Annotated in this window: 44 protein-coding genes, 3 tRNA genes and 7 pseudogenes (2 of these 54 running past the window's edge); 22 read left to right on the plus strand and 32 right to left on the minus strand. The window is 35.8% G+C overall.

All coding sequences use genetic code 11. The features are described from left to right. The 5 genes from R0F62_RS03050 to R0F62_RS03070 all read right to left on the minus strand — a co-directional run. Nucleotides 1-6: the 5' portion of a dihydroneopterin aldolase gene (locus tag R0F62_RS03050; protein WP_022626368.1), read on the minus strand. 213 nt of this gene lie to the left of the window's left edge; the window shows 6 of its 219 coding nt (coding positions 1-6); the start codon lies at nt 4-6; its stop codon lies beyond the left edge, outside the window. 206 nt (nt 7-212) lie between these two features. Beyond that, entirely contained in the window at nt 213-869 is a 657-nt protein-coding gene (locus R0F62_RS03055) for a CADD family putative folate metabolism protein (protein WP_022626367.1), read from the minus strand. Between the two features lie 70 nt (nt 870-939). Then, a tRNA-Ile gene (locus R0F62_RS03060) sits at nt 940-1,016 on the minus strand. A 42-nt stretch (nt 1,017-1,058) separates the two neighbouring features. Further along, nucleotides 1,059-1,382 (minus strand): thioredoxin, encoded by a 324-nt coding sequence (trxA, locus tag R0F62_RS03065; RefSeq protein WP_010962901.1) that lies wholly within the window; start codon nt 1,380-1,382, stop codon nt 1,059-1,061. Nucleotides 1,383-1,509: 127 nt separating this feature from the next. Beyond that, nucleotides 1,510-2,130 (minus strand): ribonuclease D, encoded by a 621-nt coding sequence (locus tag R0F62_RS03070; RefSeq protein WP_010962900.1) that lies wholly within the window; start codon nt 2,128-2,130, stop codon nt 1,510-1,512. Between the two features lie 180 nt (nt 2,131-2,310). On the opposite strand from R0F62_RS03070, the gene R0F62_RS03075 reads away from it, so the two are divergent. Further along, nucleotides 2,311-2,383: transfer RNA gene (locus tag R0F62_RS03075), tRNA-Gly, on the plus strand. Between the two features lie 585 nt (nt 2,384-2,968). On the opposite strand, the gene R0F62_RS03080 is transcribed toward R0F62_RS03075, so the two are convergent. Then, on the minus strand, nt 2,969-3,082 hold the full coding sequence (locus R0F62_RS03080; RefSeq protein ID WP_251371765.1) for a WPE palindromic element domain-containing protein: 114 nt from the start codon (nt 3,080-3,082) through the stop codon (nt 2,969-2,971). A 231-nt stretch (nt 3,083-3,313) separates the two neighbouring features. Then, nucleotides 3,314-3,613: a hypothetical protein gene (locus R0F62_RS03085; RefSeq protein WP_156768666.1), complete on the minus strand. Its 300-nt coding sequence runs from the start codon at nt 3,611-3,613 to the stop codon at nt 3,314-3,316. Between R0F62_RS03085 and R0F62_RS03090 the strand changes: the two are divergent. The 3 pseudogenes from R0F62_RS03090 to R0F62_RS06775 all read left to right on the plus strand — a co-directional run. Next, a pseudogene (locus tag R0F62_RS03090) lies at nt 3,509-3,791 on the plus strand (transposase); the annotation flags it as partial. The gene R0F62_RS03085 and the pseudogene R0F62_RS03090 overlap by 105 nt on opposite strands. Nucleotides 3,792-3,833: 42 nt before the next feature. Continuing rightward, nucleotides 3,834-4,478: pseudogene (locus R0F62_RS03095) on the plus strand (IS630 family transposase); the annotation flags it as partial. Nucleotides 4,479-4,550: 72 nt separating this feature from the next. Beyond that, a pseudogene (locus R0F62_RS06775) lies at nt 4,551-5,645 on the plus strand (IS3 family transposase). Nucleotides 5,646-5,842: 197 nt separating this feature from the next. On the opposite strand, the gene R0F62_RS03110 reads toward R0F62_RS06775, so the two are convergent. The 3 genes from R0F62_RS03110 to rpmE all read right to left on the minus strand — a co-directional run bounded on the left by R0F62_RS03110 (nt 5,843) and on the right by rpmE (nt 8,315). Continuing rightward, nucleotides 5,843-7,195 (minus strand): hypothetical protein, encoded by a 1,353-nt coding sequence (locus R0F62_RS03110; RefSeq protein ID WP_317051406.1) that lies wholly within the window; start codon nt 7,193-7,195, stop codon nt 5,843-5,845. An 83-nt stretch (nt 7,196-7,278) separates the two neighbouring features. Next, entirely contained in the window at nt 7,279-8,073 is a 795-nt protein-coding gene (locus R0F62_RS03115) for an NAD kinase (protein WP_070356930.1), read from the minus strand. A gap of 38 nt (nt 8,074-8,111) precedes the next feature. Beyond that, nucleotides 8,112-8,315 (minus strand): 50S ribosomal protein L31, encoded by a 204-nt coding sequence (gene rpmE / locus R0F62_RS03120; protein ID WP_007548602.1) that lies wholly within the window; start codon nt 8,313-8,315, stop codon nt 8,112-8,114. Between the two features lie 128 nt (nt 8,316-8,443). Between rpmE and fabD the strand changes: the two genes are divergently transcribed. After that, nucleotides 8,444-9,424 (plus strand): ACP S-malonyltransferase, encoded by a 981-nt coding sequence (gene fabD, locus R0F62_RS03125; RefSeq protein WP_038199165.1) that lies wholly within the window; start codon nt 8,444-8,446, stop codon nt 9,422-9,424. Between the two features lie 39 nt (nt 9,425-9,463). Here fabD and gpmI read toward each other — a convergent pair whose 3' ends face one another. The 7 genes from gpmI to R0F62_RS03160 form a co-directional block, all read right to left on the minus strand. Then, nucleotides 9,464-10,984: a 2,3-bisphosphoglycerate-independent phosphoglycerate mutase gene (gene gpmI, locus R0F62_RS03130; RefSeq protein ID WP_274979304.1), complete on the minus strand. Its 1,521-nt coding sequence runs from the start codon at nt 10,982-10,984 to the stop codon at nt 9,464-9,466. A 33-nt stretch (nt 10,985-11,017) separates the two neighbouring features. Beyond that, nucleotides 11,018-11,089, minus strand: a tRNA-Asn gene (locus R0F62_RS03135). Nucleotides 11,090-11,896: 807 nt separating this feature from the next. Continuing rightward, complete coding sequence (purH, locus tag R0F62_RS03140) at nt 11,897-13,408, minus strand: bifunctional phosphoribosylaminoimidazolecarboxamide formyltransferase/IMP cyclohydrolase (protein WP_010082407.1); 1,512 nt, start codon at nt 13,406-13,408, stop codon at nt 11,897-11,899. 80 nt (nt 13,409-13,488) lie between these two features. Further along, nucleotides 13,489-14,388: a methionyl-tRNA formyltransferase gene (gene fmt, locus R0F62_RS03145; protein WP_010962892.1), complete on the minus strand. Its 900-nt coding sequence runs from the start codon at nt 14,386-14,388 to the stop codon at nt 13,489-13,491. A gap of 12 nt (nt 14,389-14,400) precedes the next feature. Beyond that, the gene (rplT, locus tag R0F62_RS03150) at nt 14,401-14,766 is read right to left on the minus strand and encodes a 50S ribosomal protein L20 (RefSeq protein ID WP_006279340.1); all 366 of its coding nucleotides are present in this window, start codon (nt 14,764-14,766) and stop codon (nt 14,401-14,403) included. Between the two features lie 20 nt (nt 14,767-14,786). Beyond that, complete coding sequence (gene rpmI / locus R0F62_RS03155; protein ID WP_007548610.1) at nt 14,787-14,993, minus strand: 50S ribosomal protein L35; 207 nt, start codon at nt 14,991-14,993, stop codon at nt 14,787-14,789. A 98-nt stretch (nt 14,994-15,091) separates the two neighbouring features. Continuing rightward, entirely contained in the window at nt 15,092-15,535 is a 444-nt protein-coding gene (locus R0F62_RS03160; protein ID WP_010962890.1) for a PAS domain-containing protein, read from the minus strand. Between the two features lie 165 nt (nt 15,536-15,700). Between R0F62_RS03160 and alaS the strand changes: the two genes are divergently transcribed. Then, entirely contained in the window at nt 15,701-18,334 is a 2,634-nt protein-coding gene (gene alaS / locus R0F62_RS03165) for an alanine--tRNA ligase (protein ID WP_274978913.1), read from the plus strand. A 73-nt stretch (nt 18,335-18,407) separates the two neighbouring features. Then, nucleotides 18,408-18,551 (plus strand): hypothetical protein, encoded by a 144-nt coding sequence (locus R0F62_RS03170; protein WP_153801319.1) that lies wholly within the window; start codon nt 18,408-18,410, stop codon nt 18,549-18,551. A gap of 731 nt (nt 18,552-19,282) precedes the next feature. On the opposite strand, the gene R0F62_RS03180 is transcribed toward R0F62_RS03170, so the two are convergent. Continuing rightward, complete coding sequence (locus tag R0F62_RS03180) at nt 19,283-20,818, minus strand: lysine--tRNA ligase (protein WP_274979278.1); 1,536 nt, start codon at nt 20,816-20,818, stop codon at nt 19,283-19,285. A gap of 108 nt (nt 20,819-20,926) precedes the next feature. Between R0F62_RS03180 and R0F62_RS03185 the strand changes: the two genes are divergently transcribed. The 8 genes from R0F62_RS03185 to rsmD all read left to right on the plus strand — a co-directional run bounded on the left by R0F62_RS03185 (nt 20,927) and on the right by rsmD (nt 36,678). Then, nucleotides 20,927-21,223 (plus strand): type IV secretion system protein VirB3, encoded by a 297-nt coding sequence (locus tag R0F62_RS03185; protein WP_007548615.1) that lies wholly within the window; start codon nt 20,927-20,929, stop codon nt 21,221-21,223. Nucleotides 21,224-21,232: 9 nt separating this feature from the next. Then, nucleotides 21,233-23,638 carry a VirB4 family type IV secretion/conjugal transfer ATPase gene (locus R0F62_RS03190; RefSeq protein ID WP_274979279.1) on the plus strand — a complete coding sequence of 802 codons (2,406 nt, stop codon included), beginning with the start codon at nt 21,233-21,235 and terminating at the stop codon, nt 23,636-23,638. Further along, the gene (locus R0F62_RS03195) at nt 23,631-26,195 is read left to right on the plus strand and encodes a TrbL/VirB6 family protein (RefSeq protein ID WP_010082423.1); all 2,565 of its coding nucleotides are present in this window, start codon (nt 23,631-23,633) and stop codon (nt 26,193-26,195) included. Before R0F62_RS03190 ends, R0F62_RS03195 begins: the two co-directional genes overlap by 8 nt. Before the next feature lie 9 nt (nt 26,196-26,204). Beyond that, nucleotides 26,205-28,592: a TrbL/VirB6 family protein gene (locus R0F62_RS03200; protein ID WP_274979280.1), complete on the plus strand. Its 2,388-nt coding sequence runs from the start codon at nt 26,205-26,207 to the stop codon at nt 28,590-28,592. Beyond that, nucleotides 28,589-31,567: a TrbL/VirB6 family protein gene (locus R0F62_RS03205; RefSeq protein ID WP_274979281.1), complete on the plus strand. Its 2,979-nt coding sequence runs from the start codon at nt 28,589-28,591 to the stop codon at nt 31,565-31,567. The genes R0F62_RS03200 and R0F62_RS03205 overlap by 4 nt, the downstream gene beginning before the upstream one ends. Nucleotides 31,568-31,656: 89 nt before the next feature. Further along, a complete protein-coding gene (locus R0F62_RS03210) occupies nt 31,657-35,385 on the plus strand; it encodes a TrbL/VirB6 family protein (protein ID WP_274979282.1) in 3,729 nt (1,242 codons plus the stop codon). Beyond that, nucleotides 35,375-36,007: a WD_0853 family protein gene (locus tag R0F62_RS03215; protein ID WP_010082417.1), complete on the plus strand. Its 633-nt coding sequence runs from the start codon at nt 35,375-35,377 to the stop codon at nt 36,005-36,007. The genes R0F62_RS03210 and R0F62_RS03215 overlap by 11 nt, the downstream gene beginning before the upstream one ends. 122 nt (nt 36,008-36,129) lie before the next feature. Beyond that, entirely contained in the window at nt 36,130-36,678 is a 549-nt protein-coding gene (gene rsmD / locus R0F62_RS03220; RefSeq protein WP_274979283.1) for a 16S rRNA (guanine(966)-N(2))-methyltransferase RsmD, read from the plus strand. Here rsmD and R0F62_RS03225 read toward each other — a convergent pair. The 4 genes and pseudogenes from R0F62_RS03225 to R0F62_RS03240 all read right to left on the minus strand — a co-directional run. After that, nucleotides 36,675-36,950, minus strand: a pseudogene (locus tag R0F62_RS03225) (hypothetical protein); the annotation flags it as partial. The gene rsmD and the pseudogene R0F62_RS03225 sit on opposite strands and share 4 nt — an antisense overlap. Before the next feature lie 22 nt (nt 36,951-36,972). Continuing rightward, nucleotides 36,973-37,563 carry a COQ9 family protein gene (locus tag R0F62_RS03230; RefSeq protein WP_010082414.1) on the minus strand — a complete coding sequence of 197 codons (591 nt, stop codon included), beginning with the start codon at nt 37,561-37,563 and terminating at the stop codon, nt 36,973-36,975. Between the two features lie 6 nt (nt 37,564-37,569). Continuing rightward, the gene (locus R0F62_RS03235) at nt 37,570-39,123 is read right to left on the minus strand and encodes a Mur ligase family protein (protein ID WP_007549232.1); all 1,554 of its coding nucleotides are present in this window, start codon (nt 39,121-39,123) and stop codon (nt 37,570-37,572) included. 615 nt (nt 39,124-39,738) lie between these two features. Then, nucleotides 39,739-39,876 carry a hypothetical protein gene (locus tag R0F62_RS03240; protein ID WP_010962879.1) on the minus strand — a complete coding sequence of 46 codons (138 nt, stop codon included), beginning with the start codon at nt 39,874-39,876 and terminating at the stop codon, nt 39,739-39,741. A gap of 136 nt (nt 39,877-40,012) precedes the next feature. On the opposite strand from R0F62_RS03240, the gene R0F62_RS03245 reads away from it, so the two are divergent. Genes R0F62_RS03245 through R0F62_RS03255 form a run of 3 tightly spaced genes read left to right on the plus strand, consistent with a single transcriptional unit; the run spans nt 40,013 to nt 41,776 of the window. Then, nucleotides 40,013-40,372 (plus strand): ferredoxin family 2Fe-2S iron-sulfur cluster binding protein, encoded by a 360-nt coding sequence (locus R0F62_RS03245; RefSeq protein ID WP_010082412.1) that lies wholly within the window; start codon nt 40,013-40,015, stop codon nt 40,370-40,372. 2 nt (nt 40,373-40,374) lie between these two features. Beyond that, complete coding sequence (locus R0F62_RS03250; RefSeq protein ID WP_010962877.1) at nt 40,375-41,415, plus strand: hypothetical protein; 1,041 nt, start codon at nt 40,375-40,377, stop codon at nt 41,413-41,415. Beyond that, nucleotides 41,399-41,776, plus strand: a complete 378-nt coding sequence (locus R0F62_RS03255) for a cytochrome c-type biogenesis protein (RefSeq protein ID WP_010962876.1) — start codon at nt 41,399-41,401, stop codon at nt 41,774-41,776. The genes R0F62_RS03250 and R0F62_RS03255 overlap by 17 nt, the downstream gene beginning before the upstream one ends. 344 nt (nt 41,777-42,120) lie before the next feature. Here R0F62_RS03255 and R0F62_RS03260 read toward each other — a convergent pair whose 3' ends face one another. Both R0F62_RS03260 and R0F62_RS03265 read right to left on the minus strand, forming a co-directional pair. Then, complete coding sequence (locus R0F62_RS03260; RefSeq protein WP_049749685.1) at nt 42,121-42,369, minus strand: IS110 family transposase; 249 nt, start codon at nt 42,367-42,369, stop codon at nt 42,121-42,123. Next, nucleotides 42,362-43,193, minus strand: a pseudogene (locus R0F62_RS03265) (IS982 family transposase). The gene R0F62_RS03260 and the pseudogene R0F62_RS03265 overlap by 8 nt, the downstream one beginning before the upstream one ends. A 133-nt stretch (nt 43,194-43,326) precedes the next feature. On the opposite strand from R0F62_RS03265, the pseudogene R0F62_RS03270 reads away from it, so the two are divergent. Next, nucleotides 43,327-43,599: pseudogene (locus tag R0F62_RS03270) on the plus strand (transposase); the annotation flags it as partial. Nucleotides 43,600-43,993: 394 nt separating this feature from the next. After that, the gene (uvrB, locus tag R0F62_RS03275) at nt 43,994-45,901 is read left to right on the plus strand and encodes an excinuclease ABC subunit UvrB (protein WP_274979285.1); all 1,908 of its coding nucleotides are present in this window, start codon (nt 43,994-43,996) and stop codon (nt 45,899-45,901) included. A 201-nt stretch (nt 45,902-46,102) separates the two neighbouring features. Here the strand turns inward: uvrB and R0F62_RS03280 are convergent, their stop codons facing one another. The 8 genes and pseudogenes from R0F62_RS03280 to R0F62_RS03315 all read right to left on the minus strand — a co-directional run bounded on the left by R0F62_RS03280 (nt 46,103) and on the right by R0F62_RS03315 (nt 55,380). Beyond that, nucleotides 46,103-48,562: a hypothetical protein gene (locus R0F62_RS03280; protein WP_317051317.1), complete on the minus strand. Its 2,460-nt coding sequence runs from the start codon at nt 48,560-48,562 to the stop codon at nt 46,103-46,105. 33 nt (nt 48,563-48,595) lie between these two features. Continuing rightward, the gene (locus R0F62_RS03285; RefSeq protein ID WP_274979287.1) at nt 48,596-48,790 is read right to left on the minus strand and encodes a hypothetical protein; all 195 of its coding nucleotides are present in this window, start codon (nt 48,788-48,790) and stop codon (nt 48,596-48,598) included. A gap of 233 nt (nt 48,791-49,023) precedes the next feature. Beyond that, nucleotides 49,024-50,451, minus strand: a complete 1,428-nt coding sequence (locus R0F62_RS03290; RefSeq protein WP_317051318.1) for a hypothetical protein — start codon at nt 50,449-50,451, stop codon at nt 49,024-49,026. 378 nt (nt 50,452-50,829) lie between these two features. Beyond that, nucleotides 50,830-51,559 (minus strand): annotated as a pseudogene (locus R0F62_RS03295) (hypothetical protein); the annotation flags it as partial. Nucleotides 51,560-51,675: 116 nt separating this feature from the next. Further along, on the minus strand, nt 51,676-53,169 hold the full coding sequence (locus R0F62_RS03300; protein ID WP_010962868.1) for a DegQ family serine endoprotease: 1,494 nt from the start codon (nt 53,167-53,169) through the stop codon (nt 51,676-51,678). A 3-nt stretch (nt 53,170-53,172) separates the two neighbouring features. Further along, the gene (gene hflC / locus R0F62_RS03305) at nt 53,173-54,045 is read right to left on the minus strand and encodes a protease modulator HflC (RefSeq protein WP_274979289.1); all 873 of its coding nucleotides are present in this window, start codon (nt 54,043-54,045) and stop codon (nt 53,173-53,175) included. Between the two features lie 2 nt (nt 54,046-54,047). Next, a complete protein-coding gene (gene hflK / locus R0F62_RS03310; protein ID WP_010962866.1) occupies nt 54,048-55,082 on the minus strand; it encodes an FtsH protease activity modulator HflK in 1,035 nt (344 codons plus the stop codon). A gap of 82 nt (nt 55,083-55,164) precedes the next feature. Beyond that, nucleotides 55,165-55,380 carry a hypothetical protein gene (locus R0F62_RS03315; RefSeq protein ID WP_006279848.1) on the minus strand — a complete coding sequence of 72 codons (216 nt, stop codon included), beginning with the start codon at nt 55,378-55,380 and terminating at the stop codon, nt 55,165-55,167. Nucleotides 55,381-55,535: 155 nt separating this feature from the next. Between R0F62_RS03315 and walE1 the strand changes: the two genes are divergently transcribed. Both walE1 and cutA read left to right on the plus strand, forming a co-directional pair. Then, the gene (gene walE1 / locus R0F62_RS03320) at nt 55,536-57,059 is read left to right on the plus strand and encodes an actin bundler (protein WP_274979290.1); all 1,524 of its coding nucleotides are present in this window, start codon (nt 55,536-55,538) and stop codon (nt 57,057-57,059) included. Nucleotides 57,060-57,500: 441 nt separating this feature from the next. Further along, nucleotides 57,501-57,671, plus strand: the 5' portion of a protein-coding gene (cutA, locus tag R0F62_RS03325) for a divalent-cation tolerance protein CutA (protein WP_006279213.1). The gene runs 165 nt beyond the window's last position; only the first 171 of its 336 coding nucleotides appear in the window; its start codon is at nt 57,501-57,503; the stop codon falls past the right edge of the window.

The raw sequence follows: 57,671 nt of genomic DNA on the forward strand, positions 1-57,671 counted from the left end.
CTCCAAGTAGCATATAGTATCCTCAAGCCGGTCAGTTGTAAGTCCTAAAGGGGGGATTTAAAGGTAAAATCAATATTAACACTAACTAATTGAGAATGATACTTCTCTTCTGCACTATAGCCTAAATGAACCCAAAGCCGTAAGTCAGATATAAGAAGATTACATGCAGACATTGCATTCCAACATCACTGAGTTTAAGCTACTTACAACTACTAACACACGCTAGCATTCATCATTCCATCAAGAAAACCCCACAAGAGCCTTGCTCCCTTTTGAGCACCCTGCATAACTTTATCTTGCTCTTTTTCATCTAGATCTTCAATAAGATTTGCACATTCCTCAGAATGCCATTCATCAGCATGCATATGGACCGTAAAAAATTGAAGAGAACGCTCATCACTTATTGAATAGTGTTTTTTTAAACCTTCAATTTTAGACTTGGAAACCTCTGGAGTTTGACGTTCGTAAGCGTACAAGGCTCCAAGACCTGCTGCAAAACCTGATCTTACAATGTCAAAGTAACCATCAATTAATTCTTGTGTCTCCTTAATCTGTGCACTTTCACGAAGATCAGATCGCGCAACGCCAAGCCCTTCAGCAAAACGTTTCCATAACTCTGGATGATTTTCATCACCTTGTTCCTCTTCTATTAAATTACCAAGTAAAACCTGTCGCATTTTTAGATCTGGGCACAGAAAATGTATACCACTGATGTAACGAGGAAACGCAGCAACATGGTGATAATATTCTTTAGCATAGGTTTGTAAAGCTTGCAAGCTTAAGCTTCCTGTATTCCATGATTGGTAGAATGGATGATTTAGTAAGTGCAATTCATCTAACTTGTTATTTAGAGACTTAGTAAATTCCATCATTTCCCCCATTACATTAATATATAGTTCATATACTATAGTTTTCTCATTGTTACGATCATGCTAACAATGGTGGGATTGGTAGGACTCGAACCTACGGCCAATTCGTTATGAGCGAACTGCTCTAACCGACTGAGCTACAATCCCTTTTATCAATATTTATAATACACACAAAAGCAAATTTGTCTATTAGCTTATTTCACTATCAACCCAACTTAGCAGATCATTTGTTGCACCAATTTTGCGTGCAATTTCCTTACCATCTTGAAATATAATCAAAGTAGGTATAGATTGAACCCCATACTTACTTGGCACTTCAGTCCCTTCATCTATGTCGAACTTGCAGATCTTAATCTTGCCTTTTCTGTCTTTAGCCAACTGTTCAATACGCGGCATTAGACTTTTACATGGCCCACACCATTCTGCCCAAAAATCTACCAGAACAAACCCTTTATAGTCAGTGACTTCAGATTTGAAATTTTGATCATTTACCGGTGTAATATCATCACTCATAAAATACCTAAACTTAAAACGATTGCTTGTAAAATATAGCGTATCTATTAGCAGTTAATCAACTAAATTCTTACCGCAGAGCTTGAAAAATTGCCCTAAAGTGTTTTGCACAAACAAAAAACTTCTATTACATCTGGTGGTTAAAGATATCCACGTTTTCCCAACCCATTAAGTCTAATTCAATACGAGTAGGAAGAAATTCAAAGCACTTTTGGGCCAATTCTTTTCTATTTTCACGCTCCAGCATTAAGTCTAGCTTTTCCTTTATCCTGTGGAGATACAAAACATCAGATGCAGCATAACTTTTTTGTTTGTCTGTTAAATTTTCATTTCCCCAATCAGAAGATTGCTGCTGCTTATTTAGTTTGGTATCAAGCAGCTCTAAGCACAACTCTTTTAAGCTATGATTATCTGTGTAAGTGCGAACTAAACGTGAAGCTATCTTTGTGCAATAGCACGGAAGTGCCCAAGTTTCCAAGTAATAACGTATTATGCTCACATCAAATCGCGCGAAGTGAAATATTTTAGTTATATTTTTATCCTCTAATATTTTTCTTAAATTTGGCGCTGTATAATCGTTCTTGAGTTGAACTAAGTGAGCGTTGCCATCATTAAAAGAGAGCTGCACAAGGCATAATCTATCTCTGCTATGAAGTAGCCCCATTGCCTCGGTATCAACAGCTATAGACCTTATATCATCTGGTATTGAACTAGCTGGCAAGTCGTCTTTATATAAAAATATTCCCATAAAATTAATACATTTTTTGGCACAACTGAAAACCTATGATAATCAAAAATGAGTCTTAAGTATACGAAAAGATCATAGAAGGAACCACGCAAATTTATGGGCTCTCACATTTTTCGTGTACACGGGGTTTACAAATCGCTGTATATGCCTATAATTAAGTAAATTTAGGTTAATTTAATTGCGGGAGTAGCTCAGTTGGTAGAGCGCAACCTTGCCAAGGTTGAGGTCGAGGGTTCGAACCCCTTCTCCCGCTCTTTGCTTTCAAAATCATTTCGTCAAAAATCCCTTGACAAACTCCGCCAGCTCCCTTATCATGATAGTGAAGCTATTGTATTTGCTTTCGCCAATCTGCAGATTAAAAGGTAAGGATTACTTAATGTATCGGCGTCTTATGTTCAATTTTTTGCAGTATATAGATACTGTATGTCTTTACAAAACTTCATCTACATCTAGATTTTTATCTAAATAAGCTGAACGCGCTTATAAAGCGTTACAAGACATCAAAAAATGCCAATACTCGACAGAGATAGTAAAAGACTAGCTAACTCGGGGATTCTTTGTCTTTTTTTCTGCTTAGTAAATTTCTTAAACATTTGCAGCATAAGTTAGTTGCAATTAAAAGCAGCTGAACTTCGCTTGTCAAGCGTTTAAAACATAAAAAACGCCAATATTTTAAAGCGGATAATAACCACGGGGCTTCTTTTGCCTTTTTTTTCATTTGGTAAATTTCTTAATGTTTGTGGCTGAACGACAACCGTCATCCCGCTACTTGTTAGCGGGATCTCTTGTTAGCGGCTGAGATACCGCGAATGAATCGCGGTATGACGTAGGACTGCTGTCATTCCAGCGCGTGACGCTGGAATCCAGTTCTTATTACCTGGTGTAAAGTTAAGTTTCCTGGATCCCAGTGTCTGGGCACTGGGATGACAAGAAAGGAGCACTGAGATGACAAGAAAGAGGCTACTTGGATAACAGAAGAAGGAGGCTACTTGGACAACACCCTGACAACCATCATCCCGCTACGTGTTAGCGGGATCTGGAAATACCGCGGCGGTATGACGTAGGACTGCTGTCATTCCAGTCTGGAATCCAAAAAAGGATGATGTCATCCCAGTGCTTGACACTGGGATCCAGCTTCTGTGCAACCTCATCAAAAACATTCATTTAGTATAAACTTTCCATGCTAGTTTGCTTGCTTACAAGCAAACTTTCCTGGATCCCAGTGGGCTTTGTTGCATCGCTCAAGTGAAAAGAACTGGCAGTTACTGACAAAATTCATTATAAATAGCCATTTAACTGTTGAAGAAAAAATATGCCACAAAAAATGAGAGTCAGTAACTGCCATGAATATAACAAATTTCTCCAAGAAAGAGGAAGCATTTTTTGTTATATCAATGACGCCATAGAAAATTGGTACGAGAATTGTCCAAAAATGCAGGGCGGCAACTATATTTATAGTGATAAAGTTGTGATTTTGGTGCATATAATCGTCAGTTTCTTTAGAATTGGTTTAAGACAAACAGTCGGGTTTATAAAAGGGTATTTGCAACAAATAGGAAGAGATTTGCAGCTATTCACAAGCATCAAGAAGGTTTAAGAAACTTAATATTAAGATAAATGATTGCAGAATTGATAAAAATATAGCTCTTTCCATAAAAGTCCGGATGTGATAGGATAAGGGTAGATGATGATAAGGAGGTTGAATGCCAGCAGCATATAGTTATGATTTAAGAAAAAAAGCAATGGAAGCGCTAGACGAAGGAGAAAGCAGAGAAACAGTGGCAGCAAGATTTAAGATTGGACGAACTACTTTATGGGAGTGGCAGCAAAGAAGAAAAGAAACAGGAGACTTTCAATCAAAAAAACTTGGAAATGGGGGTTACAATCACAAAATTACCGACTGGGATACCTTTGCCAAATTTGCCAGAGAACACAGAGGAAAGACTCTATCGGAAATGGCTAAACTTTGGAACAACGTTAGTATCCAAACGATCTATCGAGCCCTTAAAAAAATTGGATTTACGCGCAAAAAAAGACATATGGATACAAGGAAAGAAACGAAGAAAAACGTGCTGAATTTTTGAAAATTATAGCGACAAAAGAACCTAAAAACTTAGTGTATATAGATGAGTCTGGCATTGATAACACCGAACTACGGATATTGCCAGAAAGGACAGCGGTTTTATGCCTTAAAATCTGGAAAGAAAACTCAACGAATCAGTATGGTTGCAGCCTTAAGTGGAAGAAAGATAGTTGTTCCGTTAACCTTTGAAGGCCACTGTAATATGGATGTTTTTAATGGATGGTTTGAGCAATTTTTGACACCGATCTTGGAACCTGGACAGACTGACCTTACCCAGAAAAAGTGGAGAGAAAGAAAGGAGTTTTTTCGGGTAAAATAAAATTTTGGAGGATTAGAAATGGCAAGAGAATATACGGCAGAATTCAAATTGGAAGCTGTTAAACTGGCAAATGAACAAAGAAAGGCAGGTCAAACAATTACAAAAATAGCAAAGGATTTAGGAATAAAGGGTGGTTTATTAGGAAAATGGATAAAGAAACACAACGAAAAAAAGTCGGCAGCAGATGCATTTCCAGGTAGAGGTAACATGGCTCCTTACGACAAAGAGAGGTTTGATTTACAAAGAGAGTTAGCAAGAGTAACAAGGGAAAGAGACATTTAAAAAAAAGCCCTGGCCAGTCAAAAAGAGTAAAATATTTTTTTATATAGTAACTGCTATAAAGTACAGGAATTATGTAGGATTTTCTGCTAGTGGCTACTATAAGTGGACCACAAGAAAAATAAGCAGTAGAGAATCAGCAAATAAAGAGCTACTCGCAGCTATTCAAAAAATATATCAAGTTTCTAAATGTAGATATGGAGCTCCTAAAATTCATGCTGAATTGAAGGCTTTGGGTAAAAGTTGCAACTTAAAAACAGTGCAAAGTATTATGCAGAAAAATGGTATTCAGGCTATATTGAGAAGAAAATTTAAAATTAAGAAACAACAAACGGACAGTAGCTCCCAATATATTAGACCAAAACTTTATTGTCGATCAACCAAATAAAGTATGGGATTACTTATATAAAAACCAAAGAAGGATGGCTATATTTGGCAACAATAATCGATCTATATTCACGCATGGTAGTTAATGAGCAGTTCAATAAATAAACAATTGGTTATGGACTCTTTATTAATGGCCGTTAACAAGCGTAAACCTGCCAAAAATCTACTATTACATAGTGATCAAGGTTCACAATATACTTCGCAAGGTTATCAATATCTCTTATCCATAAAAAACATAGATGAGTTATAAAGGTTGTTGTTACGACAATTCTGTTGTGGAAAGCTTCTTCAGTTCTCTAAAAAGGGAGTTACCAATAGACACCTCTCGGCACTCTAAACAGCATATCAAAACTGCTATATTTGAATATATAGAAATTTTTTATAACAAACAACGTCACTATTAACTATTGCATTCCTGAGCATTTTGATTCATCATTCTCTTTGTGAAAAACATTCCAAACTTTCTCTCCACTTTTTCTGGGTAAGGTCAGTCAGCTACTTGGATGACAGGGGAGGGAGGTGCTACCCTGACAATCGTCATCCCGCTACGTGTTAGCGGGATCTAGAGATACCGTGAATGAATCGCGGTATGACGGTCTGCAGCGGTATGACGTAGGGCTGCACTAGCTATATCATGCATTTTATTAACCGACACTATAAACAATATCCTTACAATTATGAGATTGAACCACAACTTGCTCAAGCGTTAAGCTGCTGCGTTTAGCGTCTTTACTGTGATTTTCCCCAAGAACATTTGTTCTTTCTCGTTTTATTTCCTCAATGAATTTCCCATTAACATCTTTAGGATCAATCTCTTCTTCAGAATATATAAGGTTAGTGCAATTTGTTTTTCTATAATAATGCACGCCAAGACATATAATTGATAATGCAAGTATACCAGAACCTATAAGTAATGATAATCCTATGTTATTAGTCAAAGGGTTTTGGTAAAATTTTTGTACACCATTAACACCATGTGTTGCAAGTAGCCCTAGAGGAAACGCTATATTTGCAGCAACTACACCAGTAAATAATGCAGTAAATATTGGTCTGTCGTTAATTACTGATTTTATTTTATTAGTTCTAGTAATTACTTTTTCGTCAATGTTAGTGAAGCTTTGTTTAGCTTCCCAAGCATTAAGTACAAAATTTGAATGAGTGCCATTGCTATATTCCAGTCTTACAGATTTTATAGCTTTATCTTTTGGCTGGTGCTCCAACACCTCAGCTAAAATTTTATCCGCATCTTTTTTTTGAATGGAATGTTCTTCAGTATCTATAAATTGCCTTGTTGCAAAAAATATTGGACCAATTGCAAGCAATGCAGCAAGTGCGATAACTGGTATAGTGATATATTTTGGGCTGTTTGTAAAAAATGCAATAAATTTTGCTTTATCTTGTAAATATAATAAAGCTGCAGATATACTGAGTATAATAGCACTTGCAGTAAAAATTATAAAGCCCTTCTGCTGCATGGAATACTTTGCTCTTGGCAAGAATCTGTTTGTTTTTTTATTTGTTGTGCCACCTACATCAGAATTTAGTGACAAAGACTCTTCAGAGTCATCTGTCTTATATGATGGTGGAGAAGTTGAAGGTACGCTAAGTTTGTTACTTGATTCTCTGCTTAACCGTGTTAATGTTTTATCAAGATCATCAGGATCATCAAATACTGTCTCTTGAGAAGGGGATCTGCTTAGAGTTGAATTTTGTGGCACGTCAACATGAGTTTCTTCACCTTTTGTTTCTTCTAGGGAAGGAGGTGATACTTGAGTCTCAAGAGTTAACGGATCTCTTGAATTAGCATTGCTGTTTTTTTTCTCTTTAAATTCTTCCTCTAACAAAGCTTCTAAAGCTGTATTTTCATCATTTTTTTTCGGAGTACTTGTCCTAAGTGCTGGTGTTGGTAAAATTCCTAGTGTGCTCTTGCCATCTTCACTTATTGATGTGGAAGAAATTAATGTTGCTGTTTGTTCTTTATTTACTGGGTCAGACATATTCACTCCAAAATTAATTACTATGCTGCATTGATTACGCTATAGTTATTAAGATATAGTAAATACCAATTTATGGATAATTATTAGTATAGAAATTGTCTATCAAAGATTCTTTCATTCAGAGGGTAATCTTTGTCAAAAAGCAAAGTTATTGTGTTTTCGTGGTCTTTTTGTATTTTTATCTGTGATATATTATGAAACTCCTTGTAATCTGATACTACAAGTGCTGGACGGTTTTTTGTGTCGTTAATGTCAATTTGTACGATTGTATCGTTTGATATTAACGCTCCATTCCAATGCCTTGGGTAATAGCTATTGATAGAAGTGAGTGCAAGTAAATTTGAATTTAGCGGCAAGATTGGGCCACCGGCAGAGAAGTTGTATGCAGTGCTGCCTGTGGGGGTAGATAATATTACTCCGTCCCCTCTAAATTTTTCTACTTTTAGCTTATCATTAATAGTAATATTCATCTCTACTATTTGGTTCGCTTTTCTAAAAACGTATACTTCGTTTACTGCTATGTAATGATATCTCTTGCCACTTGTGTCTGTTGCTTCCATTTTTAGCAAAGTTAACTGAGTTGAAGTTGCATGCTCTATATGATCAATTAAATCTTCACTGCAGCTAAAGCATTTATTCATCAAAAACCCAACATTGCCAGTGTTTATCCCATACACATGCATGTTTTTATTTTCTATGACGTAATTGTGCAAAGTGCGTAGCATAAAGCCATCACCGCCAACAACTATCAATAGATCGATTTCGGACTTATTTTCTTCTGTTATATTGATAAAATTAAGTTTCTTTAATAGTTTAGATACTTCCTGCGATTTTGGTGATGGAGAAGCAACATAGCCTATATTTTTGTATTTATGCATGCTTCAGTAAACTCTCTAAAACTTAAAGAGGAGGAGAATTAGAAAATGCTTCCATATTTATCGTTAAACTTAGCTAATTTGCTAGTTTTACTTGCTAACCCGCTTGTCAAACTTCCAGTCCATGCAGGGTGAGTAAGAGGATCTCTATCAAGTTTTACCCTATCTCCCTCCTTTCCATAAGTGGAACGAGTTTCAAACTCTTGACCGTCTGTCATAACTATAATAATTTTATGATAATTCATTGTTGTTTATAAACTTTTAGTCAGCTAATATTCTAGTGAACTTAATTCACTAAGTCAATCATTATTCTAAAATATTGACAAAAAATAAATAAAGTAGTATATTTAATAAGGAATAAATAATAACTATCATGATTTTTGCTTTCCCCGGTCAGGGCTCTCAGTTTGTAGGAATGGGAAAGAGCTTATATAGTGAGTTTTCTGTTGCAAGACAAGTATTTAATGAAGTAGATAGCATATTGGATGGAAAGCTGTCTCATTTAATCTTCAACGGTCCTATTGAAGAATTAACCATTACAGAAAACGCTCAGCCAGCTATAATGGCAGTATCAATTGCAATGCTACGTGTTATGGAGCATGTGTTTGGCAAATCTCTTTTCACTGATCACAATGTTAAATATGTTTGTGGGCATTCAGTTGGCGAATATACAGCGCTGTGTGCTGCAGGAGCGTTAACGCTTGAGTCTGCAATCAAGCTGCTGAAAGTTCGCAGCGAAGCAATGCATGAAGCTTCACTGAAATGTAAAGGCGGAATGGTTGCGTTGCTTGGAGCAGAGATAAATGAAGTGGAAGATATATTGAAATCAGTTCAAATTGACGGAATTTGTGAAATTGCAAACGATAACGGTGGCGGACAAGTGGTTATAAGTGGCACTAGAGAAGCTCTTGAAATGTTACCCGATTTATTCAAAAACTCGAGTGTGAGGAAACTAATTAAATTACAGGTTAGTGGGCCTTTTCATTCATCTCTTATGAAACCTGCTGATGAAAAAGTTTTGGAGTTTTTGAAGGGTATTAAAATAACCCGTCCTATAGTTCCTTTGATATCAAATGTTACAGCTAAAGAGGAGAGTGATCCCAAAGTTATAAAAACTTTACTCGCCAAGCAAGTTGTAAGCAGAGTGAAATGGAGAGAAATGGTTTTGTATATGTCAAGCCGTGGCATTAACAAATTTGTTGAAATTGGCCCTAATAAAGTTTTATCTAATTTGGTCAAAAGAATTGACCAATCTATCAGTACAAAAAATATAGATAGTATTGGTGATATTGACAGCTTCTTTAATGAATCATTAGTACTAACAGCGAAAAATTTAAAAGTTGGATTAAGTTAAAACACATCTATTTGATGTCATTCCGGTGCATAACGCTGCCTAGCTGGAATGACAGAGGGTAATGCAAGAAATCAACGAACTGCCTGTCATTTCGTTTGGTTTTTTAATTCCAAGTAGCTGTAAAATAGTAGGGGCAATGTCAGATAACCTTCCGTCTCTTAGTTTTAGATTATCGCAAGACACAATAAATGGCACTTTATTTAGAGTGTGTGCTGTATGAGGTGTATTATTTTCTTCATCGAACATACATTCCACGTTACCATGGTCTGCAGTAACAATTAATGCGGTGTTGCTTGACTTTTTAACAGCATTCAGCACTTTCGCAAGACAATCATCTACAGCTAGCACAGCTTTCTCGGCTGCTTTTATATTACCTGTATGCCCTACCATATCAGGATTAGCGTAATTTACAACTATCAGTGCGAATTCTTGGGAGTGAATTTTTTCTACAAGCTTTTCTGTGAGCTCGAAGGCTGACATTTCGGGCTGCAAATCGTAAGTTTGAACTTTTGGTGAGGGAATGAGTATTCTTTCTTCACCAGAGAAAGGTTCTTCTTTTCCACAATTGAAAAAGAAAGTCACATGAGCGTATTTCTCGGTTTCGGCGATACGTAATTGTCGTAATTTATTGTCTTCTATTGTTTGTCCTAGAGTATCAGCGAAAGAAGTAGGAGGAAAAATATAAGGAATTTTGAGATCTTCTTTATACTTCATCATACTTAAAATTGAAGAGAATTTTGCTACCTTAGCGTAATCTGTTTTGCCAAGCAAAATACTTGCTAATTGTATCATTCGATCAGCACGAAAGTTAGCCAACAGCACTCCATCTTCTGGTTTTATACCTTGATAATCACCTATTACTGCGGGCCTGATAAACTCATCAGTTATGTTATTTTGATAGTTATTCTCAATCAACGATACTGCATTATCATGACAAGGTGCCTTTGCAAATGCGATAGCCTCATAAGCTTCGATTGTTCTCTTCCACCTGTTGTCACGGTCCATAGCATAGTAACGCCCAGAAACAGTAGCAATTCTTGTGTCATTTCCCTTTATACTCTTTGTAAATTCTTGAATGCATTTTTTTCCTGAATTTGGCAATGTGTCTCTGCCATCTAAAAATGCATGTATCACCACTTTTATTCCATGCTGTGATATTTTATTTGCTAAAGTTGAAATATGCTTTTGATGCGAATGAACACCACCATCGGACACCAATCCCATTATATGGCATACTCCGTTCTTACTTTTTAGATCATTAATAAAACTTTGTAGATTTACATTGTTTTCTATTGTTCCAATCTCTTGATTAATGCGCTGAAGGCTTTGTATTACCACTCTACCACTGCCAATATTCATATGGCCAACTTCTGAGTTACCTATTTGACCACCAGGTAACCCCACATCAGCTCCACAGGCGGATAAACTGCATTTTGGATAATGAGAGCTAATATATTGCCAACAGGGTGGATTTGCGTTGCTGATAGCGTTGTATTTATTATTCTCTATTCCATTTCCCCAGCCATCTAGTATACATAAAACCACTGATTTAATGTTCATATAAAATCAACACTAGAATTTCACAGAGAGGAGCTCCCCGGGCCGGATTCGAACCAGCGACCAATTGGTTAACAGCCAACTGCTCTACCACTGAGCTACCGAGGAATAAACCGTTTTTAATTTACCATGTTGAACGTTGGTTGTAAACGTTTTTTGTGTAGACTTTAAGTCCAACTGACCCATAGAAACAAAAAAACTTACTTGACAAACTCCGCCAGCCCTCTTATCATGAGACTGAAGCTATTGTATTTGCTTTCGCCAATCTGCAGATTAAAAGGTAAGGATTACTTAATGTATCGGCGTCTTATGTTCAATTTTTTGCAGTATATAGATACTGTATGTCTTTACAAAACTTCATCTACATCTAGATTTTTATCTAAATAAGCTGAACGCGCTTATAAAGCGTTACAAGACATCAAAAAATGCCAATACTCGACAGAGATAGTAAAAGACTAGCTAACTCGGGGATTCTTTGTCTTTTTTTCTGCTTAGTAAATTTCTTAAACATTTGCAGCGTAGGTTAGTTGCAATTAAAAGCGGCTGAATCTCGCTTGTCAAGCGTTTAAAACATAAAAAACGCCAATATTTTAAAGCGGATAATAACCTCAGGGCTTCTTTTGCCTTTTTTTTCATTTAGTAAATTTCTTAAACATTTATAGCTAAACGACAACCGTCATCCCGCTGCTTGTTAGCGGCTGAGATACCGCGAATGAATCGCGGTATGACGGTTCGCAGAGGCATGACGGTTCGTGGCAGCACGATAAGCTCCTCATCCCGCTACGTGTTAGCGGGATCTCTTGTTAGCGCCGCGGCGGTATATTTGTCATCCCGCTAGCGGGATCTATGTTGAGAGATACCGCGAATGAATCGCGGTATGACGGTTTGTGGCGGTATGACGATAAGACACAAAGCCTAATGGAAAAAACTGCGAACGCCAGTGAAAAACATAGCAATTTTATTTTCATTTGCAGCTTTTATCACATCTTGATCTTTCAGCGAGCCGCCGGGCTGAATTATAGCTGTAATCTCATGTTTTGCACTTTCTACTATGCTATCTGGGAATGGAAAAAATGCATCTGAAGCAAGCACTGCACCTTTACATTTTTCACCTGCTTTTTTCACTGCAATGTTCACACTATCTATTCTGCTTGTTTGCCCTGCACCGATGCCAATAGCACAACCATCTTTTGCTATAACTATTGCGTTGGATTTCACATGCTTACATATTTTCCAGGCAAAAATAAGATCTTTTTTTTCTTTGTCTGTTGCAGTGCATTCTGTTACTTGTTCTGCTTTTATTGTGTGGTCATTATTTTCTTGCACCAAAAACCCACCAACAACATTTTTAGTTTGGTATTTCACATTTTGTTGAAAAGATTTATGAATAATCACTCTTAAATTTTTCTTTCTTTGTAAAATTTTTAGTGCCTCATTGTTTACCGATGGTGCTATCACTACTTCCAAAAATATCTCGTTTAATTTTTCTGCTAGCTTTAAATCTATCTCCCGGTTTAAGGCAACTATACCACCAAAACTGCTTACTTCATCGCACGATAGAGCTTTTTCATATGCCTCCAAAGCATTATTACCAATAGCAGCGCCACATGGGTTATTATGCTTGATTATCACTGCTGCAGGTTCTTCGAATTCAGAAGTTATGTTAAGTGCGGATTCTATATCTACTATATTATTATAACTCAACTCTTTTCCATGTAGTTTTTCCAACGGATATTCTGTAAATTGATTACTATAAAATGCAGCTTTTTGATGGGGATTTTCACCATACCTGAGTTCTTGTACTTTATGCCCGTATAGAGCAAAAAACTCTGGTAACTCATTATTTTTACTCTGGGATAAAAACCAACTGTGAATATTAGAATCGTAGTGTGCAGTGAGAGCAAATGCTTTGGTTGCTAAGTGTTTTCTATATTCCAATGTTGTTTTATTGTTATTTTCTATCATCTCAGCTTTCAGTGCTTCATAGTCTTGAATGCTAGAAATAACTGAAGTAAAACGAAAGTTTTTTGCTGCAGCTCTAATTAACGCCACTCCGCCGATATCAATTTGTTCTATAATTTGCTCTTCATTTGAGCCGCTACTTACTGTCTCCCAAAATGGGTATAGGTTAGTTATAAGCAGTTCTATTGGCTCAATACCTAGATTTTGTATTTCCGTTTTGTGTTTTTCTCTATTGCAAAGTATGCCTCCATGAATTTTAGGGTGTAAAGTTTTTACTCTACCACCCAGTATCTCTGGAAATTGTGTGTAATCTGAGACCTCTTGTGTTTTTATTCCTGCACTAGATAGCACTTTATAAGTATTGCCCGTTGAAAGAATTTCTATTTGTTGCTGCGTTAAAAACGATGCAAGATCAATTATATTCGTTTTATCGTATACTGATATTAAAGCTCTTTTTATTTTCATTTTTATATGGAAAGTTTTTTAAGATTATATCTAAGAAAAGGAAATTTAGCTATTACATTTCTACACTAATTTAAAGCAGCCTATTCTATAAATTTTTTTACCATGCTTGATTTCAAGCCACGAATAAAATCTTCAATACTGCAAGGATTTCTCCCTTCCATTTGTACAACTTTAGGAATTAAAGTGCCACCTTTTAAACTTATGTGCATATTATCGTTAACAATCTTACCTTGTTCTGAAGCGAGAGCTTCAAAGTCAGCATCAAGTATCCTGATACGTTTATTTTCTATCTTAATGAATGCTTTTGGGTAAAACGCTTTAACTTTTCTATAAGCAACTTCACAAGCATCACTTGCATAAATTTTATAGTCTTCCACTTTGTCAGCGTAACATGCATCGTTATCGTTCTGTTTTAAGGGAAGCTGTTTTTCAATTTCGTTTAGCACTTTCAGCAGTAAATCACTGCCTAGCTTAGATAATTTATCATGCAATGTCTTGTAATTATCGTTCTTTTCGATAAGAAATTTTTCCTGTTTTAAAATAGTGCCGGAATCTAATCCTTCATCCAATTGCATAATGCTAACCCCGGTTTCTTGATCTCCTGCTAAAATTGTGTGCTGTATCGGGGCTGCACCACGCCACCTTGGTAGTAATGAAGGATGAATATTAATACAACCATATTTAGGAATATTCAAAATTTCTCTTGGAAGTATCAATCCATACGCGGCAACAACCGCAACGTCTGGCTTGAAATTTCTAAATTTTTCTTGCTCTGCCGAGAACTTTAGAGAGATAGGAGTACATACCTCTATGTTACTTTCTTCAGCGATAACATGTACTGGAGATTTCGTTGGCTTCTGTCCACGCCCCGAAGGTTTTGGAGCCTTGGTGTATACTGCCACCACTTCGCTCTTTGATTTCAGTAACAAGCTCAGAGAATTAACAGCAAATCCTGGTGATCCCATGAAAATAATTCTCATGGTGTTTTTGCTTTAAGAATTCTCCGCTAATTTACCACTTACAGTTTCTACTAATTTGGCAAAATCATCCTTATAATTAACTGCCATCTCAGCAAGAATTTTTCTATTTAAATCAATGCCGGCAAGTGTAAGACCATGCATAAACCTACCATAAGTAAGCCCATGCTCTCTTGCTGCTGCATTAATACGTATTATCCATAAGCTACGGAAATCACGTTTACGGGTTCTTCTGTCTCTGTAAGCATATTGCAGTGCTTTTTCAACTCTTTGTAATGCAATTCTATAACAGCTTTTTGCACGCCCTCTATAACCCTTTGCCAGTTTCAATATTTTTTTATGACGAGCGTGAGTAGTGACTCCACGTTTTACCCGAGCCATTTTATTTTACCTCCATTTTGTTAAATACCGTAAGGCATATGAAGCTTAACTATACGCGAGTCAGATTTACCAAGAATCGTTGTACCGCGCTGATTACGAATATTAGATTTACTTCTCTTTACCATGCCATGCCTTTTGCCTGACTGAGTAGAAATAACTTTACCCTTAGCTGTAAGGTGAAAGCGCTTTTTCACAGAAGATTTGGTTTTTAATTTTATTTTCTTCATATTCCAAATAAATTTACAAGCACTACTATTGAGTTCTTTAATAGTAATTAAGCATTAGTATAAATAATTTTATTAAAGAATCAAATTAAAATTGTATATTAAAGGAGTTTAAAAGTAATTACGCCCAATATGTGTGTTATACCTTCTTTATTCCCAAGTGGCAACAATACTTGCCTCATTTTAACACTTTCACTTTCTTCCTCTTCATTGATCGGGCATTTACTCTCTATTACAGTATCAAGTTTATCAATAACTGCATCTATTTTATATAGTCGCAAAAATGGTGCATCAATTGCATACTTATTATCAATGCGCGTCTTTTTCTCAAAACCATAGAATTCAACAGCCTTTTCTCCTGCATTTTCACAAATATAACCTTGATCCTTGACTTCAATGACAAAACAATGCTGCCATGATTCCATTATTTCTGCAGTGTCTATTTCATGCCTTTCTGGCCAATCTCTGTCTGATCCTTTTATGTCATTCCAGTGTTGAGTCACCACATTTGCTATTCTTTTTTCTTTGCCTACATAAATTTCCATTCCAATTTCCACATATAAAACACAGATATGAGGTAAATTTATCGTGAATATATTGATTTTTTCTTACCACAAGGTGCATGTCACTAGAAGTTCTGAGATCTAGAGAGTGGTATTGATTTTATTTCCATTACAACTTATTATTTATAGATAACCTCAATAAAAACGATGAAGCTAAACGAAATCAGAGGAAGATTTATAAAATTTTTTGTAAATAATGACCACGAGCAGGTTTCTTCTTCTCCTTTGATTCCAGAACATGACCCAACGCTCATGTTCACAAATGCTGGTATGGTGCAGTTTAAAAATATTTTTACTGGTGCTCAAAAAACTGAAATGAAACGTGCTGTCTCAAGTCAAAAGTGCCTAAGAGCAGGCGGTAAACACAATGATCTGGAAAATGTTGGCTATACAACTCGGCATCACACATTTTTTGAAATGCTCGGAAATTTTAGCTTCGGTGATTACTTTAAGGAAACTGCGATAGAATTTGCGTGGGAATTTATCACTAAAGAGTTATCTCTTGATAAAAACAGACTATCCATAACCGTCTACCATACTGATGATGAGGCGTACGAGATTTGGCGTAAGATAAGTGGCTTTTCAAGTGATAAAATCATAAGAATTACAACGGATGATAACTTTTGGAGTATGGGAAGCACTGGTCCGTGCGGTCCATGTTCTGAAATTTTTTATGACCATGGGAGTCCTAATTTACAAGAGGGCGATAGAATTGTTGAAATCTGGAATCTGGTATTCATGGAGTTTAACAAAGATGAAGAAGGTAATTTACACAAATTGCCAAAAAAATGCATCGATACTGGAATGGGCCTTGAAAGAATAGCGGCTGTTATGCAAAACGTCCATGATAACTATGATATTGATCTATTTTCTGCTCTGATAAGTAAATCACAAGAGTACTGTGGAAGAACGGAAAATAAAATAGCGCATAAGATCATAGCAGATCATCTTCGCGCGGCTGCATTTCTCATCGCAGAAGGAGTGCTTCCTGGAAATGAGGGCAGGAATTACGTATTACGCAGATTAATTAGGAGAGCCACACGTTATATTCACCTGCTTGGATATAATGATTCCCTACTCCATCGTATTTTTCCAGTGTTGATAGATAGCACGAGTTCGGCTTATATGGGAGCTGAATTAGTCAGAGCTAAAAGCTTAATAGAAACGACGTTAAAATCAGAGGAAGAAAACTTTAAAGACACTTTGATGAAAGGTATCAATCTCCTGGAGAAATTCACTACAGATTTAAAATCGGGCGATACTTTGCCTGGAGAATCAGCGTTTAAGCTATATGACACCTACGGATTTCCTTTGGATATTACACTTGATATTTTAAAAGAGAAAAAAATAAATTTTGACCAGAAGGGTTTTGATGATGCAATGGGAGAACAAAAAGAGAGAGCACGTGCTAAATGGGCTGGATCTGGTGAAAAATCTGTTGAGCAAGTATGGTTTGATTTGATCAATAAATTTGGCAAAACAAAATTTGTTGGTTATGAGTTCAATGAAGTAAGTGATGCGAAAATACTAGCTATAGTTTCCTCTAAAAATGAAGTAATTGATTCTGCAAAGGAGGGAGAAAAGATAACCATTATACTTGATAAAACACCTTTTTATGGCGAGTCAGGTGGACAAGTGGGAGATACTGGCAGTCTGATCAAATCTGATAGAAGTATTATTATAGTCGAGAATACCAATAAGGTTAATGACCTATATTTGCACAGATGCATAGTTAAGTTCGGTTCAATTTGTAAAGGTAACACAGTTGCAGCAAGCATTGACAAGGAAAGAAGGCAAACCTTAAGAAGAAATCATTCAGCTACACATCTTCTGCACTTTACACTCAGAAAAATTCTAGGTGATCATGTCACTCAAAAAGGTTCCCTAGTTGCACCAGATAGACTGAGATTCGACTTCAGCCATAACACTCAAATGACTCAAGATCAGTTGTTTTGGGTAGAGGATATGGTAAACTCTCTAATCAGAGAAAATCTTTCCGCATCTACAAAAATTCAAAGCATGAATCAGGCAATAGGCGAAGGAGCTATGGCGTTATTCGGTGAAAAATATGGCAACCAAGTAAGAGTAGTGAAGATTGGAGATTCAAGGGAACTGTGTGGTGGCACACACGTTGAACATACTGGAGAAATTGGTTTGTTTAAGATAGTAACAGAGAGTTCTGTTGCTTTTGGAGTGAGGAGGATTGAAGCTTTAACTGGTCAGGAAGCAATCAATTATGTACGTGATAATGAAATTAACTTAAAAAAAGTTGCAGAATTCGTAAAAGCGCCAGTGAGTGAAATAACAAGCAGATTAAGTATTTTAAGTCAAGAACACAAAAAATCCGAAACCAAAATAAAAAACCTATATAAAAAGCTTGTGAGTGCAGAGAATATAAAAAGCACCGAAATAAATGGAATAAATTTTATAAGCCACACTTTCACTGATATTCCAGCAAATGTAATAAGAGAGTTTGTTTTGCAGCAACAAAAACCAAAAACGGTAATAGCTTTTACGGCAACAGAAAAAGATAAAACAGTCTTGATTATTAAAGTAAGTAAAGACTTAATCAATAAGATTAGCGCAAAAGAACTAATATCCATAGCAGTTAAAAAGAACTGTGGTGGGAATGCTGAACTTGCACAAACAGGCTGTGATAGCAATAAAATAGATGATGCCATTACAGCCATTTATAGCAAAATAACAGCTTCTAAGCACTCTACGTCATACCACCACGAACCGTCATACCGCCGCGGCGCTAACAAGCAGCGGGATACTTAACCATCGTCTACACCGTCATACCGCGATTCATTCGCGGTATCTCTTAGCATAGATCCCGCTAACAGGTAGCGGGATGACGGTTGTCAGGCTAGCTGTCATCCAAGTAGCTCGACTACTTGGATCCAGGAAAAAGAATGGTGTCATGAAAGTAGCTGACACTGATTCCTTTATGATGGTGTCATCCCAGTGCCCAGACACTGGGATCCAGGAAACTTAATTGCAAGTAATGCATTGGATTTGGTGAGTATGGGTTTTGCGTTATAGAATGAAGCACTTTTGGTGAATTTATAAAGAAAGCTGGATCCCAGTGTCAAGCACTGGGATGACAAGGTATAAACCTTATCTTCATGCCGCCGCGAACCGTCATACCGCGATTCATTCGCGGTATCTCAGCCGCTAACAAGAGATCCCGCTAACAAGTAGCGGGATGACGGTTGTCGTTCAGCCACAAACATTAAGAAATTTACCAAATGAAAAAAAAGGCAAAAGAAGCCCCGTGGTTATTATCCGCTTTAAAATATTGGCGTTTTTTATGTTTTAAACGCTTGACAAGCGAAATTCAGCTGCTTTTAATTGCAACTAACTTACGCTGCAAACGTTTAAGAAATTTACTAAGCAGAAAAAAAGACAAAGAATCCCCGAGTTAGCTAGTCTTTTACTATCTCTGTCGAGTATTGGCATTTTTTGATGTCTTGTAACGCTTTATAAGCGCGTTCAGCTTATTTAGATAAAAATCTAGATGTAGATGAAGTTTTGTAAAGACATACAGTATCTATATACTGCAAAAAATTGAATATAAGACGCCGATACATTAAGTAATCCTTACCTTTTAATCTGCAGATTGGCGAAAGCAAATACAATAGCTTCAGTTTCATGATAAGGGGGCTAGCGGAGTTTGTCAAGGAATTCTTATTAAAACTAAAGAGCTCAAATGAAAGGAGGTAAACTCTAAAGTATACATTTAGTAGCGCTTTCTATGAGAGAAATCGTATTACCTATTCCGTAAAGCTTTATGAAAGATCCCATTCTTGGACCGGTTTTTTGGCCAAGTAACGTTTCATATAATAGCTGAAACCAGTCACGTAAGTTGGTGTAATCATATTTTTTTCCAATAGAAAATACCTGAGATTGAATTTCTTCAGCAGTAGCAGTTGTAGATAGAGAATGTAAAGTGTCCTTCAAATCTAGTAACGCTGCTTTTTCTTTTTCATTTGGAGTTTTATATGATTTTGTTGGCTTGATAAAATCGTGATAATACTTTACTGCAAAGTCTGAAAGTCTATCAAGCATTTTATTATTTTCTGGTGTAACGTTTGGTGCATAAGAGGATATAAAACCCCATAGGATCTCTTTGTTTTCAGCATTACAAGCTGCTGCTAGGTTTAAAAGTAGTGAGAAATTTATGCCTGAAGTTTCTATACTGGGAACATTGCCCTGGTGAATGTGCCAAGCAGGATTATTTATATCCTTTTCTTTGTTCTCATGATAACGCTTTACAAATTCTAAATATTCATCAGTTGATTTTGGTATCACATCAAAATATAAACGTTTAGCTTTTTTAGGACTCTGAAAAATGTACAATGCTAAGCTCTCTGTTGGTGCGTAAGTTAGCCACTCTTCAATTGAAATGCCATTTCCTTTTGATTTTGATATTTTCTTTCCTTCTTTATCAAGGAAAAGCTCGTAGCAAAACAGAAGTGGTGGCTTTTCTCCAAGTATTTCACATATTTGACTTGAAAGCACAGCAGATGGAGTTAAATCTTTTCCGTGAGCTTCGTAATTTACTCCAAATGCGGCCCACCTCATTCCCCAATCAGGTTTCCATTGCAGTTTACATTTTCCTTTTGTCACTGGAACTTCTATTTTTTCCCCGTTTGGGTCTTCATATGTGATTGTTCCTTTCTCTGTATTTGTTTCAATTACTGGAACTTGTAAAACTTGAGAAGTTTTTGGGCATATTGGCAAGAATGGACTATAAGTCTGCTGTCTTTCTTCCCGAAATGATGGAAGCATTACGTCCATCACTTTATCATAATTTTTCAGTAAGAGTAAAAGTTTTTCATCGTAAACGCCAGATTTATAACACTCTGTTGCACTCCTGAACTCGTATTCAAATTCAAACATATCAAGAAATTTACACAACAATGAATTCATATGATGACCATAACTCTGATGAGTGCCAAATGGATCAGGTATCATAGTCAATGGTTTATTTAAGTGCTCTCTTAGCATCTCTTGATTTGGCACATTATCTGGTATTTTTCGCAAACTATCCATATCATCTGAAACTGCAATGATTTTGGTTTTTATACCAGGAGCTATTTTTTTAAATGCATTTACAATAACTGTAGTGCGGAAAACCTCTCCAAAGGTTCCTATGTGGGGTAAACCAGAGGGTCCATAACCAGTTTCAAATATTATTTCTTTTTTATTAGGAAACTCTTGCAATATTTTTTCTGCTTCTTGAAATGGCCAATTTGTCATTATCGGGATTAAATAATGTATCTTAACTTAAAGTGCTACTAGTTTCAATGGATTTTTAATATAATGATATAGTATTAGTGTTAGAGCTATTATTAGAAGGTTAAAGATATGTCCACAGGTAGTATACAAACAGATCAATTATTTAAAGGTCTTACAAGACCTGCAATGCTCTTTGGTGTGAGTTATATGTTTGCAATATTAAACGTCCTGATTTGCATGCTAATTTTCATTAATTCAAATGATTTAAGAGTGATTCTCTTAATGTTACCAGGTATACATGGACTTGGTTATATAGCTTCTGCAAAAGAACCGTTGTTTATTGAATTATTTATGGTAAAATTGGGAAAGTGCTCGAAATGTTTAAATCGTTTTTACCATGGAGCCAATTCTTATGATATTGCTTAACGTTGTGTGATGCTGAGGTTTAGGGCTATTCAATCAAAGAATAAATCTACTCTGAACAGGGAAGTTCACGCTGCTGAATTTATTCCTTATTCTTGCTATTGGAATAGCACAACCTTGATGACAAAAGAAAATTGGTTGGTTAAGGTTATAAAATTAAGTGGTTTTGCATTTGAAACTGCCGATGACGAGGATTTAGTCATACAGAACAACATCAGGAATCAGGTGCTAAGAAGCATTTCATCTCCGGCATTTAGTTTGTATTTTCATACTATCAGACGTAAGAAAAATATTTTTTCTGATGAATTTGCAAGTCAAGGTTTGCCGAATTTTTTCGCTAATCACGTAAATCTAAAATGGAGAGAAAAACACGCAACAAGGCAATCATTTATTAATGACCTATACATTACGATTATCCGTAGAGCGGACACAAAAGGAGTAGAATTTTTGTCACATCTACTAAAAAAATTCGGACATGTAACTTCAAAACATGCTTGGGAAAGTGATATACGTGCCACGTATGAAGATTTAGAGGAAACGACAAATCGTGTAGTGACAAGCCTTAGAAATTATTCGCCTAAAATTCTTGGAGTAAAAGAAACTCCAGATGGTTTGTTCTGCGAAATAATGGAGTTTCTATCTAGAATCGTAAATTGTGGATTCGTTACAAATACGCTTTTTCCGCTAAGAACTGAAATATCAAGGTACTTACCAGTACATAGGTTATTCTTTGGCCGTAAGATGATACAGGTTGTGACTCATAATGAGAGTAAATATGCTGGAATAATTAGTATCAAAGAATATGGAAATCATACTTCTGCAGGAATGCTTGATTCGTTTTTACAACTTCCTTACGAGTTTATAATTACGCAATCTTTTCAATTTATAAACAGGCAAATGGCGATTGGAAAAATGCAGATACAGCAAAATCGAATGATACAGTCTGCAGATAAAGCTATTTCTCAAATAGCAGAAATTTCTCAAGCGCTTGATGACGCAATGAGTGGTAAGATTGCGTTTGGTCAACATCACCTGACTATTTTATGTATAGAAAAAAGTCCTAAATCATTGGATAACGCTCTGTCGTTGGTAGAATCAGAGCTTTCTAATTGCGGTGTTTACCCTATACGTGAGAGAGTTAACCTTGAACCAGCATTTTGGGCGCAAATTCCTGGTAATTTCGATTATATAGTGAGAAAAGCTACAATAAGTAGTCTTAATTTGGCTGGATTTGCATCTCAACATAATTATCCTACTGGTAATAAATTCAATAACCACTGGGGAGATGCCGTTACAGTTTTTGACACGACATCTGGTACTCCATTTTTTTTCAACTTTCATATAAGGGATGTTGGACACACTATGATAATTGGCCCAACTGGTGCTGGTAAAACTGTTTTAATGAATTTCCTGTGTGCCCAAGCGATGAAGTTTTCTCCAAGGATATTCTTTTTTGATAAAGATCGCGGTGCAGAGATTTTCTTAAGAGCACTTAGTGGTATCTATACTGTAATAGAACCAAGAACTAAAACAAATTTTAATCCTTTACAACTTGATGATACCTCTGATAATAGAACATTTTTAATGGAGTGGATAAAGTCTTTAATTTCGGTATATAATGATAAATTTACTTCAGAAGATATTGCACGAATTAATGATGCAATTGAAGGAAATTTTAAATTAAGAAAAGAAGACAGATTCTTGAGAAACCTCGTACCGTTTTTAGGGCTTGCAGGTCCTGATACTCTAGCTGGGGCAATATCTATGTGGCATGATAATGGTTCTCATGCTGCAATATTTGACAATAAAGAAGATTTGCTAGATTTTTCACGAGCAAGAGTATTTGGTTTTGAGATGGCTAGCTTGCTCAAAGATCCTGTTGCTCTTGGACCGGTCTTGATTTATTTATTTCATAGGATTAGTATATCTCTTGATGGCACTCCATCTATTATCGTTCTTGATGAGGCATGGGCGTTAATAGATAATCCAGTTTTTGCACCCAAGATAAAAGACTGGTTGAAGGTACTGAGAAAACTAAATGCTTTTGTGATTTTTGCTACTCAGAGTGTTGAGGATGCAAGTAAAAGTACTATTAGCGATACGCTTGTACAACAAACAGCGACACAGATTTTTTTACCAAATCTGAAAGCTACTAGTGTCTATCGGGATGTTTTTATGTTAACTGAACGTGAATATATATTAATTAAGCACACAGATCCGAGTACTAGATTCTTTTTGGTGAAACAAGGAGTCAATGCTGTAGTAGCTAGAATAGACTTAAAAGGCCTGGATGATATAATCAACGTATTATCCGGACGTGCAGAAAGTGTTCTATTGTTACACGATATATTAAATGAAGTTGGGGACAACCCAAAAGTATGGTTGCCTATATTTTATCAGAAGGTAAAAAATGTTTAAGACTAAGCTGTCATTGCTATTAATTGCGATATTTTTACTAAATATAGACTTTTTACTCTCATATCCAGTGCTTGCAGATGGAGTAAGTGGTACTGACAAGACAGAATTTGTTAGCAGATTTAATTCCACTGGCAGTTTTAGTCGTGCCTCTAATCCTGATTGTGGAGCGTTTAAAACAGCTGCAGCACTTGCTGGAATAGCGATTGCTGTTGGCGCAATATTTACTGGCATTGTTTTGATTGTTTCTTCTGCTGGTTTGTTTACCGCTCTTGTTATTGTTGGAATGATAGCTGCAATTGTTGGAGTCTGGAAAGCGATAGGAGGGCTTGTTGTTTGTGAACATAGTTTTGTTAAACACCCAGTTGCACGTGATCATGATGGAAAATACAAAAATTTTAAATTAGAAGACACAGGTTATAGTGGCTGCACCAATGAAAATTACCAAACAGAAGAGGAATATTTTTCTTGTTTGCAAAATAAAGCTCGGGAAGACGTGAACAAAAAAGATTATGACGGGAAAAGAGCAGAAAAAGAAGCCTTAAATTCTAACGTTCAGGAGAGTACAGAGAGTTATTACTGGCCAAAAAATGGTGTGCAATACAGTGAATATATAGAAGTATGTCATCGAAACCCTTTAACTTTTGGTAATCTTTTTAATAAGGTAGACTTTAATTCCAGAGGAAAACCTGGATACATAGACTTTGATGTCAGGGAGAAAGACACTGGATACGTAGATGGGTCATGGTCCTCGAAGGTTGATGGTGGTCTGGAATGTAGAGTTCTCAAAGCAGGACAGAGCGAACCCATACATGGAGCTACATTCAAAGCAGTGAGAAAAACGGGCAGATTATGTGTGGAGTTAGCCAGTGTTAGCATGCTTGGTATCGAAATGACTCCTTGGCCGCAAGGGGTTGATATGGGGTGCACGGAATTGCCACCTGACCCACTTGCTCCTATGTGTGAAAAATCTGTGATGATATTCAAAAATAAAGATGGTACAGGAGAGGAAAAAGTTCCTATTGGTAATAATGATGACTATAAAACTATTATCAGATCTAAAGAAAAAAGACTCAACGGACAAGGGGGGAAAATTTTTGTAGGTTATGATAATGCTGGCTGTTTTAGCTCGTATGTTTCTGAAGCTTGTTATAACCAGGCAGGGAGTAAATCATTAGCTCCTATTCCCGTAACTTCTATGATAGTGCAATGCATTAAGGAATCGTTAGATAATTTAGTTGCAGGTAAAGGTGCACCAAATGGTGAGAGTTTTATATCTGTAGCACAGAAAAGGCTGAAAAACACTGTAACTGCTGTTTTAGTTTTAGCTTTAATACTGTTCTCTATAAAAGCCATGTCTGGTGGAGTTCAGAGGCCTCAAGAAATGTATATGTTGATCATAAAATTCGCTTTAGTGATTTACTTCACAACAGGCAGTACCATGTCTCATTATTATGGAGAATTAACTCGTCTCTCAAATGGTTTGTCAGAGATAGTGCTAAAAGCATCATCTGAAAGTAAAGGCATATGTAATTATAAAGCAGGTACAGATTATGAATATACTCGTGCAGGAAAGAGGGTATCTTACAGTTATCTTGCACCTTGGGATAGGCTTGATTGTAGAATTTTATTTTATTTAGGTGCCCCTTTAGATGGAATTGGTGGCAAAATTGGTACTGGAGGTGTTGCAACGTTAGCAGTCTTGCTTGGTGCTGCTCCTGTCTTATTAGTTGCAGGTTCGGTAATCGGTATTATTTTTGCTGGTGGACAAATTTTAGTAGCTCTTGTCTGTATATTTATGGCCGTTCTGATGATGATGGTTATTTTGTGGCTGTGCTATGTATTTATTTTATCTCTAGTTGCTTTAAGTGTAATCATCATTTTATCACCTTTGTTCATTCCTATGGTTTTATTCCAACACACCAAAGGATATTTTGAAGGCTGGGTGAAAGAGTTGATTACCTATAGCTTATACCCGGTTATCCTTTTTGCGTTTTTGTCCTTTATGTTCATAGCATGTGATAAAATCTATTTTAAAAATTTAAATTTTGAACTGGACGAGTCATATAAAAATGAACAACCGGACAAGTCATATGAAAAGAAACAAGCAGAAATCTCATATAGTAAGAAAAAACAGTGGTTTAAATTGAAAGATGGGGAATGTGATAAAAATGAAACTACTCTTGCATGTATGATGCAAAATTATAGCTTTAAAAAGAGCAGCATACTTGGTCTATTCGACTTTACATACATGGAGTTTGGCAGCTCTCTCATCGGAGAATTATTAAAATTGTGTTTAGTATTATTCCTCTTTTACCACTTTTTAAACATTCTTCCTGGCATGGCTGCTGAACTTGCTGGTAACCATAGAGCAGCACTTGGCTCAGGTCAGACACCTGGACAAATAGTGGGCAAAGCTTTATCTGCTGCCAAAGCTGCTGCTGGGGGTGTTGCTGGAGTTGCTGGTGCTGCTGCTAAGAAGTTGAGTGGTGGAGACAAGAGTAAATCTCGAGGTTCTGGTTCTAGTAGCTCCGAGAGTGTTAACAAAAGCACTGAATGAGTTGGATTTATGCTAAAATTTTTGCTGATAATACCGTTTTTTTTTCTGTCAGGCTGCGGGGAACATCACTGTATTAAGCCAGAAAATTTATCAGGTTTGCGTGAAAAACTAGATATAGTGTCAACAGAGCAGAAATGGGTTGATTCTGGTGTTAATATCTCAGATAGAATAAGAGTAACAGAGATTGATATAGTGCCTAGTAAGGTTAATTTTTGTCCTAAGCAGTATGCAGATTTTGCAATTGGGCCTGGGAGAAATGACGTTGCATTACCATTTGCACTTAAAAAAGGCGATACGATAAGCTTTAGTGTGATTGGAAGTAAAGTGTGTAAAGATAAAGAGAGTGAGACAAAAATCAGGTATTTGAAAATCGACGAAAAGTGTAGCGAGCAAGAAACGGAACATTTTGCACATGTTTTAAATCAAGAGAAATGCCAAGGTGGCAAGGATGGGATATGTCCTAATAAATATATAATAGGCGATGCGCAATGGTTGAGTGGAAGAGAGTACTGGTTTTCGAAGTTAGATCAAGATGAAAGAAAAAAGGAAATTGAAAATATTATTAACTCTATAAAACAAGGAGAGAATATAGATTGCAGTAAGCTTTCAGAGAGCAGTGCAAGTAAGATAGATACGCACATTTTAAATTCACTCTGTAGACGTATATGTAAATTTTCTTCTGGTCGTAGAGGCGAGGATTGCGTGTATATTGAATATAATAATATAGAAATTGAGCTATTCAATGCTTTAAATTCTAGTGGTGAATCTGTTGTTGCTGAAATTATTAGTAACGTATTAAAGGGAAAACAGGTAAAAACTGACATTACATTTCTAAAAGTTGGTATGGATAATGAAACTCTTGAACACATTCCAGGTGGTGGTTTATGTACTAGTTGTGATCATAAGATGGAGAATGACCATCAAATACCAAGTTTAACTTTTAGTCTATGTAGCAGAAATGACAAGAGCTGCTACAATACAAATGACAAAGGCGGGTTCAACATAAGAGTAACGAAGAACCATAGTCTGGAAAATAGCTTGTATATAAGTGTTTCCGATAAATTCCCTGAGCATAAGCCTGGTGAAAATCAAGCAGATATATCTGTAGATATCAGCAAAGTTCATGACATGGAAAACTTGAAAGGAAAATTAAAAGACAAAACAGGCACCATATATTACGGAATAAGAGACCATGGCTGCGATTACAAAAATGAAGGTCAATTTAGTATTAACCTAACAACTAAAGAGCCACCTACAAAAACTTTTAGTGCAATATATAATTTCTTTGATGAAAAAGTGAAAACTGCATTTTTCGGCTCTAATTATAAAGACCCTAACGCAATTCACTCTGATACTAGTCCTGTAAAGTCTCTTTACGAAAGTTTTATAAAATCAAGCAGAACAAATACCATTAGATCTACTATAATATCACTATTAGTACTATATATAATCTTATATACTCTTTATTACTTTTTTGGATTAACTCATATTTCTATATATGAGTTTTTAATTATATGCGTAAAGATAGGAATCATCGCCCAGCTATTGCAGGATAATAGCTGGGACTTTTTTTATAACAACGCATTCTCTATATTTATTAACACTCCAAAACAACTAATAGAAATAGCAAATTTTAGAGGCACTACTTCAAATGTTTTTGAGTTTCTTGATTTGCCGCTCAATAGGTTCTTGTCATCGCATTCAGTATTGTTAATAGTATCTCTTATATTTTCTGGCCCTTTGGGCATTGTATCTTTTTGCTTGGTGATTTGGGGTTTAATCACAGTGAGCTTATCTATTTTTAATGCCTTATTTTCTTTTATTACATCTATAGCAATAGTTGCGTTATTGCTTTCTTTCGCACCTATTTTTATTATTTGTCTTTTATTTGCGTATACTAGGCAGATGTTTCACAACTGGGTTAAAAATTTAGCAAGATTTGCGATTCATCCAGTAGTGCTTTTAATTTTTATATCACTGATAAGCCAGGTTATGGATTATATTGTGTATTCAGTATTTGATTTTGAGGTCTGCTCTACATGTATACTTAATATTAACTTAAAGATTTTTAACCCTTGTATTTTTTATGGTTATGCTTCCAAATATACACCTAATATTACCGCTATGATGGCTTTTGTTCTTTTGGGACACGCTATGAAAGCTTTAGTTGAAGCTTCTTCGACAATATCTGACTCGTTGTTTGGTGCTTATGTAGCAAGCGAACCTGGAAGACAGTATCAACAAAGCTTAATGGGAACAGTAGGGTTAGATGAACAAAGCGTTCAAAGAAGAGAAAGAGGAGGTGCTTCTCAACAGTCAGGTACGTCAAGACCTCAAATACCACAAGGGACTCAAAGGTCAACGCCTCAGATACCACCACCAGGAAGACAGCAATGATAAGTAAAAGATCACTATTGTTGATACTGTGTCTTGCAATCACTGGTTGTAACATGGATTGTGTCGAACCTGGGTTGCAGAGCAGAAACACTAGTGTTAACGTGGATGTTCCAGTTCATAAAGCTGGTGAAGAAGTTAAAATTCATTGGGTTGATTCTGGTCAAGTAATTAGTAAGGGTGAGGAAATCAAATTCACCCTCGATGGATCAGTAAATTTTTGCCCTTTTAAAGAAGACAAAAATCCAAGGAAAGTACTTGTGCCAGCTAGCTTTTGTGCTGATGGCTCAGAACCAAATTATAGTAAAGCTGCAAATATTAACGATGTGCCTAATAATTATGGCGTTGATGAAAAAGGCGTAAATAAAAACGAATTGTGCGGTGGTAAAGGATTTGGCAGCAATAGACGTTATGTAGACACTGGAATTAAAGTAAATCCTGGTGATAAGTTAAGCTTTAGCTTAGTTCCCAGAAAAATAACAATTGATTATGACAATCCAGGAGGGAAAGGTATCAGCTTTGATGACAATTGTTATAGAGCTGAAGAAGGAGGTGAAAAAGTGTCAGAAAGTGAAATATTGAATGTTAGCAAGCAAGAGGGAGAGGAATTTTTTTGTGAGGGCAAGGATGGAAAGAGAAATAAAATAAAATTTTTACCTCTTGATAAAACAAAAGCAAAGGAAAGCAAAGTGCTAGTTGGCAATGGGTACACTCCATATGATAATAAGGTACATTTTAATAAAGGTTATGTTAAAAACAACGAACCATGGATACATGGCTCGCTGTTCGATTTACGCCGAGCTAAAATAGGATTGAATGAGTTATGTGATGGAAAAAACTGTAGTTTGGATGAGAAAAAAAAGTACAGTTCTTATGAGCTTAATTGTTACTATCAGAATATATGCTATACTAGAAAAGGTATATGGAGCTATGATTCAGGTCGAGCAGAAGAACGGAACTGTGTCTCCTCTATAAGGTATAAGAAGTACGATAAAGGAAATAAATGTGATATGTATTCTTATCTAGAAAAAATGGAAGGGAATGTTAAAGCAGGTAGTTTTACTGAAGATGATAAATCTTGGGCTGAGGCTCTTGTTGCAAAAATTGGTGATCTTGGTGATCAAGATACTGATAAAGGTATGCAATGTCTTCCAGATAATGAAGTAGGTGCAAGAAAGGATAATGTGTGTTCGCAAATTAGTGACAATTTCGAGGATTTTTCTCTGAAATTAAATAGTGACTATGCAGTAAATGACAATGTAAAATATGGTAGTAGTGTGATGCTTGCTATAGCAGATTATGGTTACTATGGAGCTAATAGGGGCGGGTACCATGTTAAAGTGACTAGATCGTGTGAATATATCAATGGTGAAAAACTGTATGTGTATTTGGGTGATAACCCGCCAGGGGATCCATCTGCTCCAAAGACTAATGATTTCAAAAAAGTAGAGCACTTAGATAAAACAAAGGATAAGGTATATTATATAATAGATGGAGGTCTTTTAACAGATGAATGCAAAGACAAAAAACCTATAACAGATGAATGCAAACCTAAGAAGATATATTTCGGCATCAATGTAAGCAACGTAGAGAAAGATGACATTACGGACAAAAATGGCAAATATTACGAAAACAATAAGTATAGTGTAACTTTATTTGTCAAAAGAAAAATTAATGATTTTATTTCATCGAATGTAAACGGGGTATTTAAATTTATAAAAGAAGAAGTAATTGGGGACAGCGTTAAAGATTCATACAAAGGATATGCAAGAGGTCTTCTTCAGGGGGTAAGAGCTTTACTTACTCTATACGTTATATTTACTGTCATTGGCTATATGCTTGGAACAATACAGCTAAGTAAATTTGATTTCATTGTAAGAATGTTCAAGATAGCATTTATAGCTTTTGCCTTTAGCGATAGAAGCTGGGAACTTTTTGGTACAACTTTATCCAGACTTTTTATAGATGGTAGCACTTATTTGGTTGATAGCTTTTCTGGCTATATAGGGGAAGGGGGGAGAAAATTTGCATTCTTAGACTTGACAGCAGGAGTATTATTCACAGCAGAAACTTGGTTAAAGTTTTTATCATTGATGCTCTCTGGTCCTTTTGGCTTTATTGCATTTTTGGCAATACTCTACGCTACTTTTATGTTCTTAAAATGCATTATTAGCGCTACGTTTAAATATGTAATATCTACTGTTCTAGTGGCGTTTTTACTGTCATTAACACCTTTATTTATCGTATTTATTCTATTTCAAAAGACTAAACCCTTGTTTGATAATTGGATAAAAACGTTGGCTCATGTTTCATTAGAACCAGTCATTTTATTTTCATTTTTATCTCTTTTAAATCAGTTGATGTATTCAGTTTTATATAACCTCACAAATTTTTCTGCATGCTATCAATGTTTAATTAGCGTAAATTTCTTATCGTATGATCTGTGCTTGATGAAATCAATACTGCCTCTTGGATACAGTCCTGGCACTAGCGTTGATGTTGCACTCAGTACCGGAGAAAGGGCTGGTGGACACTTTGCAGCATTACCTATAGACCTAATCCAGGCGTTTATATACCTCATTATTGCCGGTGCAATGGAAGCTTTTGTTTCTATATCGGAAACTATGGTACAAACACTATTTAGCTCTGGTTATGGAGTTACTGGCGGTGTTGGTACAGTTGCTAAGAGCGCATCGCAAGCTATGCTGTCAACCGTTGGCCTTGATGATAAGACCCAAAGTATGATACAGAGTATCAAGCAGAAAATGAGTAAAGATCGGGGAAAAATTGAGGCTAAATTACCTAACACGCCAAAGCAACCAGACAAAAAAGAAGATTCTAAAGGAAGTTCTGATAAAACAACGAGTGATAGACCTAAAACATTAAAACAATCAGATCAGCAAAAAAATTCTGATGAAACAATAAGAAGTGATCCTAGTGCTAAAGCTAAAAACAAGGAAGAAAATGGAGAGGAGTAAGATATAAATGATATTATGGAGTAACTAATTAAAAAGATATTTTAAGTAAAGTTTTAGAAATTTATTCTGTATTTGGAAAAAGTTTAGATATGCAATCACGTTTAGGCAAATGTTGGTTTAGGGTATTACTTCTTGCAGCTTATGTGCTGATCACAGGTTGTAGTAAAAACGATATGCCTTTTCCAAGGTGTATATCTGCTGACTATTTTGGTCCTAAACCTATTGCAGTAAGCGCTCATTTTTCAAGCGACCACGATGCGTTTATTCCAGGAGATGGAGAAGTTATTGATCCTGAAACTGGCGAAATTAATTATGGTTTTCACCATAACCAAGTGGTGAAGTGGGAGGATACCGGACTCGAAACCAATGGAGATAGTTTAAAAGTGCGAGTTAATGGTGCATGGACATCTTGGAGTAATAATAACAAGAAGGAATCTAAAAAAGGCAGTTATACCTTACAAAGCTTGGAGCAGTTAAAATATGCAACTAAATTTGAAGGTAAACAAAGTGATAATAGTTTACCTAATTTTCACTTAGTTTGTAATGATTATAAACCTAGCATACAAAAATTTTCAAGTAAGCCTAATGCAAGTTGCACTGTAAATTGCAAGTGCATTAATGAAGATGATAGTGCAAATACAGTATCACGTGGTGCTCCATGTTGGTTTACCAACGGTCATGGTGCTTATCTTTTGTTTCAAACGGGGAAAGATGATCCTAACGAAAATCTAAAGTTAATGCGCGATCCTCAATATCCTACTGTACATCTAGGTTATAACTCCACAGCAGAGGGCGACAATGGATTTTTTACTTTAGACAGAGATAACACTAAATTAAAGGACAGAAATTGTAATGAGTTGAAGTTAAAAAAGGGATGGAAAATATATGTAAAAATATTAGATAGATATTACTTAGATAATGTAGGTGGCTACTCTTTTGAGTTCTTAAGTGGAGTGCAGCAGCCAAGTAGTTTTGGGTTTTTTGATTACATTTATAACTATCTAAAATGTGTATTATTGATTAACGAAAATTGCAAAGAACATTTTAATAGCAATGATCCTGCAGTTGCACAAGCTATGTTCGAAAATATAGCTGAAAAAAGTACGAGCTTTCACAATTTTGTTCTTTCCTTGCTTGTTCTATTTGTAATGATTTCATCGCTTCTTTATCTTTTTGGCATGATACGAGAAACTAAGCATGATATGCTCATCAGAATGATGAAAATCACTCTAGTAATAGTGCTTATATCTCCTGGAAGTTTTAGATTTTTCTATGATCATTTTCTTGTTTTATTCGTTAAAGGTCTTGAACAATTGATAAGTGTAATTACTAACTTTGCTCCCAACATGAACACCGGAAGTATTGCTCAAGGAGATGAAGCTAAGTTGTTTAGCTTCATGGAGGACATGTTCAATAAATTTTTTGCTTATTCTGTTTGGAAAAAGTTTGCAGCGTTTTTACATTACCAAATGTGGGCAAGCCTTCTTATGATACCGGCAATTTTCATAGGGATTGTACTATACTTCTTGTTGTGCTTGTATGCTTACATAATATTTCTCTCTGGCTTTATGGGTATAGCTTTTCTTATAGCTATCATGCCACTGTTTCTAATTTCTATTTTATTTTCACTGCTGAAAAGTCTATTTGAAGGTTGGATAAAATTCTGCATCAGTTTTTGTTTACAATCGATTATGATATTTACTCTCTTGTCATTGTTGGCTTCAATGATAATGAACACCTTTTATAGACAACTAGGTTTTACTGTATGCTACAATAAATGGTTCGAGGTAAAGTTATGTGCTCCAAAATGGGTGTTTGGCGGTTTTTGTATCGTTGATAAGCAGTACTTTGGTTGGACCCCAGGGCAAATTTTTGTACCTTACACTCTTGGAGAAGCTTCTTCTCTTAACATAGATAAAAGTATAGAAGGTATAGAAAAGATAAGCAGAGAAGGTGGTACAATAAAATTTACTGGTGGTGCTGGATATATCCCGCTTCCACCAGATTACCCTAAAGATAAAAATGGTGAACATATAAAAGGGTTTCGTTATATAGATTATCCTTTCTTTAATCCAATTCCTGGAACTAAAGATAATCCAGCAGACCACTATATTGCAGAAAGTGATATGGTAGTTAGTAATGGCTGTAGTGAAAAAGATCTAGTGCGCTTAACAAATAGTTTATCTCATGCATCAGAGAGGGCTGACATTATATTACTGATCAACAATATAGAGAAAAGGATAGGTGATGTTAGTGAAATAATAAAACGCTACTGTCAAGATATAAATAAATGCAATAGTTATAGGGAAATAATTAATGAAATAAGATCTTTAGTGCGGAGTGCGGTAGAAAAACAAGGTTGTAGAATACTGAAACTTCATGATTTATATAAGGATCCCAACAGTGAATACTGTCAGAAATGTAAAGATTGTGAGGATTGCAAAAATTATCAAGAAAATAGCGATTACCAAAGGGTGCAAGACATACAGAGAGGTTATTTAATCAATGCAGGGGAAATCTTTATACTATTCTTGCTTTCATTTTTAATGTTCTCCTTACGCACGTTCGTACAACAAATGGGCTCAAGTATTGCTGGTGGTGGATTCAGCGTTTACAATATATCTAGTATGTATCAGGCATCGCCTTTGACTGGCATAATGGAAGGATTCAAACAGCAGTGGCAAAATTTTGCTGGTAGAGGACTTGAGTCTTTAGGCAGTTGGGCTACTCATTTACCGGATAGATTAGCCGGAGGTGCAGCTAATCTGCTGGGGAGAGTACCAAGAGTTGGAGGAGTGCTGAAATACGCTATTGATGTGCCACGTAAATTTGTAGGTGCTACTATTGAAGCAACGAAGTTTGCAACATCGCCTGAAAATGATGTTGATAAGCTCGAGGAAAAAATTTACAGGGCATTTGGAGTTGATAAGGAAGATATTACACACAGAAGGATCGGTAAATATTTAGATTATTATAAAGGATACGTAGGATCACATTTGGGCTATACAATAGAAGATGCTATGAAGTTTACTTGGGAGCATGGTCTTGACTCTATAGGAAAGCATGGCTATGATCATAACCTACTCTATAGAGCAAAAGAATATAGGCGAGATTTCTTAGAGAAGCTTCATGATTACACTATCGGCCGTAAGAGAGAACCAGAAAAAGACAATCCTGATCAATCAAATAAGGTAGAACGAGAGTTAGGCACGGAACTAGTAAGAGATAACCATGATCAGCCACTAGAAGAAGGCGACCCTCTTCGACTACGAGGGGGAGGTCAGCCAGATAAGGTAGTACGAGAACTAAGCACAGAACAAGAAGACAAGCCTAATCAACTACAGCATGATCAGCCAACAGAAGAAGATAAGCCTGATCAATCAAATGAAGTGACACGAAATTTAGGCACGGAACCAAAAGGTTCAGATGAAATTGATGATTTTGGATCTGCTTTTGAAGGTATGGAAAAACGTGCTGAAAGAGAAGGCAGAAGAAATCAAGATAAAGTTTACAACCTCTCACCACTTTTTGAAATGAACACTCCAGAAGCTGTAGAAAAACGTGCTGAAAGAGCTAGAAGAAAAGAAGAAAGAGATCGAAAAGACGAAGTTTATAATCTTAAGCCTTTATTTAAAGAACCAAAAAATCCAGAAGAGTACGTTAAGGCACTTTTTGAAATGAATACCCAGGAAGCTATAAAAAAACGTGCTGAAAGAGAGGAAAAAAGAAATCGAGAAGACAGTAAAAGGAAATTACCGGAACCAATGAGGAAACCAGATGCAAAAGGAGATGAGAAGAGGATTGAAGATGAAGACTAATAAAAATTTCAAAGGCCTTGATTATTATAAATTGCAGCAAGACAAAGATGGCAACATAAAGTTAAATGACTACGACGACATTTTAAATGCGCGTAGGGCAAGGGTAGACTTGTTGCGGGATAACACATCACTTGACAAGGATGTCAATTTTGCTAAATTGAATAAAGCTTTGAGTGAGAAATTTGTAGATAATCATAGTTTATTGTCTGAATTTGATAAGGAAGACAAAGAGATTGTGCAAGAAAGGATTAAGGTGTTTAGTATTTTAGAAAGTCTTGAAGACCTTAAAAGCGTGAAAAGTGAAGATCTGTTAGAGGTTAGCTTACTGCTGTCAGATCTTAGCTTCATAGAGAGAAATGTTGTACTAAATACCGATCAGAATTCTGATCTAGCAGGATTTAAAAACCTATTTATTGAAAAAAAAGCATCTGGTGAAGAGTATAGTGAAGAAGAATGTAGAGGCTTTCTTGATAATATAGATAAAATCAATACTATAATTAAGTTAGAGTTAGAAAGCAGAATTGAAGGGCTAAATCATGATGAAAAAAATGATCATGATGATTTACAAGATGAGATTGGTCAAGCAATTAATGCAGCAGGCAAATCAGAAAAAGATAACTGATGAGTCTTGTGTTTGTGTTTTTCTTACAAGCGACTCGATAGCTTCTCTCTATTAAACTGCTAAAGCCATATTGACATTAATCATATAGTATAAATAATTAATTATTTTGGAGCTTATTTAATATGCTACGCATCATTGCAGGCAAATATCGCGGAAGAAAAATAACTACAGGTAAGCATTTAGCTGCACGACCAACTATGAGTATTGTTCGAGAAGCAATATTTAGTATACTTTCCTCAAGAAAACCTATTTATAACTTGAATGTACTTGATTTGTTCTGCGGAAGTGGCTCTTTTTCATTTGAAGCGCTTTCTCGCGGCGCTAAACATGCATTCATGGTGGATTCAGATTATTACAATTTGCAACTGCCTAAAAAAACAGCAGAAGATTTTGGAATTACGGACAATGTTACGCTAATTTGCTGCAGTGCTAACTGCTTACCAAAACCTATTTCAAAATGCGACATAGTTTTTATAGACCCACCTTACAGTAGCAATCTAGTTGAATCAACGTTGAATGGACTAGCTAACTCAGGCTGGTTAAGTGATGATGCATTGATAATTCTAGAGATTAGGAAAAACGAAGGTTTTGAGTGCAATAAAGACTTTAGTATAATCTTGGAACGTATTTACGGTATAGCAAGAATAATTTTTCTTTCTCTATCAACTTAAACTTGCATATACTTTTCATTGATGAGTTCCAGTTCTATTTTCGTCAAGTTTCCGGAGAAATTACTTATTCTGTACTGCCCTAGATCAAAATTTTTATTAAATTCAGAGTCTATTAAATATTCATGTGCTTCTTCAATAAATTTATTTTCTTTTTCTTCGTAACTGGTGTATTTTGTTGTACCATTATTATCCTCACAATAAACTAAATGTTCTTTATGATCAGCATGAATATTTTTATTTTCACAAACCTTTTCAGGATCGTGCTCAAGTACTTTTCTACCAACAATCAATAGCTTATAAGAAATTTCCTATGATTCCTTTTAAGCGAGTTTTGAATTTTTGAAATGTCATGACATTGTTGATACGGTTATCAAGAAACGATAAAGTATCCACAAAATCTTCTGAATAATCATTGATAAAAAAAAGTATCGTACTTAAGTACACTCCAGCTAATATTGCTCTTTTTGTATAGTAGTTAAAATCTGTTGATTGGTCATGAATGCCATACCAAATCGCACTAATAGTTCTGTATAAAAGTTTACTAGAAAAATATGTATTTTTTGGTGATACGGAGAATGATAAAACATTTTTTAAAAGTTCTCTATAATTCGGTAGCTTAGCATAGTTTGAAAGGTGTATTTGAATAGCTAACTTTACTCGCTCTCGCACTTTCATATCTTCTAAATTAGAATTTCTTAATTCAGCTTCCATTGAGCTATTTAAGTCCTCTGCTATGTGCTCCAAAGCGCTATATATTCCATTCTGAAATTTGCAAAAGCTATTAGCTAGATTAAGGTCAGTGCACACCTTTAATAGGGTTTCATCGCTTATCCCTTCAAATGGAATAACCCTAATTAGCTTATCTATTATTAACTTTTGTTCCACGCAACATCATACTAAACAGCATGTGTGATTGTACCTGAGATTTTCAAACATTCTACAAAATGCTTCACCACGTTCCTCGAAATTTTTCCATTGATCAAAAGAAGCACACGCGGGAGAAAGTAATATTGTTACTTCTTCTGCGCTATTTAAGGCCTCTTCAAAAGCCAATCTGAATGCATCTTCTAGATTGCAACATTTAACATAATCTACTTTATTCTCCATAACATTTGCAAAAGCTTCGGTTGATTCTCCAATAAGAAAAGCTTTTCTAACCCTTGTAAAATGCTTGCTTAATGATTCTATTCCACCTTTTTTGCTTCTTCCACCAGCGATCCAATTTATGTTTTCATAAGATAAGATCGCCTTTTCGCTCGATTTTGCATTAGTTGCTTTGCTATCGTTCACGAAAAACACATTTCTTATTTTGCCAAGCAGTTCATTCCTATGCCTCAGTCCTGAAAAGGACTTGATTCCATTGATAATAGTGTTGCTATCTACTCCAAGTACCTTACATACGGCATATGTGGCTGCTATGTTTTCTGCGTTGGATATTAGGTTTATTTTCACGTCGCTTACTGATAAGCTATGATTCTCTAGTTTTAACGAGATCTTCTGGATCCCAGTGCCCCTTTTGTCATCCAAGTAGCTGACACTGGGATCCAGATAATTTCGATCTATACCAGTAATCTGTTCACTATAATCAAGCAAATTGTTACCTGCCAATGATATTAGATCTCTTGCACCACCCTCTGTCATCTGAGTAGTTGGCAATGGTTTTTCTTTTCTGGATTCCAGCGTCACGCGCTGGAATGACATCGGGGAATATGTTACTGAGATTGGAATTTTGTCTCCAGTGAATTTGTTGAATATATCAGCAGTAATCTCATTGTCACATCCTATTACGGCAACCTCACTACCGTTTATCAGTTTTAATTTAGTTGCTATGTAGTTCTCCATACTTCCATGCCTATCTATGTGATCTGGTGTAATATTGAGCAGTGCTGAAATGTCCACGTTAATTTCATTCATCAACTCCAATTGAAAAGAGGAGAGTTCGATTACATAAATTTCTGCATCTCTTTCTAGATCCAAAACAGGAACGCCTAAATTTCCACCAATAGCTACTTTTTTCCCTGCAGATTTTAATATGTGCCCTATTAGTGATGTAGTGGTTGATTTACCATTTGTTCCTGTGACGCCTATTACCTTCTGGTTCGTAGTTTTAGCTTCAAGAAATAGCTCAATGTCTGATTTTATTTTGCAATCAAATCTCCTTGCAAGTTTTACTATCCAATGTGGCTCTGTTGGCACTCCAGGGCTTAAAACCAATGCACTGATCTCATGCCAATTGTATTCCTTGGGATGAATAAAATTACATTTTTTATACATCATTTTTGCATTTGCTATTTGCTCTTCATGATCATCCCATGCATATATTCTTGCACCACTCTTTGTTAGAGCGTTAATGGCGGATAAACCAGTTTTACCAAGACCAAAAACCGCGACGTTTTGATTTTTGTATTTGTTTAGTTGCACTGCTAGATAACTTATGCGAACCATTTTATAAAGATATCGTACAAATTACAACAGACTTCTTTCGTAGGTTACAACTGTCATTCAATAGAAACAAAAAACTTACTTGACAAACTCCGCCAGCGCCCTTATCATGAAACTGAAGCTATTGTATTTGCTTTCGCCAATCTGCAGATTAAAAGGTAAGGATTACTTAATGTATCGGCGTCTTATGTTCAATTTTTTGCAGTATATAGATACTGTATGTCTTTACAAAACTTCATCTACATCTAGGTTTTTATCTAAATAAGCTGAACGCGCTTATAAAGCGTTACAAGACATCAAAAAATGCCAATACTCGACAGAGATAGTAAAAGACTAGCTAACTCGGGGATTCTTTGTCTTTTTTTCTGCTTGGTAAATTTCTTAAACATTTGCAGCGTAGGTTAGTTGCAATTAAAAGCAACTGAATTTCGCTTGTCAAGCGTTTAAAACATAAAAAACGCCAATATTTTAAAGCAGATAATAACCACGGGGCTTCTTTTGCCTTTTTTTTCGCTTAGTAAATTTCTTAACGTTTGTAGCTAAACAACAACCGTCATCCCGCTACGTGTTAGCGGGATCTAGAGATACCGCGGCGGTATGACGTAGAGCTCGCGTTAGCTATACTTTTATGCTTACTAACTTAATAAAATTCCTGGATCCCAGTGTCTGGGCACTGGGATGACAAGAAGAAGGCACTAGGATGACAAGAAGAGGGCACTGCCGTCTTGGATGGAAACCAGTGTCAGCTACTTGCATAACACCCTTTTTTCTGGAAACCAGTGTCGGCTACTTGGATAACAAAAAATAGGCACTGGAATTGTAAAGAGTTTGCAAATATTAGTTATTACCTGTAGGATATAGAGAAATTAGTAAGGATTTTAATAGGAATAATATGCCATCTGTTACTTTTATTTTACCTGATGGGAGTAAGAAAAGCTATGAAGCTGCAGAGGGAGAAACTCTGCTCAATTTAGCCCACAGAAGTGATCCAGATCTGCTTGAAGGTGCATGTGAAGGTTCTCTTGCTTGCTCTACATGCCATGTAATTGTTGATCCAAAGTTTTATAATGCTGTAGAAATACATAACCCTATATCTGATGAGGAAAATGATATGTTAGACCTAGCTTTCGGCTTAACAGAGACATCAAGACTTGGGTGCCAAATAAAAATCACAAAAGATATCGACGGCTTGTGTGTAACCATACCAAGGGGTACAAGAAATATATCATTGGATAAACAGGGGAGTGATTAGCTATGCGTAAGATTTTTATCTATATTATCATCTCTTTACTTTTGTTTATTCCTGTAGCGTATAGTGGTTTTTGGTATTTTTCTGCATGTAAGGTAAAAAATCTTTTAGCTGAAACAATACTATACATTAACGACGAAAAATTTGATATTTCACATGATTTTAGTGGATTTCCTTCTAACCTAATTTTTCGTGTGACAAACCCAAAATTTTCCAATGAGCAATTAACCATCTCATCTGATGCTTTATTGATAAAAAATAGATTGTTTGATAAATCAGTATATATCTACATACCAAGCAATGAAGTCAATATTGCTGTTCATGGTGATGAGAAAAAGAATATAAAATGCCACACAAACGATAGCAGCCACTTTGTTGTTAGACTAAACGATTTACCATCTTCATTGCGATTCAACAAAAATAGTACCGTGATAGACTATATAGATACACTTCGTTACGAAGATTATGGATTAAAATGTGATGTTTTAGAAAATCAGCAAAGTGTTATAACTGAAGTGAATGATAAAAGCAATTACATTCAATTTCACCTCGATAAAGAACTGAGTGGAAATGCTAAGCTAGGATTTGATTTGTATACTTATCGGTATAAAAATACTGCAAGTCCTGAAAGTTACCTTAGTATCGACATTAAATTTGATTATGAATTTGTAAACGACATCTCGGCTTCCAGAATTAATTTCAATATAGAGAAATTTTTGATTCAAAGTAATAATTTTTCTTTTGCTGCAGATGGTGGGGTAAACAATTACAACTTAGTTACATATTCATTTAAAGACAAAATCAACGTGGCTATATCAAATTATAAAGAATTAATCTCGTTTATGATTGGTGACTCAAAAACTTCAGATGCGTTCGAAAAATTAGTACCTTCCTTATCAGAAAAAACAACTGATAATGGCATTCAATTTTCAATAAAGTACGATGATGATGTAGGGTCAAGCTTTATTGGAAAGTTATCCATCACTGATTTTATGAACCAACTCAGTAAAATAATCCAATTAACCAAGAATGAGAATAGTAATTAGCTTACTTTTCATATTGATATTCCACTCAGGCGTAAACGCTTTTACTCTGGATAATAAACTCAGAGATAAAAGCATGGAAAAACGAGCAACCAGTTTATTTGAAATAATAAGGTGTCCAATATGTTCTGGCGAATCATTGTCTGAATCTGGATCTCAGATCGCGTATGATATGCGAGAAGCAATTCGTAAAAAAATCAATGATGGATACACTGATGAAGAGATAATCTCAGAGTTAAAAAATTCTTACGGCAATTCAATTATAATCGTACCACCTAGCACTTACATTTTGTGGTTTATTCCACTTACAACTCTGCTTATTGGGTGTTTTTTAATACAAAGATACATCAATACAACCACTTAAACCTTTTATATATAGCTAAAGTGACTTAGGTTCTCTAATTGCACATAAGTCAACAATAATTTTCACACAAATCAAAACAGCATATCTTCTCCATAATCCTTGGTAATTTTACAGAAGTTAAAAGTAGCATATGGTTCTCTCCGCGGTCTGAGATGACAATAAATTTGTCAAGCCGCATTATACTTGTTAGGCGGAAGTGGACGGCAACATGTTTACCACGAAGTCTAACTAAGTTCTTGCTTGTCCCTTCCATCGGCATTGCTATCTTTATTTTCAATAAAATTATTGTCCTATGCTCTTTTGATGTTTATTGATAATAAAATTCTGTTTTATCAACCAACATCCTATGCATAATTACAGCTAATTTTCTTGCTACTGCTACAATTGCTTTTTTCATTCCTTTTTTCTTCGCAACCCCAGTTTTTTAATTTAAATGTCCTCTTGGTAACTGTAAGCATTGTTTGTGCAGCTTCATATAACATACTTCTACATTCCGCTGGTCCCATCTTTGATATGCTGCCATGCCGATCAACTTTTCCAGAAGAATATTGCCTTGGTGTCAACCCTATATACCCCAGTTGCGGATTAGCCAACGAAGTAAAGCTTAGAAATGCAGCGGCTGCATGGAATATGAAACAAGCGTAGAAAAAATGTGTACCAAAAAATTTATCGGTGATCTGTGGCGAGTATGCTCAATCTCAAATTTGTTTTTCAGAGAGCCAAAAACTGTCTCAATAATCGATCTTTTTCTTAACAAAATCTTCTCATTTAGCACCATTAATGAGTTTTTCATACCCTTTTTATACTGGTTACAAGCTTTAACCCTCTATCGAATAATTCGTGAAAAAGATCTTTTTTGATATATCCTTTATCTCTAAACAATAATCCAGTCAATTTCTGAGTTAAATTTGGCACAGGTATCAACGTTGCCTTTTGTCACCGTAACCCCTTGAATTTCGCCAGTTTCGTTGATTACTAGATGTACCGAAAAACCACCCATAAGTAGTCTTTCCAATCTTTGCCAACCCTTTGAAAACTTTGTTTCTCGAGGTCCTTTTTGGATGGCAAACAGCGATAGATTATGTACGAAATCCCTGTCACTTTTGACTGTTCGCAAAACCATTGCATTAAGAGCGCTAAATACCATAAAACCTGCGATTTTAGCCTGATAAACCTACTATAGGATGGCAATTTTGGAAACGCTGATTCGTATAATAATTTCAAATAATGCACATAGAAAATTTTAAAATTGTCGCACTTGATATAGCAATATTATGGTAAAAATCTCTGAATGCGTAATCTCTGGCGTCCTGGTTGGTTTTTTGCCACTTGGTAGAAGTTTTTCTGCAAAATTTTCATCGACTGTATTGCAAAAATCATCGACTATACAAAAGATTTCTGTTACTTTCTCTTTCATTGGTAACCTCCTATTTTAGGAATGAATATCAAATACCTCGGAGTTTACCCTATTTCCTTACCTTTTCTATTTTTTCTAATTTACAACTGGGGTTAGCAGTGCTGTGAGAATGGTTGAAAGCGCAAAAGAAAACCTCTCGGAAGTTAAAAATATACTGGTCGATGCAGGTTATACAGGAGAAAATTTTGCAACTCAAATAAAAACGATTATTGGAGCAACTGTAGAAGTAATAAAACGAAGTGAATTACATTCCTTTGCTGTATTGCCACAAAGATGGGTTGTAGAGCGATCTTTCGCTTGGTTAGAAAAATGCAGACGATTGTGGAAAAATTGCGAGCGAAAACTTAACACTAGCCTACAAATGGTCGTTCTTTCCTTCATTTCTCTTCTATTGAGAAGATTTTAAACAGGTTCTAAATCTTTATTTTAAAAATGTCATATTGACCACCGGTACCTGAAAATACTATTCCAATTGATCAGAGCTATCCATTTCCTTAATTTTTGTAACGTTGTCATAGGAGTACTATAATTTAGTATCAACTATGTTTTATTGTTTTTGCATCTAAAAAAATTTAGCTTATTCAAGCAGCATTTTGCCTTTTTTTGGATGTAGGGATTTTTTAGGAATTGTCTTCTTGAATTCTATGGTATTTTGTTTAACATTGAAACAAGATTCCAGTGTCAGCTACTTGCATGACATTGTTGGTTAATGTTTTATGGCTTTACGATAGCTATACAACTTATCTTAAAAGCAATATAGTGTTCACTATGCAATGAATCAAAGATAGTAAGTAAAGTCTATGAAATTTCAAATCACTACACATTTTCAACCTGCTGGAGATCAACCGCAGGCAATCGATAGTTTAATTGCGGGGCTAAATAGCAATAAAAGAGACCAAGTTTTGCTTGGAGTTACTGGTTCTGGGAAAACTTTTACTATGGCAAATGTTATTGCAAGGACAAACAGGCCTGCATTAATTATGGCACACAATAAAACTTTAGCAGCACAGCTTTATGAGGAAATGAAAGGATTGTTTCCCCATAATGCTGTTGAATACTTCATTTCTTATTATGATTATTATCAACCTGAAGCCTATTTACCACAAACTGATACTTATATCGAAAAAGATTCTGCAATTAACGAAAGAATTGAGATGCTGCGTTATTCCACCGTCTGCTCCCTTTTGGAGCGCAGGGATACGATCGTAGTTGCCAGTGTTTCCTGCATATACGGTCTTGGTTCGCCTGAGAGCTACCGCAGCATGATCATACTGCTTAGTGTTGGAAATAAAATTCGTATTAATGATTTCCTGAGCAACTTAACTGATCTTCAATACAAGCGCTCTGATGCCAGGTTTGAGAGAGGATATTTCAGAGTGCGCGGCGATATTGTTGATATATTTCCTTCCCATTATGAAAATAAAGCTTGGCGTTTATCGTTATTTGGCGATGAAATAGAAGAAATTTCTGAAGTTGATGCTATAACGGGCAATGTTACCAAAGGCGTAAATAAAATCACCATTTTTCCAAATAGCTATTACATAACCCCGCGTGAGGCTTTGTTGCAGGCAATTGAACTAGTCAAAAAAGAGCTGCATGAACGCTTGGATTATTACTACTCGCAAAACAAGATTGTTGAAGCAAAGCGCCTCGAGCAACGCACTAATTTTGATATCGAAATGATGAGAACAACAGGAATATGTAAAGGTATTGAAAATTATTCGCGTTATCTCTATGGAATGGAAGCTGGGGATCCACCACCTACTTTGTTTGAATATTTACCTAAAGACGTAATTTTATTTGTTGATGAGAGTCATGTCACCGTTCCTCAGGTTGGTGCGATGTACAGTGGTAATGAGGCGCGTAAAAAGAAATTGATTGACTATGGCTTCAGGCTCCCTTCCGCTTTTGATAATCGTCCATTAAAATTTGAAGAGTGGGAGGGAGTTAGGCCGCAGACTGTTTACATTTCAGCCACTCCCGGAAAGTATGAGTTGGCAAAGACCAGTAATGTATTTATAGAGCAAGTTATCCGTCCAACAGGGCTTACGGACCCAATCTGCATTGTAAAACCAATAGAGAGTCAAATTGATGATGTAATTCATGAGGCACAAGTGACAATAGGGAAGGGATTTTGTGTTTTAATCACTACATTGACGAAAAAAATGGCTGAAAATTTAGCTGAATATATGAGTGAAATGAATATGAGAGTGAGTTATTTGCATTCTGATATTGCTGCGCTGGAGAGAATAGAAATTATATACAAATTGAGATCTAAAGAAATCGATGTTTTAGTAGGTGTTAACTTGCTGAGGGAAGGTCTTGATATTCCAGAGTGTGGGTTGGTTGCAATTTTGGATGCTGATAAAGAAGGATTTTTGCGATCGGAAACTTCATTAATTCAAACGATTGGTCGTGCTGCGCGTAATGCTGAAGGTAGAGTAATTTTGTATGCAGATAAAATCACTGGTTCTCTGGACCGTGCATTAAGAGAGACCGAAAGAAGAAGAAAAAAACAAGAAGAACATAATATATTGCACAATATTGTCCCAAAGACTATAATAAAACCTATATCAAACACCTTACAGGAGAGGGCAATAGCAGAACCGAAAGTAAATACTAATAAGGATGATTTGAGAAAGCAAATGATAGAGCATGCTGAAAATTTAGAATTTGAAGAAGCAGCAAGAATAAAAAAATTATTGTAAGGTTAAATAACACATGATGTAATGTGCATAGTATAAAAATGTAAATAATTTTATTGATATCTTTATATTAATACTTTTTAAACATTTAGTACCGCGCAATATCTGCAATGGATGAGAAAAACTAACACCAGTGCCTTTAGGGTCAGGGACTTTGCCCTAACCCTAATAAAACGCTTAGGTGGCTGAGAGCGGTGGATTAGATCAATTGCTTCTAAATTTTTTTATGGGAGAGTGCTGCTCGGCCTTAGTGGCATACAGGTCTGTGGATATTGTCAATTCTTCCATTCCCACACTCAACTCTAGAGTACGTTTTGGCGATCCTCCTCTAGTATTCTCACAATCCATAGACTCATAACCACTTGTTGTTGCCTCAGCTTTAGAGCTTACGTTTTCAGCATCAGTCGCCTCCGCTGAAGAGATACCGCTGTCTTTATTATCTTCGGACTTCATCTTTTCAGCTTTTGACGTACCTTTAGCAGGCCATTGCTCTTTCCTAAACGACTCTACTTCCGAACCATCATAATCACGGTTAATCCAGTATCCACCTTTGTCTTTTGTAATGGAAATATATTCTAATACGCTTTCATCGGGATAACAGGTTTTAATTGCTTCTTTAGGGGATAACCCATGTGCTTGCACCTGAAAATTTACCCATTTGTCCTTTTCAGATTTCACTGCCTTTTCGACGATGTTAATGTCGATATCTTTTATTTCTACTTTTCCCTCATGCTCCCGACTAAAAAGTTCTTTTAAGTTAAGTAAGGCACCACGACTTATATTAGCAACAACTGTTGTTTCTTGGTTTTTCTCACAATTAGAAAGAAATTGAAATGGAAACTCATTGAGATCATAGGCTTCTTCCTTATTGACACGATACTCTTTTTTCGTTTTATCTATTATCTCCTCTAAATACTCTTTTACATCAACACTATCATCAATTAAACTAGCAATCTTCCCATTTTTTACAATAAAGTTAGTATGAGGAGGATCCAAAGCATAATTATTTAAGTTAAACCAATAAAGCAATGCTTTAAACAACTTTTCTTCTTCCTTTTCCTTAGTAACTTGCTGTTTTTTAGGTTCCTCATTAGAAACCTCAGGATTTAAGAATGTTGAATCATCCCATGCTATAGGAGAAGAAATCGATGATGATCTACTCAAAGATAGCTGTGATTGATCACCAGTGGATTGACTTGAATCTATTTCCCCCGGCACCAACTGAAACAGCCCCCCTTTTCCTTCCTCTCTTTCTGATCCTTGCCTGGGAGGCCCCTCTAACCCTTCACCACGACTTCGCTCGGGAAACTTCTGTGTCGGTGATGACAACTCAGTTAAGCTAGAACTTGGACCACCACTTGAAGAACCAGAATCCTTAAGTTGTGGAGGTGAATCACCAAGACCACTATCGCTGTCTCCTCTAGATTCAAAAAACCTAGCTCCAGTTTGTTTAAGCGGTGTTCTTGGTGGCTCTGCATGTGTAGGAGGATTGAGTGGAGAAGTTACCGTCGAGGAGGATCGACTCGAGCTACGTCTCTTAAAATTCCCAAGATCAACTGCAAATTCAAAACGTCCGTTTATTTGATTATATGCAATTGGAGACCCCATAATTTTAGGAAGTAACTGAGCAATCTGCTTATTAGAGAAAGCATAAACTGGCTCTTTACAATTAGCAAATTGTGGATTTGCAGTTTTGCCTCTAATATCACTTATACAATCAAAACCATTAAATATTCCTCCATTAATCTTTGATGCACTCCTAGAACTTAAAGATTTCAACTGACCATTCTCTTCTATAAAAGGTATAAGAGCAAAACTATGCCCATTCTTTATTTTGTTTTTGTTTGTAAAGTCATCATAATCATACCCGTCAACAAACTTTCCTGTCGCTTTAAGAATTAGTTCACTCAAAACATTTTTACAATTTTCAACTTTAGACTCTACGCTGCCTGGAGTTCTAAAATCAAGCGCTACTCGCCCTTTAACATATCCTGTTACACTCCTGACTACCTTATCACTCACATTTTTAATGTATAACATACCATCTTTATATTCATAAAAGTCTGAACTCTTAAGACCACACGCCTCTAATCTTGAGTTAAATTCACTGATATAAAGACTCTTCAATAGCTCAAAAATCCTCGAATTATACCTTTTTTCGAGGTACTCGTTGCTAAAAGCTATACAGTATAGATAAGGACTACCTATCGCTCCTGTTCCAACAATTCCATTGACCCATTCATATGCTTGTTCCTTCGTTATTCCTACTAATGCTTGTAGAAGTGCAGCCACTTTAGATCTCACAGCCCCCTCAAACTCATTAGCAAAATGAACCTTCAAGTTACGAATTACTCCATTATCTGTAGAATCTGCAAGCTTTACTTTCACTATGCCATTATCTAAACCCTCTTTATCAGGATTAGCATCTAGAACAAATGGAAAATAGTTTAAGTTATAATATTCACTTGCTAACTCAGTTCCATCACTGTAGTGCTGCTTTATTATCTCCTCTCCTATTCTTCGCAGATATTCTTTTGTATTAGTACCACTAGCAAATAAACCAACAATCTTTTTACCTCGTACAATAAAATTAGTATTGACCTTATCAATACCATAATTATTTAAGTTAAATGCGTTAACTAGCTCTTTTGTAGCATTACCCATAACTCCCCCTACTAAAATTGTGATGAAACAACATTACTTACTTTTACCTTTACTACTGCCAGCACTAGTAGAGCTACTACTCTCCATTTGCGAGCCAGGCTTGCTACTTTTACGTCTCTGTCTTTCACGTGCCTCAAGCATTACCGGATTAGAACCGCTATACTTTTCATACCTGCTGCTTGGAGTAAACCCTTTATCGCTATCTTTTTTATCATTATTACTATACATATTGGCCCCTCAGTAAAAATATTATGTAACTAGTGTACTAAAAATAAATTGTAGTGCAAGCACTTTTTTTATATTTTTTAGTATAAATTTTATTCGTCATTTTTATACTCCTGGATTCCAGCGTCACGCACTGGAATGACATGGTGAGGCGTCATCCAAGTAGCTGACGCTGGTTTCCATCCAAGAGGGTGTCATCCCAGTGCCCAGACACTGGGATCTAACTACCTTCACGATTATGTCTTTCCTACTGATTGACCTTCTACACATTTCTCAACTTTTACATCATTAGTCAATCCTCTTGGTGATTGAGCATCATTCACAGAACCTTCATTCTCAGCACCATTCCAAACACCTATTTTAAAATTGGCAAGTTCTTTTGCAAGTTCGGTGTAAAGGTTATCCGCTTCTTTCTTATTAACATTACCATTCAGACGGCTTGCTGCATAACTAGCAGACTCGTTTTTCTTCCCATTATCAAGCTTGTTTCCTTGTCCATTAGTGGGTGGCGTGGTTCCTCTTCCATTAACACTAGTATTCGCATCCCTTTCTCGGAAACCAATATTCTTTATTTTATTAAAATTAATTTTTATCCCACTTGCCACAGTCTTCTTGTCTGGAAGTTGCGGTGGACACACCTCTTTCTTCGGTTCAGGCTTCGCTTTTTTCTCTTCATTCACTTTTTCTGGTTTTTGTGAATTTTCATGATATTTTCTTTCAAGCTCAGCAAGACGGAATAGATGTTTCAAAGGATCTGACGCAATTTCAAGTTCTGGTTTGCTCAGAACAACCGGTCTTACAAATCCTGGTGAAATTTCAAAAAGGAAAACTGGCACTTTAGGTTTTTCTCTTTCATCCACTTTCATTTCTACGTTTTCGCAAACTTCTTTAGTTGCTTCTAATGATGTTTTTTCTGCTTTTTTATCTTCTTTTTCTGTAGATGCCTCTACCGCAGCCGCCAACTCAACTCCAAACATCTCTGCGAACATTGTAACAATCCATCCGACAACGGCCATTTGTAACCTGAGTTTCAGATCTTGCAATGCAGTTAATCTTTCTAACGCCCTTGCAAACTCTTCTTCTGATAACTCACCACTGCCTAATTTTTCCTGCAATTCTTTTATCTCTTTGTCCAACTTCTGATTGCAACTTAAATCGTGTGCAAAAATCTTCTTGATTAACTCCTTAAGCTTATCATGCAAAAACTTCATTATCGCACCAATCAGGTTTTTTTCTTTCTTCTCCTTGAGCATTTGGTAGATTTTCGGATCATCTACATCTACTTCAAAAAGGTTGAAGAGAGATTCAAAGAAATTCCAGAAATCTCCGAGTACTCTTCCTTTTTCACCAATGAAGTAATCCTCATCATCACCTTCTCCGATATGTAGCTCTGCTTGAGATGATGTTTCATCGATACAACTAGAAGCCTGACGCTCACACTCGAGCCTCCTGAGCAAATCTTGCCTGGTAAGCTCCTCTATGGCTGCTTTTAGTTCATTTAGCTTCTGCTCTGCAGAGAAATCTTGCTCCCTGATTTTTCCTTGGAAGATTGAGCTACCGTTTCCGTTATTATCTGAAAAATTTTCCATTATTTTTGCCTCCTCAATAAAATTACTGCCTTGGTTGTTACCTGAAAAGCTTTCCACCATTTTTACTTCCTTCATAAAACTTAATAATTTAATTCTACAGTACTAAATATTTAAGAACTATTAATGTAAAGATGTCAATAAAATTATTTACACTTTTATACTATATATATTATATCATGTGCTATTTAACCTTTCAATAATATTTTTTATTTTTACTGCTTCTTCAAACTCTAGTATGCGCTTTTCTTAAATTATCCTTATTAATATTTGCTTTTGCCTCTATCCCACTTTTTCTTGTAAAGTATTTGATATAGATTTTATTATACTCTTTGGCATAACATTTGCAACATACTTTATCTATAAATGGAAATTATTATACTTGCAGCTAGACACAATTTGAAATAATTTACACTATAAAGTTAAGGAACGAGATCCCAGATACAAGTGTCTGGGCACTGGGATGACAGGAGGGGGGGTTGGAATGACACCAGTATGGTTATTAATTGAATAAATAACCTCCTTATTTTCAGAAATCATTGGCAAACAAATGTGATGCCATATGTTTTTTGGCTTAGATAAGAGGTGCCCAGTTAAGTCTTCCAGGTGGAGCCTATGCATCACAAGCACAATTACTCCTTTTTTTCTATCGTTGAGTCTCGTTACTAAAGTCTGATCGAACCAGTTTGTGGCACGTTTTCTAAATGTTTCACTCAAAGCTTGAGCAGGGTTAAGCGGATCATCCACAATAATAGAGTCACCACCTTCACCGGTTAATGTTCCTCCAACTGATGTTGCGATTCTGTATCCTCTCTGCACTGTTTGGAATTTATATTTAGTGTTCTGGTCTTTGGATAGTTCTACCTCTGGAAATAGTTCTTTATACCAATCAGATTGCATTATGCACCTGGTATCAAGCGAATGTTTTTCACTAAGCAACTTAGAATAACTTGCAACTATTATTCTTGCAGTTGCCCAGTATCCATGCGGGCCACGCAACACTCATACATATGGACTTCATTGAACGCGGAGGCATATTGAATATTATGCGCCTTACTTCGCCAGCATTCGCTGCTTCCAGCCTTTCTGCTATGACTTTTATGTACTGATAATCATTATACTCACATCCCGGCACCACTGTTTGAAAGCACAGTTCAATGAATTTTAGAAAATTTATATTATCCATATGTGTATTTTAGTGAATGGAATGTAGACTTTAATAGTTTTGATTTGTCTTGTAAGATTGAGGTGTTACAGTGACAGGCTTACAATGCTGCTAATTTAGTAAATAACCTACGAGTGCTATTTCTTCAACTTTATCGAAGTAAAGAATTGATTTCCATTGCGGTAAATGAGCAACATTATTGAATCTTTACCGTTTTTCTTTACTGCTGAATCAACTTGTTTTTGAAAATCATTAGTATTTTCTATATCGGTTCCATCTAATTGGATAATAATGTCTCCTTTTTTAATACCACGCAACGTGGCATTACTGTTACTATCTACATTGGTAACTATCACACCTTTTGTAGGTACATTATTTTTACTTTCTTTTGATTCTTTTGGCAGATTTGAAACAGTTAAACCGGTTACATAATCAGATGTTGATTTATTTTCTTCTTGATTGTTATCTTGGCCATCATTTGTAGATTCTCCGATCACAACTTTAATATTAACCTCTTTGCTCTTTCTAAGTAACTTAACTTGCACTTTTTTCTCAGGTCCAGCTCTTGAAACCATTTGAGGTAATTGTGTCATTCTATCGATTTTTTTACCGTCAAATTCTAATAATATATCACCTACTTTAATCCCACCTTTTTCTGCAGGACTATCCTTTACTATACTTGCAACCAATGCGCCTTTTATATCTTTTAAACCCAAGGACTCAGCAAATTCTTTCGTTATAGGCTGAACTTGCACACCAAGCCAACCATGTTTTATTTTTTTGCCACTTTTTAATGTGTCAATAATTGACATAGCTAAATTAGATGGTATGGCAAAACCTATACCCACGTTGCCGCCAGACTCAGATGGAGAATAGATAGCAGTATTAATACCTATAACTTTTCCATTTAAATCAAATAACGGTCCTCCAGAATTACCCCTATTAATTGCAGCATCAGTTTGAATAAATTCATTCATAGTGCCAATACTAATGTCCCTGGACCTTGCAGATATAATTCCTGTGCTTACAGAGCCACCCAAACCAAATGGGTTACCTATTGCCATAACCGTATCACCAACCCTTGCTTTATCAGAATCACCAAATGCAACAGAAGAAAGATCTTTATCAGAATTAATCTTAAGCACAGCAAGATCAGTTCTTGCATCATAGCCTAAAACTTCTGCTTTGAAATAAGTATTATCGTTCATAGTAACTGTGATATCTTTGGCGTTTTTAATAACGTGATAATTGGTTACTATAGTTCCACCTTTATCTATAATAAACCCAGAACCAAGCAACACCACCTCTTTGTTAACACTAGGGCCCCTATCCATAAAAAACTGATCAAAATGCTCAAAAAACTCTCTAAAATCATCAAAAAAATTATTTCCTGGCATAGATGGAACTCTAGTTCTGCTGTTATTTTCTTGTTTGATGATTTGTTCGCTTGAAATATTTACAACCGCAGGAATGAGTTCTTCCACTAAATCGGCAAGTCCTTGATTACAGTTGCATGCAGTAGTGCTAGCATCAACGACCTTTTTTGCATTCCAATCAAACATATTAGCATACGAAGAAAACGCAATTAGAAAATATGCAAATATAGATAAAATAAATGCCTTACTTTTCATAGACTATTTCCACCCCTTATTTAAAATATCTAAAAAGTTATTGTTTGGTGAAAGTACAAATTTAGTATTATTTTCGGCAAATGATTTACTGTAAGCGCTCATAGAGCGATAAAAGTTAAAGAACTCTTCATCGACCTTAAATGCCTCATTATAAATTCTAGTTGCTTCAGCATAACCACGGCCCCTTATTTCGTACGATTCTTTTACTGCACTGGAGATAATTTCCCTTTTTAATTTATCAGCTTTTGATCTAACTTCCTGCCCAGCTTGCTCTCCTTCTGCTCTAATTTCTTTTGCTTCTTTTTCCCTTTCAGTTTGCATACGGCGAAATATTGCAGAACTATTTTCTTCTGGTAAGTCTGCTCTCTTAATTCTTACATCTATTATTTCTATGCCAAATTTTTCAGCTTCAGAATAAACTCCACGCTGAATCAATTGCATAACCTCTGATCTTTTTTCATTCAACAAGCTAATCAACGAAAATCTGCCTATATTTTCTCTTATGTGTGCTTCTATAACCGGATATAATCTTCTAACCAGACCTGATTCATTCCTCACAGCCTGGTAAAAAGTAACAGGATTTGTTATTTTATATTTTGCATACGCATCTACTATAATACGTTTTTGATCCGCTGTTATCACTTCCCTTGGGACCTTATCAGGACTTAAATCTAAAACTCTTTTATCAAGAAACTCTACACTATTTATGAATGGCAACTTAAAATATAAGCCACTTTCCCTAACATCCCTTACAACTTTACCGAGTTGTATAACTATCGCTTGCTTTGTTTCTTGCACAACAAATATTGAATTAAATAAAACAATCAATAAAACAACAAATACAGAAACAAAAACAATTTTAATATTACTACTCATGGTTATTTTCCTAAATTTGTAAGAGGTAAATAAGAAAACATACCTTTCAGATCATCAGTTACAACAACTTTGTCTACCTTACTGAAAATATTTTCCATAGTTTCAAGATAAATACGATTCTTAACGAGAGAAGGATTCTGTCTATATTCCTCATAAAGAGATAAAAAGCGATTTGCATTACCTTTTGCTTCATTTATTATTTCATTTTCATATGCTTGTGCATCTAATTTTATCTTTATCGCTTCACCCTTTGCTCGAGGTATAATATCATTATTATAAGCATATGCTTCGTTTATAGTACGCTCTTTGTCTGCACGAGCACTTTGTACATCTCTAAACGAACTGATTACTTTTTCTGGTGGATCAATTTTTTTCATTTGAACAGATAAAATCTCTATACCCATTTGGTATCCATCAAGAATCTGCTGCAATAGAATTCTAGTATCTCTAGAAATTTCTGGTCTGCCTTGACCAAGTGCAAAAGAGATCGTATTTTTACCTATTATTTCTCTCATGGCACTTTCAGCAGCATTTTTAACACTGAAACCGGGTTTGTAATCCCGCACTTTGAATAAATAGTCCTTAGCATCTCTAACGCGCCACTGAACCTCGAAGTTAACGTTGACTATATTTTCATCTCCAGTTAGCATCACGCCTTCACCGCGATCTGTATCTCGCCCATAAGAACTACTTACCCCAATTTCTTCACGATTTACTTCCTTAACGTTCACTTTAAAAACCTTGCCAATAGGGTAGGGGAAGTGATAACGCAAACCAGGTGTTTCTGTATTAGAATATTTACCAAAGGTAAGTTCTATACTTTCTTCACTAGGATGGACAATATAAAAGCCAGTGCAAGCATAGAACAGCAAAATAATGAAAATGATGAAATAAGGTTTTTTGCCCCTGTTTCTGGTTAATCCATTAAGAAAGAACCTTATATCAGATACAGCTTTACTTAAAATATCTTCATTATTAGGAGTTTTGTTCCCTACCGGTTTCTTTCCCAGATTCCAAGGATTATTATCATCAAACATAATGATTGATTCTATAATTAATACGCTAATATTACTTCTTTAATAAGAAAATGCAAACATAAATTGCTATTTTATTTACAAATTAATCATCAGGATGGAAAACATGATCGTACACTTCCTTTTCTCTATGTAATATGGTCGACTCTATGGAATTTTCTGGCTTTTTTTTGAATTCTTTGTTGTCACTCTTTAAGTGCACTACGTCTTTGTGAAAATGGGAATTATACCTAAATAGTAAAGCTATTATTATTAAAGTTATAACAGCCAAAAAGATGAGTGTTCTTTTTCTATACTTCATAAATGCTGCAGCTTCTTGACCTAATTTTCTATATTACCACAAAACACGTCAAGCGAAATTATTTGAAGACAAATAAATACTGGCAATCAATTTAACACTAACTTAAGAATCAAGGAATACAATTATAATATATTTAATTAATAGTGAGGTTTAAAATGTTACATAATGAAAAAAATTCAAATTCTGTTGGAACTCAACAAAACCAACCAGAAGATAGTTTTGATTTGAATAAAACGATGCAAAATCTACCAAATTCAGATATTGCTAATGATCACAAGAAGCTAAAAGAAAGAATGACTGACCTGTTAAAAGGAGATACAGAATTCTCTAAGATGAAACAAGGAGATAAGATTCTTGTAGTAAGTACAGCAAGTGGATTATTTACGGCAGTACTACCACTTTTGGCAGTTGGTGCAACACTTGCTATACCGGGTGCTATAGTTGGTCTTGCTTTATATTTCGCTGTAAAAGTCGCTGTAAAAGCAGTTCAATCTGGATATAAAGGGCTCAAGTGGTCAGCAGAAAAAACAGTTGATGGGGCGAAATATACTGCTGGGAAAGTTAAGGACGCATCAACATACGCTGCCGGAAAAGTTAGAGATGGTGCTATGCATGTTAAAGATAAGGTGAAAGAAGGTTATGAACATTCAGTAGATTCACTGAAAAAAGGCGCTAGTTTTGTAGGCGAAGGAGTGGCAAATAAGTTCCATAAGGCATCTGGTGAGACGGACTATTTAGATAAGGTAAAAAGGTTTACTCTAGATGCAATGAAGAAATCTGACGAAATAAGAAATGATATGAAAGCAATTTTTGCTGATAAAGGAAATAATTCTGGGTTAGTGAAAAATATACTTTCTGGAATATCGTCAGAAATTGATTTAAAAATGGCAGAGAAGGTAAAATCAGGGGAGATTGAACATACTTCTGGATGGCAAGTACAGAAAGAATTCGTTAATAATTTAAATGAAAAAAGCTTGCATAACTTGTTAACACAAAGGTCATTACCTAAAGGTAGTTATTTCATTGACAGTGTTTTCTCTGAACATCACGATGAAATTAAGAAGGTTATTAAAGAATGTAGAGAAAATCATTTGTACTCAAGCGTAAGCAATATGTTTGACAGAGCAGAGAAAAAAACTAACAGGCCTTCTGTCAAAAGTTTAACTAGGTCTGTGTCATCATCATTCTCTTCACTGGGAAGAAAAGGCTCTGAACAATCTAACAGCTTGTCAAAAAGCAATTCACTAAATTCTATAGGAACTGAAAGTACTGCTACTGTCTCTGATTCAGATTCTCAGAACTTTGCAACAGTCCGTAGAAGCAATTCATCTAGTAGCTTAACTCCTAAGCTTACTCCAGTTGCTCCACCAGAACTACCTAGAAGCGCCTCATTGACTAACTTAAATGGACAAAGTTCTTTCAGTGAAGGTGTTCTCAGTGATCCTATTGTGGAGCAAAACCTGGATAGTTTGAGTAACAGAACTCTCACTCACAGTAATTCTACTGATAGTGGAATGGGTTCTGGTTCTTCTACGCTAACAAGAAAACAAGTTCTTCCTTTAAAAGAAGAATTTGACAGAGAACTCGAAGAAAAGTTGGCAAAACGACGCGCATCTCTAGATCAACCTAGTGCAGAACCTGTCAACTCAAGAGCTACAGCAACTCCAGGAACAGTGTAATAAGTAAAACTTCTACCTTCTCCAAAAGGATGTTACTCAATGAGTAACGTCCTTTTTTTGTTTTTAAACTATAGAAAAATCCTAGATCCCAGCGGTATGCGTACAACCGTATGAACATTGTGATTTCTCTGCTAGGAAAGGTGTCATCCGAGTAGCTGACACTGGGATCCAGGAAAGTTTGCTTGTTTACAAGCAAACTAGCATAGGAAGTGGTTACAACGTTTTCGATGAGATTATATGGAAAACTGGATTCCAGTGTCAAGCACTGGAATGACATCACAGGGGCACTGGGATGACACTTTTACGTTTGAGGCAAACTAGCTATAACACTTAACATACTACCTTTGCAAACAAATGTTCATACAGTACGCGCTGGCGTTATTTTCTCTTGATGAATAAATCTCGGTAGAGTATAGTAGCAATGCATTTATGTAGCTACTAATGAATAATTTAGTTTTGGTTTATACAACTTTTTCAAATTTTGAGGAGGCTAAAACTGTTTCTGAAGAATTGTTAAACGAGAAATTAATTGTATGTGTAAATATATTTCCCGAAGTGAATTCTCTGTATTTATGGGAAGGTAAAATTAGTAATAGTTGTGAAGTAGTGGCA

The sequence above is a fragment of the Wolbachia endosymbiont of Drosophila aff. chauvacae BK-2020 genome (assembly GCF_032848195.1).
In the GTDB taxonomy this organism is placed as follows: domain Bacteria; phylum Pseudomonadota; class Alphaproteobacteria; order Rickettsiales; family Anaplasmataceae; genus Wolbachia; species Wolbachia pipientis.

Coding starts and splice junctions, on each gene's coding strand:
- R0F62_RS03055 (WP_022626367.1), bottom strand. CDS start 869: ATGGAATTTACTAAGTCTCTAAATAACAAGTTAGATGAATTGCACTTA.
- trxA (WP_010962901.1), bottom strand. CDS start 1,382: ATGAGTGATGATATTACACCGGTAAATGATCAAAATTTCAAATCTGAA.
- R0F62_RS03070 (WP_010962900.1), bottom strand. CDS start 2,130: ATGGGAATATTTTTATATAAAGACGACTTGCCAGCTAGTTCAATACCA.
- R0F62_RS03085 (WP_156768666.1), bottom strand. CDS start 3,613: ATGCACCAAAATCACAACTTTATCACTATAAATATAGTTGCCGCCCTG.
- R0F62_RS03110 (WP_317051406.1), bottom strand. CDS start 7,195: ATGTCTGACCCAGTAAATAAAGAACAAACAGCAACATTAATTTCTTCC.
- R0F62_RS03115 (WP_070356930.1), bottom strand. CDS start 8,073: ATGCATAAATACAAAAATATAGGCTATGTTGCTTCTCCATCACCAAAA.
- rpmE (WP_007548602.1), bottom strand. CDS start 8,315: ATGAATTATCATAAAATTATTATAGTTATGACAGACGGTCAAGAGTTT.
- fabD (WP_038199165.1), top strand. CDS start 8,444: ATGATTTTTGCTTTCCCCGGTCAGGGCTCTCAGTTTGTAGGAATGGGA.
- gpmI (WP_274979304.1), bottom strand. CDS start 10,984: ATGAACATTAAATCAGTGGTTTTATGTATACTAGATGGCTGGGGAAAT.
- purH (WP_010082407.1), bottom strand. CDS start 13,408: ATGAAAATAAAAAGAGCTTTAATATCAGTATACGATAAAACGAATATA.
- fmt (WP_010962892.1), bottom strand. CDS start 14,388: ATGAGAATTATTTTCATGGGATCACCAGGATTTGCTGTTAATTCTCTG.
- rplT (WP_006279340.1), bottom strand. CDS start 14,766: ATGGCTCGGGTAAAACGTGGAGTCACTACTCACGCTCGTCATAAAAAA.
- rpmI (WP_007548610.1), bottom strand. CDS start 14,993: ATGAAGAAAATAAAATTAAAAACCAAATCTTCTGTGAAAAAGCGCTTT.
- R0F62_RS03160 (WP_010962890.1), bottom strand. CDS start 15,535: ATGGAAATTTATGTAGGCAAAGAAAAAAGAATAGCAAATGTGGTGACT.
- alaS (WP_274978913.1), top strand. CDS start 15,701: ATGAAGCTAAACGAAATCAGAGGAAGATTTATAAAATTTTTTGTAAAT.
- R0F62_RS03170 (WP_153801319.1), top strand. CDS start 18,408: ATGACGGTTGTCAGGCTAGCTGTCATCCAAGTAGCTCGACTACTTGGA.
- R0F62_RS03180 (WP_274979278.1), bottom strand. CDS start 20,818: ATGACAAATTGGCCATTTCAAGAAGCAGAAAAAATATTGCAAGAGTTT.
- R0F62_RS03185 (WP_007548615.1), top strand. CDS start 20,927: ATGTCCACAGGTAGTATACAAACAGATCAATTATTTAAAGGTCTTACA.
- R0F62_RS03190 (WP_274979279.1), top strand. CDS start 21,233: ATGCTGAGGTTTAGGGCTATTCAATCAAAGAATAAATCTACTCTGAAC.
- R0F62_RS03195 (WP_010082423.1), top strand. CDS start 23,631: ATGTTTAAGACTAAGCTGTCATTGCTATTAATTGCGATATTTTTACTA.
- R0F62_RS03200 (WP_274979280.1), top strand. CDS start 26,205: ATGCTAAAATTTTTGCTGATAATACCGTTTTTTTTTCTGTCAGGCTGC.
- R0F62_RS03205 (WP_274979281.1), top strand. CDS start 28,589: ATGATAAGTAAAAGATCACTATTGTTGATACTGTGTCTTGCAATCACT.
- R0F62_RS03210 (WP_274979282.1), top strand. CDS start 31,657: ATGCAATCACGTTTAGGCAAATGTTGGTTTAGGGTATTACTTCTTGCA.
- R0F62_RS03215 (WP_010082417.1), top strand. CDS start 35,375: ATGAAGACTAATAAAAATTTCAAAGGCCTTGATTATTATAAATTGCAG.
- rsmD (WP_274979283.1), top strand. CDS start 36,130: ATGCTACGCATCATTGCAGGCAAATATCGCGGAAGAAAAATAACTACA.
- R0F62_RS03235 (WP_007549232.1), bottom strand. CDS start 39,123: ATGGTTCGCATAAGTTATCTAGCAGTGCAACTAAACAAATACAAAAAT.
- R0F62_RS03240 (WP_010962879.1), bottom strand. CDS start 39,876: ATGCAAGTAGCTGACACTGGTTTCCATCCAAGACGGCAGTGCCCTCTT.
- R0F62_RS03245 (WP_010082412.1), top strand. CDS start 40,013: ATGCCATCTGTTACTTTTATTTTACCTGATGGGAGTAAGAAAAGCTAT.
- R0F62_RS03250 (WP_010962877.1), top strand. CDS start 40,375: ATGCGTAAGATTTTTATCTATATTATCATCTCTTTACTTTTGTTTATT.
- R0F62_RS03255 (WP_010962876.1), top strand. CDS start 41,399: ATGAGAATAGTAATTAGCTTACTTTTCATATTGATATTCCACTCAGGC.
- uvrB (WP_274979285.1), top strand. CDS start 43,994: ATGAAATTTCAAATCACTACACATTTTCAACCTGCTGGAGATCAACCG.
- R0F62_RS03280 (WP_317051317.1), bottom strand. CDS start 48,562: ATGGGTAATGCTACAAAAGAGCTAGTTAACGCATTTAACTTAAATAAT.
- R0F62_RS03285 (WP_274979287.1), bottom strand. CDS start 48,790: ATGTATAGTAATAATGATAAAAAAGATAGCGATAAAGGGTTTACTCCA.
- R0F62_RS03290 (WP_317051318.1), bottom strand. CDS start 50,451: ATGAAGGAAGTAAAAATGGTGGAAAGCTTTTCAGGTAACAACCAAGGC.
- R0F62_RS03300 (WP_010962868.1), bottom strand. CDS start 53,169: ATGAAAAGTAAGGCATTTATTTTATCTATATTTGCATATTTTCTAATT.
- hflC (WP_274979289.1), bottom strand. CDS start 54,045: ATGAGTAGTAATATTAAAATTGTTTTTGTTTCTGTATTTGTTGTTTTA.
- hflK (WP_010962866.1), bottom strand. CDS start 55,082: ATGTTTGATGATAATAATCCTTGGAATCTGGGAAAGAAACCGGTAGGG.
- R0F62_RS03315 (WP_006279848.1), bottom strand. CDS start 55,380: ATGAAGTATAGAAAAAGAACACTCATCTTTTTGGCTGTTATAACTTTA.
- walE1 (WP_274979290.1), top strand. CDS start 55,536: ATGTTACATAATGAAAAAAATTCAAATTCTGTTGGAACTCAACAAAAC.